The following is a 49,542-nucleotide window of genomic DNA, read 5'->3' as shown; positions in this document are numbered from 1 at the left end:
CCTTATAAATCAATACTTTACTAAATTTCTATCCAGAAAGGTAATAAATAAACAGTAGTTAAACTTATACAAATTACACTGGAAACATTTACAAAACGCTGTAATTTTATGAAAAAACAAATAACATGAAAACAAAGAAAATTTTATCGTCAACAATTTTAGCAATTGCCTTGTTCACAGGAATTAACTCGTTTGCTCAAAATGTAGTGGAAGTAGCTGTAAGCTCTGCAGATCACACTACTTTAGTTGCCGCTGTAAAAGCTGGTAGCTTAGTGGAAACTTTGTCTGGAGCAGGACCGTTCACTGTTTTTGCGCCTACCAATACAGCATTTGCTAATTTACCAAAAGGAACTCTAGAGACTTTATTAGAACCAGCAAATTTAACAACATTACAAGGAATCTTAACGTACCACGTGGTAGCAGGTAATATTGACAGTAAGGCTGTTGTTGCTGCTATTACGGCAGGAAAAGGAAAAGCAGTTTTAAAAACCGTTCAAGGTGGCGTACTTACCGCATCACTGAAAGGCAAAAATGTAGTCATTACGGATGAAAAAGGCGGAGTTGCTACCGTTACAGCGGTAGATTTAAAGGGATCAAATGGTGTAATTCATGTAATCGACACTGTTTTAATGCATAAATAGTAAATTGCGTCGCCACAATTGAACTATAGACCACGCCAAAGCGTGGTTTATTTTTTTATAATTGACTCTAAAAAATTACATTTGTAACGTGAAACACTACGACTATATTTTTACTGGTTCAGGATTATCGGCTTTGATGACCGTTTATAAAATGGTGCAATCTGGGAAATTTAAGGATAAAAATATTTTGTTATTGGATGAAAACTCCAAGAAAACCAATGATAGAACCTGGTGTTTCTGGAAAACAACCGATTCACTTTGGGAACCGGCTATTTCTAAAAAATGGGATTCGGCTTTGTTTGCCAATGCAGTTTTTCGCAGGGATTTAGACTTGCAACCGTATCACTACAATATGGTGAAAGGACTTGATTTTTACAACCAAGTTTTTGATTTGCTTTCGAAACAAGCAAACGTCACTTTCTTGAATCAGAAAGTCATGACTATTGAAGAATCCGAAACTATAATTTTGGTACAAACGGAAAGCGAATCTTTTTCGTGCGCAAAATTATTCAATAGTATTTACCACAGACAAAAGGCAGAAAATCAGAAAAAATATCCTGTTCTACAACAGCATTTTATAGGTTGGTTTATCAAAAGTGAGCAAGCTGTTTTCAATAATGAGCAAGCCACGTTCATGGATTTTTCGGTAGCACAAAAAGGAAATACTCGTTTTATGTACGTGTTGCCCACCTCTAAAACGGAAGCTTTACTGGAATACACTTTGTTTTCACACCAACATTTAAAGAAAGAAGAATACGAAAACGAAATACAACAATATATTCAAAAACTAGGGATTACGAACTACGAAATTATTGAAAAAGAACAAGGCAGCATCCCGATGACGTGTTATCCTTTTTGGAAAGCCAATACTAAAAACGTTATCAACATTGGTACTTCTGGCGGTTGGACCAAAGCCAGTACGGGTTACACTTTCAAAAATTCAGATAAAAAATCAAGTGAGTTAGTTGCCTTTTTACAAAGAGAAACCGACTTTACTAAATTTCATAAAAAAACAAAATTCTGGCTTTATGATTTGCTTTTACTAGACATTTTAGACCGCAAAAACGAATTGGGTTCTCGCATTTTTTCTTCGATGTTCAAAAAAGGAAACCCAGCGGTGATCTTTAAATTTTTGGATGAGGAAACTTCCCTAAAAGAAGATATTCAGGTGATTTTAAAATGTCCGAAAATGTTGTTTATCAAAGCCATTTTTCACGTGGCTGCCAAAGCCTTGAAATAACAATAAAACTATAACAAAACTTTATACTTGAACACTTATTGTTGAATGTAAACTTTGTAACTTTGCAGGACTTAATTACTAATGATTTAAAATAAAAGATATGTATCCAGAAGAAATGGTAAAACCAATGCAAGCAGAACTTACTGCAGCAGGTTTTCAAGATTTACATAGTGCCGAAGCAGTAGAAAACGCATTAAAAGCAGAAGGAACAACGCTTGTAGTTGTAAATTCGGTTTGTGGTTGTGCTGCGCGTAATGCACGCCCAGGAGCAAAAATGAGTTTAGAAGGTGGTAAAAAACCAGATCAATTAATTACTGTTTTTGCAGGAGTTGACAAAGATGCTGTTGATGCTGCAAGACAACACATGTTCCCTTTTCCTCCATCATCGCCAAGTATGGCTTTGTTCAAAAACGGAGAATTAGTACACATGCTAGAGCGTCACCACATTGAAGGTCGCCCAGCAGAACTAATTGCTGAGAACCTAAAAGACGCTTTCAACGAGTATTGCTAGTACCTGACAGAAGATAAAATTTAAAACCACGTTTCGGCGTGGTTTTTTTATTTATTGATGTTGATTATTGTTTTTATCTACGACAAATTTGTCCCTCTGATGAAGGAAGAGTCTCAATAAGTTACTTAACAAACATAGATTGCTCCACCAGTTTTCTAGCGCTCAAATCTTCGTTCCTCAGAATGACAAATAACCGTACAATATCGATTTAACCACAACAACTTAGCCCAGATTGAAGCGGTATCCTCTTGTTGTAGCGTTAGCGAAAACAAGAGATTTAGCGGAAAGCTGGAAATAGCTCCAAGAAAAATAAACCATTAAGACTTTATGGAAAACTAAGCATCTATTTATTGCTTGCGAACCTTAGTCCCTTTAAAACTTTGCGCCTTTGGACCTTTTTGCTTACTTTTGCAAAAAATATATTTCTCACTTAAACTGTTTATAGCATGCAACTGTATAACACATTAAGCGCAGAGGAAAGAGCCATCATGATTGATGATGCCGGAAAACAAAGACTCACTTTGTCGTTCTATGCTTATGCGCAAATTCAAGATCCAACTCAATTTCGAAACGATTTATTCCGCGCTTGGGATCCTTTAGTAGTTCTAGGCCGAATTTATGTCGCTAAAGAAGGAATCAATGCACAATTATCATTGCCTGCCGATAATTTTTATGCCTTCAAGGACACCGTTGAAGCATACGATTTTATGAAAGGGATGCGCTTGAATATTGCGGTGGAGCATGACGATCACTCGTTTTTGAAACTAACGATTAAGGTGCGTGACAAAATTGTTGCCGATGGTTTGAACGATGAAACTTTTGATGTGACCAACATAGGTGTGCACCTAAAAGCAAAGGAGTTCAACGAAATTCTAGATGATCCCAACACAATTGTAGTCGATTTTAGAAACCATTACGAAAGTGAAATAGGCTATTTTAAAGGCGCCATCACTCCTGATGTTGATACGTTTAGAGAATCGTTGCCAATTATTAATGAGCAACTACAAGACTTTAAGGAAGATAAAAACTTGGTGATGTATTGCACAGGCGGCATTCGTTGCGAAAAAGCATCGGCTTACTTTAAACACCAAGGTTTTAAGAATGTTTTTCAGCTGGAAGGTGGTATTATCAACTACGCCAAGCAAATAAAAGAAGAAAATCTAGAGAGTAAATTTATAGGTAAAAACTTTGTCTTTGACCACCGCTTGGGCGAACGCATTACAGATGATATTGTTTCGCAATGCCATCAATGTGGTGCGCCTTGTGATGTGCATACGAATTGCGAAAACGAAGGTTGTCATTTGCTTTTTATTCAGTGTGATTCTTGCAAAGAAAAAATGCAAGGTTGTTGTTCGGTTGAATGTGTGACTGTAATTCACTTGCCCGAAGAGGAGCAAAAAGCCATTCGCAGAGGAATAAAAAACGGAAATAAGATTTTCAAAAAAGGAAAATCGGACAAGTTGCTTTTTAAAAATAATACAGATCCGTTGGCAGCTATTCCCGACTTGACTGAACTGGCAAAAAGAAAACCAGCTTTGAAAAAAGTGACTAAAATTAAGAAACAATACATAGGTAAAGGCATGCATTTTTTCCCAAAAGCTAATATTGGTCAGTTTATAATTGAAGAAAATGAACTTAAAATAGGCGATACCATTTTAATAAAAGGTAGCACAACCGGAGAACAAATACTAACCATTGAAGAAATGATGGTTAACGGAACTCCTCAAGAAATAGCCGTAACTGGCGATACATGCACGTTTAAACTCCCTTTTAGAATTAGACTATCAGATAAATTATATACAGTTATAAATTAAGCAACTTGCCGTAACTACAACACTACAAACCCATTACAAAACATTTTTGTAATGGGTTTTTTAGTATAAATTTATGAATTATTGCCCTAAATTGGCGTTGTTCAATAAAATTAAAAAATACTATCTTTACACATTAAACGTTTTAAGAACTTAAGTTGTGCTCGTCACAACACTACATATAAGATTATGGCATGTACAAGTTGTTCAACTTCTGATGGTGGCGCACCAAAGGGTTGTAAAAATAATGGGACTTGCGGCACCGATAGCTGCAATAAATTGACGGTTTTTGATTGGCTTTCGAATATGAGTTTGCCTAATGGCGACGCCCCTTTTGACTGTGTTGAAGTACGTTTCAAAAACGGACGAAAAGAATTTTACCGCAATACTGAAAAATTAACCTTGAGCATGGGAGATATTGTTGCCACGGTAGCTTCTCCAGGACATGATATTGGTATAGTAACACTAACAGGTGAGTTGGTTCGCATTCAAATGAAGAAAAAAGGAGCGAATCCTAGCAGCAACGAAATTCCGAAAATTTATAGAAAAGCATCACAAAAAGACATTGATATTTGGTCTGCAGCTCGCGACCGCGAAGAGCCTATGAAAGTTCGCGCACGTGAATTGGCCATTGCTCAAAAACTAGAAATGAAAATTTCGGATATTGAATTTCAAGGAGATGGATCAAAAGCTACATTTTACTATACAGCAAACGATCGAATTGATTTTAGAGCATTAATCAAAGATTTCGCAAAAGAATTCAGCACCCGTATTGAAATGAAACAAGTAGGTTTCCGTCAAGAAGCAGCTCGTTTGGGCGGAATTGGCTCTTGCGGAAGAGAATTGTGTTGCTCGACTTGGTTGACTGATTTTAGAAGTGTAAATACCTCAGCTGCACGTTACCAACAATTATCCTTGAACCCACAAAAACTAGCGGGACAATGCGGTAAACTGAAGTGTTGCTTGAACTATGAGCTAGACACTTACATGGATGCCTTAAAGCATTTTCCTGATTTTGACACGAAACTTGTTACTGAAAAAGGAGATGCCATTTGCCAAAAACAAGATATCTTTAAAGGGTTGATGTGGTTTGCCTATACCAATAATTTTGCTAATTGGCATGTACTAAAAATTGATCAAGTAAAAGAAATTATTGCCGAAAACAAGTTGAAAAACAAAGTTTCCTGCCTAGAAGATTATGCAATTGAAGTTATTGTTGAGCCTGAGAAAAACTTTAACAATGCTATGGGTCAAGAAAGTTTAACGCGATTTGACCAACCTAAACCAAGGAAGAAAAATAATAAAAAACGAAAACCGACTGGTGAAAATGCTATTGTAGCCAATGCAAACAAACCTGCTGCAGCCAATAAAATAACAAACAATAAGCCCGCAGCTAACAAAATTACGAGCAATAAAAACAATAGCAACAAACCAGCAAACACGGCAAGACCTAACAACAACCGTCCTGCTCCTGCTGATAAAAAACCAGCAGAACCCCGCAAACCAATAATTATTACAAAAAATGTGGATAAGAAATAGCACCATACTCTTTTTGCTTACAGTCCTCTTTGTTTCTTGTGACAAAAAAAGAAGTTTTGATGAGTACCACTCAGTAGGCAATGCATGGCATAAGGACAGTACTGTTACCTTTAACTTACCTATACTTGACTCTACGCAACGCTACAACTTATTTGTAAACTTGAGGGCAAATAACAATTATCAATTCAATAATTTGTTTTTGATTGTTGCAATGGAATTGCCTAATGGGTTTACCAAAGTTGATACACTAGAATACCAAATGGCTGATGTTGATGGAACACTTTTAGGAGATGGCTTTTCGGACATTAAGGAAAGTAAACTCTTTTATAAAGAGAATGTGAGGTTACGTTCAAAATACAAAGTACACATTAAACAAGCCGTACGAGAAAACGGAAAAGTTCCAGGTGTAACAGCGCTTAACGGAATTACCGAGGTAGGATTTAGAATTGAAAAAAAAGAATAAATTAGTATTATGGCTATCAAAAAAAACAACAACCCAACAAGAAACGATGATAAAAGCATCGCGTATTATCAAAAGAAATTTTGGAAAATATTCTTCATAGGTTTAGGAAGCATAGGCTTGTTTTTCCTTTTCACTTCTTGGGGATTATTTGGCGCCATGCCATCCTTTGAAGACTTAGAAAATCCAGATTCTAACTTAGCTACCGAAGTTATTTCGGCTGACGGAGTGGTTATTGGCAAGTATTTTGAAAAAAATAGGTCTCAATTAAAATACGAGGATTTACCTAAAAATCTAGTTCAGGCACTTATTGCTACTGAGGATGCTCGTTTTTACGAACATTCTGGAATTGATGGTAGAGGAACTTTGAGAGCCATTTCAAGTTTTGGAACCAGCGGAGGAGCGAGTACTTTAACGCAACAGTTTGCTAAACAATTATTACACGGTGAAGGTTCTAAGTTCTTACCTTTTAGAATCATACAAAAAGCACAAGAATGGATAGTCGCTATTCGTTTAGAAAGACAATACACTAAAAATGAAATCATTGCCATGTACTGCAATGTGTATGATTTTGGAAACAATTCTGTTGGAGTAAGTTCTGCTGCTAAAACGTATTTTTCTAAGGAGCCAAAGGATTTAACCATTAGCGAGTCAGCAATATTAGTTGGAATGTTTAAAAACTCTGGTTTGTACAATCCTGTACGAAATCCGCAAGGAGTAAAAAACCGCCGAAATGTGGTGCTTTTACAAATGGAAAAAGCCAATATCATCTCTACATCAGAAAAAGTAAGATTGCAAAGCTTACCTATAAAATTAAATTTCAAACTCGAAACTCACAAAGATGGAACTGCTACCTATTTTAGAGAGTACTTGCGTGATTACATGAAAAAATGGGTTGAAGAAAATAAAAAACCAGACGGTACTGATTACGATATTTACAAAGACGGTCTTAAGATTTATACCACTATTGATTCTAGAATGCAGTTGCATGCTGAAGAAGCTGTAAAAGAACACATGGCAAACTTACAAGAAGAATTTTTTATTCAGTCAAAAGACAATAAAAACGCACCATTTGTAAACATTTCAACTGTAGAAACGCAGCGCATTATCAACCAAGCTATGAAATCTTCTAGCCGCTGGTCTATCCTAAAATCATTGGATAAAACAGACGAAGAAATCATAAAGTCATTTAGCGAAAAAACTAAAATGAAAATCTTTACTTGGAAAGGGGAACGTGACACTATAATGACTCCGCTTGACTCTATCCGTTATTACAAACACTTTTTACAAGCTGGGTTAATGGCCATGGAGCCACAAACCGGTAACATCAAAGCTTGGGTAGGCGGTATTAATTACAAATATTTTCAGTACGATCACGTGGGTCAAGGAGCTAGACAAGTAGGATCTACATTCAAACCGTTCGTTTATGCTACAGCTATCGAACAGTTGAATATGTCTCCTTGCGACTCAATTGTAGATGGTCCGTTCATGATTCGTAAAGGGCGTCACCACGTAACCGAAGATTGGGAACCTAAAAACTCTGATAACAAATACCGCGGAATGGTAACTTTAAAAAGAGGTTTGGCAAACTCAATCAATACAGTATCGGCTAAATTAATAGACAAAGTTGGTCCTGAAGCCGTTATTGATTTAACGCATAAACTAGGTGTAAAATCAGAGATTGTTACCCAGCCATCTATAGCACTTGGTGCCGTAGAAATCACTGTTCAAGATATGGTAGCTGCGTACAGTACCTTTGCTAATCAAGGTGTGTATAGAAAACCTCAATTTATAACTAAAATAGAAGATAAAAGTGGTGTAGTAATTTACGAGCCCATTCCAGAATCACACGATGTATTGAATAAAGATATTGCATACGCTGTGGTGAAATTACTAGAAGGAGTAACTGAAGGTGGTTCAGGTGACCGTTTGCGTACCACTGGTGGCGGTAATGGAGACAACCGCTGGACGGGTTATCCATACTCATTTAGAAACCCAATTGCAGGAAAAACAGGAACTACACAAAATCAATCTGATGGTTGGTTTATGGGAATGGTACCTAATTTAGTAACCGGAGTTTGGGTAGGTTGTGAAGACCGTTCGGCTCGTTTCAAAAGCATTACTTACGGGCAAGGAGCTACGGCAGCTTTACCAGTTTGGGGTTATTTCATGAAACTGTGTTACGAAGATCCAGCGCTCAAAGTATCCAAAGAACCTTTTGAAAGACCAAACAATCTTTCTATCAAAGTAGATTGTTATGTACCGAAAAAAGTAGTAGACACAACAGCTGTAGAGCAAGATACAGAAGAATTTGAATTGTAAAATTTTCATTTGGAGCTAATCCAGCTATACGTTGCAATCTTTTAAAAAGCGATGAAAAATCGCTTTCAAAAAGGATTTCCACTTTTATCTGGGCTAGGGTATTCGTACTAAAACTCAATTCATCATTAGATTAAAATTCGATAAATAGCACCTTATTTTTATGATTAACAAAAAAGTAAATACCGTTCAAGATGCACTTCAAAGCATTGAAAATGGCATGACTATCATGCTAGGCGGTTTTGGATTATGTGGAATTCCAGAAAATAGTATTGCCGAATTGGTTCAAAAAAACGTAACCGATTTAACCTGTATTTCGAACAATGCCGGTGTAGATGATTTCGGACTTGGATTGCTTTTGCAAAAGCGCCAAATCAAAAAAATGATCTCATCGTATGTGGGTGAAAATGCCGAGTTTGAACGTCAAATGCTTTCAGGCGAACTAGAAGTTGAATTAACACCTCAAGGAACTTTGGCAGAAAAGTGCCGTGCTGCACAAGCCGGAATTCCTGCGTTTTTTACACCAGCAGGTTACGGTACTGAAGTAGCTGAAGGAAAAGAAGTTCGCGAATTTAATGGTAAAATGCACATCATGGAACTCGCTTACAAAGCTGATTTTGCAATAGTAAAAGCATGGAAAGGTGATGAAGCAGGTAATTTAATTTTTAAAGGAACTGCCCGTAATTTCAATTCTAGCATGGCTGGAGCTGCAAAAATTACTATCGCGGAAGTAGAAGAACTTTTGCCCGTAGGCGCATTAGACCCCAATGAAATTCACATTCCAGGAATTATGGTACAACGCATTTTTCAAGGAGAAACATTTGAAAAAAGAATTGAACAACGAACTGTGAGACAAAAGTAATATTCAGTTTGCAAAGAATTATATGGACTTCATTTTATGATTTAAGAATACTCAAATTATAAAAACCTTACCAGTTTCAAAAATAAAATTATGGCTTTAACAAAAGAAGATATAGCAAGAAGAATTGCCAAAGAAGTACAAGACGGCTATTATGTTAACCTAGGAATTGGAATTCCTACCTTGGTGGCTAATTATGTTCGTACGGATATTTCAGTTGAATTTCAAAGTGAAAATGGCGTATTAGGCATGGGACCATTCCCGTTTGCAGGAGAAGAAGATGCCGACATCATTAACGCCGGAAAACAAACCATTACAACCTTGCCAGGAGCATCGTTTTTTGACTCCGCCTTGAGTTTCGGGATGATAAGATCTCAAAAAGTAGATTTAACTATTCTAGGCGCTATGGAAGTGGCCGAAAATGGTGATATCGCCAACTGGAAAATACCAGGCAAAATGGTAAAAGGAATGGGTGGCGCAATGGATTTAGTGGCTTCTGCAGAGAATATCATTGTAGCCATGATGCATGTAAACAAAGCAGGCGAATCTAAAATCCTTAAAAAATGCTCTTTGCCATTAACGGGTGTAGGCTGCGTTAAAAAGGTAGTAACCGAACTTGCAGTACTAGAAGTTACCTCGGCAGGTTTTAAGCTTTTAGAGCGCGCGCCAGGAGTTACTGTAGAACATATCATTGCCTCAACAGAAGCAACACTAATCATTGACGGAGAAATTCCAGAAATGACAATAGATTAAATTTTTTAAAAAAGTAGCCGCAGATTCAAAGTTTTGAAATATAAAATCTGTGAATCTGCGGTTTTAAATTTTAAGCTTGCATTTCTAACTTTGCAATTACATTTTATAAATTTTCAAAGAAATCATTTCCTTTATCATCAGTAATAATGAAGGCTGGGAAATCTTTGACAGTTATTTTTCGAACTGCTTCCATACCTAACTCTTCAAAGTCAACTACTTCTACCTTTAAGATGTTATCTTGTGCTAAAATAGCTGCTGGACCTCCAATAGAGCCTAAATAAAAGCCTCCGTAGGTTTTACAAGCATTCATAACTTGTGGCGTTCTATTTCCTTTAGCAAGCATGATCATACTTCCGCCGGCTTTTTGAAATTCTTCTACATAAACATCCATTCTTCCGGCCGTGGTTGGACCGAAACTTCCCGATGGCATTCCGTCTGGAGTTTTTGCTGGACCAGCATAATACACCGGATGATTTTTGAAATACTCCGGCATAGGTTTACCTGCATCCAAAAGTTCTTTGATTTTAGCATGTGCAATATCACGCGCTACAATCAAAGTTCCGTTCAGTTTTAAACGTGTTTTTATAGGATATTGAGATAATTTTTTAAGAATATCAGCCATCGGTTTGTTCAAATCAATCTCAACAGCAGGTTCTAAATGTGGGGGAGTTGCAGGCAATAAACGCCCTGGATTAACCTCAAGTTGTTCTACAAAAATACCTTCTTTTGTGATTTTTCCTTTTATATTTCTATCAGCAGAACACGACACTCCTAATCCTACAGGGCAAGAAGCAGCATGACGTGGTAAACGAATCACACGTACATCATGCGTAAAATATTTTCCACCAAACTGTGCTCCAATGGCACTTTCTTGGCAAATTTGTTGCACTCTTTGCTCCCATTCTAAATCACGGAATGCTTGACCAGCCATGTTTCCTGTGGTAGGCAAATGATCGTAATAACCCGCTGAAGCTTTTTTAACAGCAGCCAAATTGGCCTCGGCAGAAGTACCGCCAATTACAAATGCCAAGTGATACGGCGGACAGGCAGAAGTACCTAAATCCATGATTTTAGCACGTACAAAAGCGTCCATTGACTTTTCGTTCAAAAGCGATTTCGTTTGTTGGTACAAATAGGTTTTATTGGCAGAACCGCCCCCTTTTGCTAAAAACAAAAACTCGTACGTATTTCCTTTTTTGGCATAAATATCAATTTGAGCAGGGAGATTAGAACCCGAATTCTTTTCTTCGAACATACTGATCGGAACAATTTGAGAATAACGCAGGTTTTTTTCTTGGTAGGTGTTGAAAATCCCTTTTGAAAGCCATTCGGCATCATCTACACCTGTGTATACATTTTCTCCTTTTTTGGCCATTACAATCGCTGTTCCGGTGTCTTGACAAGATGGCAATTGTCCGTCAATAGCTACTGCAGCATTTTGCAATAGATTATACGCAACAAAACGATCGTTATCTGTCGCTTCTGGATCATCCAAAATAGCACGTAATTTTTCTAAGTGTGAAGTACGAAGCATAAAAGAAACGTCTTTCATAGCTTCTTGCGAAAGCAACTCCAAACCTTTTGGATCAACGGTTAAGATTTCTCTATCTCCCAGCTGTTCTACTTTTACGTAGTCTGAAGATATTTTTCGGTATTGTGTATCGTCTTTTAAAATAGGATAAGGATCCTGATAAATAAAGTCCATGGTGTAATGTTTTTACAAAGATAAAATAGTTAGTGTTAGTTTAAAAGTTACTCAAAAAGCAACGCTAAACTACTACGTTAAAATACTTGTTAGTAAAAAAAGAATTAGCAAACCGATGGCGATGTATTTGGTATATTTTGACATTGTGATATGAATTTAAAAAATTATTGAATCCCTCAAAAGAATGAAAAATTGATTAAAAATCCTAGTACATAATTGGATCCTACGAAATCAAATCAAAATTTAACAATATGTTGTGTTCTTACGAAAGTTCAATTATAAGTTTTTAGTTTTTTCAACGGATTTCAATCCGTTGTAATTAGTCACCATAAAATTGAGAGCCTTAGGCTCGGTACATTTTTAAGAAATTTTATCGGTTGGATTAAAAAAACCAACTCGCCACAAATATTGCCGTAATTACACATATCACGTCTACCAATAACATGGTTCCTAAAGCGTAACGCGTATTTTTGATATTTACCGATCCAAAATAAACTGCAATTACATAAAAAGTACTTTCGGCGCTACATTGAAAAATACTACTCAAGCGAGCCGTTAAGGAATCTGGACCAAAAGTGTTCATAGAATCAATCAAAAATCCTCTAGAACCCGCAGAACTAAATGGACGTAGCAAGGCTACTGGCAAAGCATCTGTAATCTCTTTACTTACGCCCATATTTGAGAATAAAAAGGCAATTCCGTTACTGATGATTTCAAACAAACCACTATTTCTAAACAAGGAAATAGCAACTAACATCCCTAAAACGTAAGGGAAAATAGTTACCCCCGTTTTCACGCCATTGTTAGCTCCCACTACAAAAGCATCAAAAACGGTAGTGCTTGCAGCAGTAAATTTCTTTTCATTCCAAAACGAAAAAATCAAAGTGAACGCAATAATAGCGATTAAAATTAAAGCTGACAGATTAGATGTAAAGTAGTTTTTACCCACTAAATCCAATTGGTTCACGTACATCAGCAAACCAATAATAGCTGCGATTAACGTAATTAAGACCAATACCAAAGACGCACTTTTAAAATTGATTTTTTGTTTGATACCAACAATCAAAAAGGCTGCAATGGTACCTATGAACGACGTTATAATACAAGGCAACATCACATCGGCAGGATTAGCGGCATTAGCGGCAGCACGATAGCCAATGATTGAAGTAGCTATCAATGTAAGTCCTGAGGCGTGTAAGCACATGAACATAATTTGGGCATCACTCGCTTTATCTTTTTCAGGATTAATTTCTTGTAAGCTTTCCATGGCTTTGAGGCCAAAAGGTGTTGCAGCCGAATCTAAGCCAAGAAAATTAGCTGCAAAATTCAACGTCATATAGGATATCGATGGGTGATTTTTGGGAATACTCGGAAATACTTTTACAAAAACAGGGCTCAATCCTTTAGCCAACTTACCCGAAGCACCTGAAATAATCAGAAGCTCCATCAACCCACAAAAGAAAGCCAAATAAGCCATTAATGGCAAAACTAAATCCAACAAAGTACTTTTACAGGTAGGTAATAAACCATCTGATTTTTGTACACCACTGTAGATTTTTACAGTTTTATTTTTAAATACATAAGTTGTATCCGCGTTTAAAGTATCGCGATTGACAATCATGGTTTGATCTGGTGCATTTTTGATACTGTCTTTGATGAAAAGCGACAATTGCTCCGGCATTTTTTCAGAAATCAAAATCGGGTCGTCTTTTTTTCCATTTAAGACATAATCAATTGTGTAGGTATTTGAACTGAACAAACTCACTACCACAAAAACAATTGATGAAATAAAAATAACCAACCAAAATCTACTCAATACCATAACTTATAATTTTTGTAAATGTAATAAATCGATATCAATAACAATTACAATGTCAATTTCAATAAAAGAATTTTAAAATTGACATTGCATTTTGACATTGATATTGCCATTGAAGTTGCCTACACATGAATAATCTCGTCTTCTATCAACAACTCTTCTCTACGCAAGCGAAGAAAAATTTGCGCTACAGCAATCGTATCTCGCTCACAATAAGTTACAATACGGTCAATATCCTTTTCTACATAAAATACATGACCCACTTGACTGCCATCGATATCGCCTTTTGAAGAAGGAATTCCGAGCACTTTACACATCAACTTCAAAGACGTAAAATGCTTGTAATCGCCAAATTTCCATAATTCTAGAGTATCTAAATGTGGAATTTCCCAAGGTTTTTTTCCAAATAAATTCAGCTTGTTTGGAATTGCAATATTGTTGATAATCATTCGCCTAGCCAAAAAGGGAATATCAAATTCCTTGGCGTTGTGTCCGCACAAGACATGCTGCGGTTGATTGAAGTGATTGTTGAGTAAATTATTAAAGTCGGAAAGTATTTTTTTCTCTTCGCCAAAAAAACTCGTTACTCGAAAATTACGAATGTCACCTTTGATGGTAAAATAACCTACCGAAATACACACAATTTTACCAAACTCGGCCCAAATACCCGCACGATCATAAAAATCTTCGGGAGAAAACTCTTCTTTGCGTTGGTATTGGGTTTTATGTTCCCAAAGCGATTGCATTTCAGGATCTAAAGAATCGTAATTTTCAGATTCTGGAACGGTTTCTATATCGAGAAACAGAATGTTGTTGAGATTTATTTTTTCGATCATTTTTTATGGCACGCAGATGACGCTGATTTAAAAGATTTGCACGGATAATCTTAAACGAATATAAAAAAAATATTCATAACCAACTAAAATAAACTATGTTGCGGGGAAGGATTTTCATGCTCTAACAACCATTTTTTGCGCCATAATCCTCCTGCATAACCCGTTAATGAACCATCACTACCAATTACTCTGTGACACGGAACTACAATCCAAAGTGGGTTTTTCCCATTGGCGGAAGCTACAGCTCGAATGGCTTTTGGATCACCAAGAAATTTGGATTGTTCTAAATAGGTTCTTGTTTTCCCAAAAGGAATATCGAGTAATGCGTTCCAAACTTTTTGTTGAAAATCAGTTCCTTTTGGATTGAGTTTAAAGCTAAAATCAGTTCTTTGCGAATGGAAATATTCTTGAAGTTGCTGTACAGCCTCTTGTAAAAAAACGGGAATTTGAGCGGATACTTCACCCTCTTCTAAAACTGTTATTTCAGAAACACCATGTACATCACCTGTAATGGCAGCAATTCCTAGCGGAGTATTGATGTAGACTGTTTCCATTTTTTAAAGGTAAAAAAATAATCTGTGTAGACTACATACGGTCATAAAAAAACCATTCGTACTTGCGAATGGTCTTTGTTTTTAGCCCTGATAGAAGCGGCATCCTCTTGTGGTAGCGCTAGCGAACACAAGAGATATAGCGGATAGCAGGATATAGCTCCTAAAAACTTTATTTTAAATGAGAATATACGTAGGCTTCTAGCGCTTTCAATTCCTCGTCGGACATGGCTTTTGTGAGTGCAAAGTTAGCTTTCATTACCTCGTATTGACTTGGGTCTACAATTGGTTCGCCTTCGCCTTTTAAAAAGGTGACCATATCAGCATTTTTACTTTTATAAATACCTGCAATGTCTTGTAAGCTGGGACCGATTACCTTTTTGTCAATTTGGTGACAGGCGATACAATTTCCCTTTCCTTCAAAAATTTCTTTTCCTAATTCTACTGGAGTTTGAGCAGCTTCTTCAGTAGTTGTTGGGTACAAGGATTCTTTTTTGGTTTCTTCTTTTTTACAAGATAGAAAGCAACATACGGCTAATAAGCAAAGGATCTTTTTCATTATTTTTTATTTAAAAGTATTGCGGCTTCTTTGGCAAAATAAGTCGAAATTAAACTGGCTCCTGCACGTTTGATGCACATTAACTGCTCCATCATGGTTTGGTCGTGATCCAACCAACCTCTTTCGGAAGCGGCTTTAATCATGGCATATTCACCGGACACATGGTATACGGTTACGGGTACAAGAACCGCATTTTTTACTTCGCGAACAATGTCTAAGTAAGCAATCCCGGGTTTTACCATGACCATATCAGCGCCTTCTTCAACATCCCAAAGTGCTTCTTTGATGGCTTCAAGACGATTGGCATAATCCATTTGATAGGTTTTTTTATTTTTTGGGACAACCACATCAGCGTCTTTTGGAGCAGAGTCTAAAGCATCGCGAAACGGTCCGTAAAATGCCGAGGCATATTTGGCAGAATAGCTCATGATTCCCACATTGTGAAATCCTGCAGCATCTAAACCTTGACGCAAGCGCAGTACACGTCCGTCCATCATATCGCTTGGCGCTACGAAATCGGCACCAGCTTGAGCATGAGAAACAGCCATTTTTACCAACGCATCGTTGGTACTATCATTTTCAACATCGCCATTTGCTATGATTCCGTCATGACCATAAATAGAATACGGATCCAAAGCCACATCAGGCATAACAATCATTTCCGGACAAGCGGTTTTGATGGCACGAATGGCATTTTGCATGAGTCCGTTTGGGTTCCAAGCTTCAGTACCTGCGTTGTCTTTTAGATTTTCGTCAACTTTTACATAGATGTTTACTGCTCGAATTCCTAATTCGAATAATTCTTGCACTTCTTTTACCGTCAAATCAATAGAACGTCGAAAAATTCCTGGCATAGATGGAATTTCAACTTCTACGTTTTCGCCTTCGGCAATAAACATAGGAAACATAAAATCACTTGGACTTAATGTAGTTTCACGAACTAAGGAACGAATGGATTCGTTGACTCTTAAACGACGACCTCTTTGTAATGGGAACATATATACTAGCTTTTAGCTTTCAGCAATTAGCTTTCGGCAATTAAAATTTTATTTGTTATATAGCTTAGATATTAAACTATTGAGCATTTTTTTAATTTCTTCAACTTGAAATAATAGTTTTTCACTTGACTCATTATTGATGAAATTTAAATCTCGACTCAGTATAAATTGATATTCTAATTCATTTGCTGATCCAAATGCAATTATTAAAAATCGAGCAAAATCTTTATCTGAATTCCTTCCACAACCTTCAGCAATATTAGTTGGAATTGAACTTGCGGATCTTTTCATTTGGCTAGTTAAGCCGAAAAGCTCTTCTTTTGGAAAATTATGTGTCATTTTATAGACATCAAGAGTTAATTGATGTGATTTTTGCCAAACTACAAAATTTTTAAAATCCTTCATGCTTTTAAATTTAGGCTAATGGCTAAAAGCTGATCGCTAATTGCTTTAAATCCACTCAACAGGATTCTCCAGCACTTTCAATAATTTTTCTTCTTCGCTTCCATCTTCTGGATGATGGTCATAAACCCACTGAACGTGTGGTGGTAATGACATTAAAATAGACTCAATTCTTCCATTGGTTTTTAAGCCAAATAAAGTGCCTTTGTCATGCACCAAATTGAACTCAACATAACGACCTCTTCGAATTTCTTGCCAAGTTCTTTGTTCTGCGGTAAATGGTAAATTTTTTCGTCTTTCTAAAATCGGAACATAAGCGGTAAGAAATGAATTTCCAACTTCGGTTACAAAGTTAAACCAATTTTCCATAGACATTTGTTCTGTTTCCTTGCAATAATCAAAGAATAATCCGCCGAGTCCACGAGCTTCATTACGATGTGCGTTCCAAAAATAAGCATCACATTGTTTTTTAAACTTGGGATAAAACTCTGGATTGTGCTTATCACATGCTGTTTTACACGTTTGATGAAAATGAATCGCATCTTCTTCAAATAAATAATAGGGCGTTAAGTCCTGTCCGCCACCAAACCAACTGTTGATAACATTTCCGTTATCGTCATACATTTCGAAATAACGCCAATTGGCATGAACCGTTGGTGCCATTGGGTTTTTAGGATGTATTACCAAACTCAATCCGCAGGCAAAAAAATCAGCTTCGCCTACGTTGAATAATTTTTGCATCGAATCGGGTAATTTTCCATGCACTGCCGAAATATTGACACCGCCTTTTTCGATTACATTTCCGTTTTCAATTACACGTGTTCGTCCTCCGCCGCCTTCTGGACGTTCCCAAAGATCTTCCTTGAATTTGGCATGACCTTCAACGGCTTCTAAGCCAGCAACAATCTGGTCTTGGAGATTTTGTATGTAGGTGTAAAATTTATTTTTCATATTTATCAGTTATCAGTCGCAGTTGCCAGTCGCAGTTATTATGTAAACTGAGACTGAGACTGCCTACTTTTGATATTCTTTCACCGCATCAATAAATGCTTTGGCGTGATCTACCGGAATATTTGGTAAAATACCGTGGCCTAAGTTTACGATGTATTTGTCTTTTCCGAATTCGTCAATCATTTCGTGAACCATTTTCTTAATCACTGGAATTGGAGAAAATAATCGAGAAGGATCAAAATTACCTTGTAAAGTGATGTTTCCACCTGACAAATAACGTGCATTTCTAGGCGAGCAAGTCCAGTCTACACCTAGCGCAGAGGCTTTACTTTTTCCCATTTCGTTCAAAGCAAACCAACATCCTTTACCAAAAACAATAACTGGAGTTACTTCAGCTAAAGCATCAATGATTTGGTTGATGTATTTCCATGAGAATTCTTGGTAATCAACTGGCGATAACATACCGCCCCAAGAATCAAATATTTGTACTGCATTCACACCTGATTTTACTTTTTCTAATAAGTATAAAATAGTGGTATCGGTGATTTTTTGTAATAAAGTGTGCGCCGCTACTGGATCTGAGAAACAGAATCCTTTTGCAGTATCAAAACTTTTAGACCCTTTGCCTTCAACAGCATAACAAAAAATAGTCCATGGCGAACCCGCAAAACCTATTAAAGGCACCTCATCGTTCAACATTTCTTTTGTCAACTTAACCGCATCAAAAACGTAACCCAAAGTTTCATTTACATCCGGAACGAAAACTTGGTTCACTTGTTCCATGGTACGAATGGGATTCGGGATAATTGGTCCTAAATTGTCTTTTAATTCGACGTGAATTCCCATAGCGCGAGGCACAACAAGAATATCAGAGAACAAAATCGCAGCATCTGGAGCAATTCTACGAATAGGTTGAACCGTAATTTCGGCAGCTAATTCAGGTGTTTCGCAACGAGTGAAAAAATCATATTTGTCTCGCAAAGCTCTAAATTCTGGCAAATACCTTCCTGCTTGACGCATCATCCATACCGGTGGGCGTTCAACAGTTTCTCCTTTTAGTGCTCTTAAAAACAAGTCATTTTTTAACATAATTCTATTTTTTTATTCCTCTTTTGAGGGTTTGTTTTGATCTATTTGATGGGCGTTATTCGCTTTCTGTTGTATAATATTCTATGAGTCCGATAATTAAATCTTCAATAGTGGGCTCTTCGGCTACCACAATACTCTTTGTTTTTCCTTTTAAAGCTGCGGCGGTAGTCTCGCCAATGCAAAAGCAAACTTCTTTTTTTAGCTTATTTTCTTTCAAGTAACTCTCTACTCCCGATGGACTAAAAAAGAGGATACCTGCAAAATTTTCTAAACTTGAAATTTTAAATGGTGCCAACTTAGTTTGGTACACTTCAATTTCATTAAATACGATTCCAGCATCTTTTAGTGCTTGTGGTAAGGTTTCCTTACGCAAATTACCACTAAAAAAAGTGTAGCTGTTTTGACTGTAAATTAAGGTGATTATTTCGGCTAGCTCTGACGCGTAATCCATGTAAACATCTACCTTGAAGCCATTTTGCTCTAGTAATTCTTTGGTTTTGATGCCTACACAAAAAGCAGTTTTAGTACGTAAACCTTCCCAACCATCTTGTTCTATAAGACTTAAAACAGCGTTTTGACTGCTAAAAATGAGGTTTTCTTGAATATTTTGAAGGGAAAATGGAGTGTTTGTTACTTCGATAAAATCTTGTTCCAAGAGATCAAAGTTGGCATCGAGTACCGCTTTTCTTTGAATTCCAGAAAGTGTTTTGGTTGATAAAATACTAATTTGCTCCATTATTTTTTTAATTTCTCTTTTATAGATTTCATCAACGCTACACCACCATTTTCAAGAATTTCTTGTGCGCAAAAGTACCCCAACTTTTTCCATTCTTGTATCGGAACGGTTCTTTCTACTTCGATTTTTTCTTTTCCATCAATAGAAAACAAAACTCCTTTAAAAACAATATCGTCTTCTACAAAAACGGCTAAAGCACCAATTGGAGCTGTACAACCGCCTTCTAAAGTTTTAAGAAATTGTCTTTCAATGTGGGTGCAAACTTCTGTATCAATGTCGTTCAACTCGTGCAAAGCTTGTCTTGAAAATTCATCGTTAGCCATGGCAACAACCAACATGGCTCCTTGTGCCGGTGCAGGAATCATCCAATCAAGATCGATATAATTGCCAGGTTTAAGATTAATTCTTTCTAGCCCTGCTGCGGCAAATACGGCTCCACTCCAGTCACTTTCTTGTAGTTTTTTCATGCGTGAATTTACATTTCCGCGCAAATCAACTACAGTATGATTGGGATATTTATTAAGCCATTGTGCTTGACGGCGCAAACTACCCGTAGCGATTGTTCCTGTTTGATTTAAAAAATCGAGATTGCCTTTGTGTACTAAAATATCGAGTGTATTGGCTCTTTCAAGAACTGCAGCTTGAACAATTCCTTGTGGTAATGCAGTTGGAACATCTTTCATAGAATGCACCGCAATATCCACATCGCCATTAATCATGGCTACATCGAGTGTTTTGGTAAAAATTCCGGTTATTCCTAATTCATAAAGAGGCTTATCAAGAATGATATCGCCTTGCGATTTTACGGCTACAATTTCAGTTTTGTATCCTAAATCGTTTAACTTATTTTGAACTGTGTGGGCTTGCCAGAGTGCGAGTTCACTATCACGGGTTCCTATGCGTATCGTTTTGTTCACTATTTTATTTTTTTCAAACCCATGAGAAATGAAGTTATCTCCTGATTTGATTTTAATGGCGCCAACTTTATTTAGCCGTTGCTCCTATTTTAAAAACTTTCTCAATCCATTCAATACTTTCATCCACCATGGTGTTATCATCTTTTAAATGATTGGCAAAATGGGTTGTAATTTTTTGGATAATTCGGTTGCTTATTATTTCCGCTTGTTCTTCATTGAAGTTAGATATTTTCTTGCTTTGAAAATCAAGTTCAGATGCTTTTATTGCGTTCAATTTTGCTTTCAAAGCATTAATTGTTGGAGCAAACTTTCTGCCTTTGGTCCAAGTGATGAACTCTTCCTTAATTTCTTCGATAATCGCTTCGGCAGCGGGAATGTGTTTTTTTCTGTTTTCTAAAGTTTCATCTGTCAACTGCGACAAATAATCCATGTGAATCAAGGTTACTCCATCCAGTTCTTCCACGTTTTCATGTGCATTTTTTGGAATTGACAAATCTAGAATCAACAGTGGTTTTTTCAAATTCAAAATCGCTTTGTCAATTGTTGGATTTTGTGCACCGGTGGCAACCACAACAACATCCGCTTTTTGTAATTCAAGATGCAATTCTGAGTAATCCTTAACAATAAGATTTAATTTCCCAGCCAGTTTTTCAGCCTTTTCTTTAGTTCTATTGATTAAGGTTATGTGTTCATTTTTAGTATGTTTTACTAAATTTTCACAGGTATTTCGACCGATTTTTCCCGTACCAAAAAGTAAAATGTTTTTGTTACCAATGTCTTCAACATTTTTGATAATGTATTGCACTGCCGCAAAAGAAACTGATGTAGCTCCGGAACTTATCTCGGTATCGGTTTTTATTTTTTTACTAGCTTGGATGACAGAATTGACCAATCGTTCCAAAAAAGCATTGGCTAAGCCCAATCCTTTTGACTGTGAAAAACTGGATTTAATTTGAGCGATAATTTCAAAATCTCCTAGAATCTGACTATCAAGACCCGTTCCCACTCTAAATAAATGACTAATGGCATCTTGATTTTTATAAACAAATCCTACCTTTTGAAAGGATTCAACTGAACCTTGACTGTTCTCACAAATCAATTTGATCAATTGAAATGGATGTTCTGCAAAACCGTAAATCTCAGTACGGTTGCAGGTTGAAGTAACTATTAAACTCTCTATTCCTTCATTCTTAGCTTGCTCTAACAAACGAGTTTTTGCAACACCATCTAAACTAAACTTCCCTCTAATCTCTGCATCGGCTTTCTTGTAGCTTAACCCAACCGCGTAAAAATATTGATGCTTTGATGTGTTTTTGTTTTCCATATTTGCACTTTTCCAAAAAGTGAAACAAAATTAGTACTACAGTAGTTATAAAAATAACGCTAGAAGTTCTTTTTGTATCGCTTAATGATTTTTTGATTCTAAATGTATTTATTAACCAAAAAAACTTATTTTTGTAATGAAATCAAGTGCTTTGAATCTCTTTATTTAGAGTTGTTCTAAATAAATACGTTTCCTGAATATGATTTTTATATTAAAAAAATACCGCTATGAGTTCACAAGAAATTATAAAAATTGAAGACGATTTTACGCTAATTCGGTTTCAAAATGATGGTATAGACCCGTTCCATGCACAACGAGAAGTGAGCAGTGGCTTGATTCAGTTTCATTTTGGACTAAAAGGAAGTGCTAAATTTATTTTTAATCAAGGAAACTATGCGCTAGAACTCAAAGAGGAAAAATCATTATTACTTTACAATCCACAAAAAGAATTACCTCTTAATTTAGAACTAGCTCCAAATTCTTGGGTGATATCTGTAATTATTTCAATCAAAAAATTCCATGCGCTATTCTCTACTGAGGCAGATTATATTACTTTTTTGAGCGCCGATAATAAAGATAAAAAATATTATAACGAAGGAAACATTAGCCCATCAATGGCAATTGTACTATCGCAGTTGTTTCATTACAGCTTGCATCCATCTATAAAAAACCTATATTACAAAGGCAAAGGATATGAGTTATTGAGCCTTTATTTCAATAGAACCGAAGATCCAAATGCAGAGCAATGTCCTTTTTTAATAGATGAAGACAATGTGATCAAAATAAAAAAGGCAAAGGAAATTATTATTGCTAACATGGCTGAACCACCAGGATTACAAGAACTGGCAGATGAAATAGGTCTGAATTTAAAAAAACTCAAAATGGGTTTCAAACAAATTTATGGTGACACCGTTTACGGATTTCTGTTTGACTATAAAATGGATTTTGCTCGGAAACTACTAGATAGTGGCTCTTACAACGTAAACGAAGTGGGGTTGAAAATAGGATACAGCACTGGAAGTCATTTTATTACAGCATTCAAAAAGAAATTTGCTACCACACCCAAAAAGTATTTGATGTCCATAAACCCTAATATGCAGTAAACAATTGTTTTCGTATATTAAACAATAAATAAAAAATAGTTAATCACAAAGTATAAAAAAGCAGGTTTAGTTACTTTTGCTTCATAAAAAAAGACAAGATGAAAGGTGTATTATTAGTAAATTTAGGTTCTCCCGAAAGTCCAACTCCAAAAGATGTAAAACCTTATTTAGATGAGTTTTTAATGGACAAATATGTAATTGACGTTCCGTTTTTATTACGTGCATTACTAGTACGCGGAATCATTTTACAAACAAGACCTAAGAAATCAGCGGCGGCGTATGCTAGAATTTGGTGGGACGAAGGTTCTCCACTTGTAGTCATATCAAGAAGAATGCACGAAAAAGTACAAAAACTCGTAGATGTTCCTGTTGCTCTGGCTATGCGTTACGGCAATCCATCACTTTTATCTGGATTACAAGAATTACACGATAAAGGGGTGACCGAAGTGTTGCTTTTTCCGTTGTATCCGCAACACGCAATGGCTTCAACTACGACTATTCTAGAACTAGCAGAGGAACACCGCAAAAAGTATTTCCCAGAAATGAAATTCACAATTGTTCCAGCTTTTTACAATAAACCTGATTATTTGAAAAATCTAGCTGATTCTATAAAAGGACATTTGGAAGGTTTTGATTACGATCATTTGTTGTTTTCATACCACGGAATTCCAGAACGCCACATTCGCAAAACAGACATCACCAAATCACATTGTAAAATAGATGGCTCTTGTTGTAATACACCATCACCTGCACACGAATTTTGTTACCGTCATCAATGCTACGAAACCACAAAACAAGTGGTTAAGTTGTTAGGAATCCCAGAGGGAAAATACAGCCAGACGTTTCAATCACGTTTAGCGGGCGACAAATGGTTGACTCCCTACACAGATGTTGAAGTAAACAAAATGCCAAAAAACGGCATTAAAAATCTAGCTGTAGTGACACCTGCTTTTGTATCAGACTGTTTAGAGACTTTAGAGGAAATTGCTATGGAAGCCAATGAAGAATTTTTACACCATGGAGGTGAAAAATTTATGGCCATTCCTTGTTTAAATGACGATGAAGATTGGTGTAAAACAGTAGGAAACTGGATTACTACCTGGACAGGCGTATCTACAACTGCAACTTTAGAAAAAACTACTGCATAAATGAATACCAGTACCGATGAGTTGGGAACGCAACCAATCAAAACACTCTTGATTAAACAAGCGGTTCCTTCCTCTATTGGGATTCTCTTTATGTCTGTTAATATTTTGATAGACACCATATTTGTTGGGCAATGGATCGGTTCACTTGCAATTGCTGCAGTAACCGTTGTATTGCCCATCACTTTTTTAATTTCGTCTCTTGGCATGGCCATTGGTGTGGGCGGCGGATCAGTTTTGTCACGTGCTTTAGGCGCAAACAACAAGGAAAAAGCATTGCAAACTTTTGGGAACCAAATAACAATGACTTTCATCCTAGCCTCGGTGTTTGTGGTATTCGGTTTGGTATTTAGTGATGAAATGCTTTTACTTTTTGGGGCAAAAGGTGCCATTTTTAAACCCGCGCAAGAATTTTATTTTCCTATTATCATAAGCGTTCCCTTTCTAGCATTGTGCATGATGGGGAATAATGTCATTCGGGCTGAAGGAAAGGCAAAATTTGCCATGGTAGCCATGATCATCCCAGCATTTGTAAACATTGCTCTGGATATTCTATTTATAAAATACTTGGACATGGGTATTTTTGGCGCAGCATTGGCCACAGCCATATCCTATACTACTTGTTTTTTATTTGTTGTGTGGTACTTTATTTTCAAGAGTCAATTGCAACTGCAAATCAAACATTTTTTATTCAACGCATCCATTGTCAAGCAAATAACTTCCCTTAGCATTGTTACGTTTTCCAGGCAAGGTGTCGTTAGTCTTTTATCCATTTTGTTAAACCACACATTGTACACCTATGGAGGAGAACACTCCGTTGCCATTTATGGAATCATTAGCAGAATGTTAATGTTTGCTTTGTTTCCCATACTTGGAATCACACAAGGATTTTTGCCTATTGCGGGATACAATTATGGCGCTTCCAATTTTGCTCGTGTTAAGGAGAGTGTTCAGTTATCCATTTTATACGCAGCCGTTTTGGCTTCTATAATATTTGTGGTTATCTTGGTATTTGCTCAACCAATTGTATCAGTTTTCACCACTGATCCCGAGGTTATAGCCCAAACGCCTAATGCTTTACGCTGGGTTTTTGCAGCTTCACCTGTTATTGCCATTCAACTGATTGGTGCTGCTTATTTTCAAGCGATTGGCAATGCCAAAAAAGCATTACTTTTAACGTTAAGCAAACAAGGATTTTTCCTCATCCCGCTAGTGCTCATTCTACCAAATTTTTTAGGTATTTTTGGCGTATGGATTGCTTTTCCTATTGCCGATGTTTTATCAACAGCATTGACTGGCTATTTATTAAAAAAAGAAATACATACTAAACTACTATAACGGTACTATGGAATACTACAATTACATAAAATCATTACACCTCATCTTTGTAATTACTTGGTTTGTGGGGCTTTTTAATATTGTTCGCCTATTTGTTTACCAAATTGAAGCTGCAGACAAACCTTCACCCGAAAAAGAAATTTTACAAAACCAATTCAAAATAATGACGTACCGCATGTGGTACATCATCACTTGGCCATCGGCAGTATTAGCCAGTATATTTGCATTTTGGATGTTGTTTTTCACAGATTTAGGTCGGGCGTGGCTTCAAATGCCTTGGATGCATGTCAAACTAGGATTTGTGTTTTTATTGTATTTGTACCATGCTAAATGCCACCAAATCTTTAATCAATTGCAACGAAACGAAGTTAAATACACCTCTAATTTTATGCGATTATGGAACGAAGGCGCTACAATTATACTTTTTGCCGTAGTCTTTTTAGTGATTTTAAAAAATGCATTCAATTGGATTTACGGAGTAATTGGGATCATTTTGTTCTCTGTCATTTTAATGCTGGGTTTCCAATTTTACAAAAAAATTAGAGAAAGAAAATAGTTGAATTTTCAGTTCCCAACCGGTACTGAGACTGAGACTGTAAACTAAAAAACATGTTCAAAAGCTTCAAAATAGCAATGCTTTCCTTGCGGATTAGGATTTTCCTGTCCATGATTGTATTGATATTAATGGCCTCCGTTATATTAGCTTCGATTTCGATCATTCAATTTAAAAACGAAGCCAAAGAATACCACCAAGAGCGACTGGAACGGAACGAAAATGCAGTTAAACAGCACATCAACTTTATTCTTTCAACCACTACTTATCCTCTTACCGCAGCAAACCTAGACCTCATTTTTAAGGATAAAATTCATGAATTGGCACACATTCATAATGTCGAAATTAATATTTACAGCCTTAACGGTCAGTTATTAAAATCTTCCAAAGAATCTTTTTCGGTTGATAAAGTGGCGCCACCAGTACCCAAATACATTTTGAAACTGGTGCGTTCCTCCATTGAAAAAAGGTATGTAGACATTAAAACCATTGACGGCAAAAAAAATCGTTCGGCTTTTAGCCAAATCAAAGATGACAAATTCAAGCCACTCGGGATTTTAAACTTGCCTTATGTAGAAGACGATGGATATTATGAAAATGAACTTAAAAATTTCTTGGTCAGACTAGGTCAAGTGTATACTTTTATGCTACTCATGGCCTTTGCGCTGGCGTACTTTTTATCGTCCTACATTACAAAATCTTTGAAAACCATTTCGGATAAATTAAGTGAAACCAGTTTAAACCAAAAAAACGAAAAAATTGTTTTGGAGGCCAATAGCAAAGAGATTAATTTACTCATCAAGGCATATAATGCCATGGTAGATGAACTGGAGAAAAGTGCCATCAAACTAGCACAAAGTGAGCGCGAAGAAGCCTGGAGAGAAATGGCGAAACAAGTAGCCCATGAAATTAAAAATCCGCTTACGCCAATGAGACTCACGGTTCAAAGCTTTCAACGCAAGTTTGACCCATTGGATCCCAATGTAAAACAGAAAATGAACGACTACTCTGAAACGCTCATTCAGCAAATTGACACCATGAGTGCGGTCGCTTCGGCCTTTTCTAACTTTGCTTCCATGCCTGCCCAACAAAATGAAACCCTGAATGTAGTTGAAGTTGTGGAGCTTACCATGGATATTTTTAATGAAGATTATGTTGAATTTCAAAGCGAGTCTCCAGAGATTATCTCAAAAATTGACCGTACACAATTGATTCGAGTTATTACCAATCTTGCCAAAAACGCTATTCAATCTATACCGGAGCAACAAGAATTTAAAAAGGTTCTCGTAAAAATAAAAAAAGAAGACAATAACGTACTCATAACCGTATCAGATAACGGTATAGGAATACAAGCCAGCGATTCACATAGGATTTTTGAACCTAAATTTACCACCAAAAGTAGCGGGATGGGTCTTGGTCTAGGAATTATAAAAAACATTATCGAAAATTACAAAGGAACGATTATCTTTGAATCTGAATTTGGCAAAGGAACCACATTCATTGTGTCGCTCCCCATCATAAACTCTTAAAAAACACTTATGAACTACGAAAATATTTTGGTTACTACCCAAGAAAACATTGCTACTGTAACCATCAATAGACCTACAAAGTTGAATGCATTGAATGTGGCAACCATTTCTGATTTGAACAAAGCCTTTAAATTATTGTCAAAAAACAATGAGATTCGTGCAATTATTTTAACAGGAAGTGGCGAAAAAGCTTTTGTTGCAGGAGCTGATATTTCAGAATTTGCAAATTTCTCCATAGAAGAAGGATCCCAACTTGCAGCTGAAGGTCAAGAAAAATTATTTGATTTTATCGAAAATTTAAAAACACCTGTTATTGCAGCCGTAAATGGTTTTGCACTAGGTGGCGGATTAGAATTAGCCATGTCATGTCATTTTAGAGTAGCCTCTACAAATGCCAAGATGGGTTTACCAGAAGTATCGCTAGGAGTGATTCCTGGATACGGAGGAACACAACGCCTACCACAACTAGTAGGAAAAGGCCGCGCTATGGAAATGATTATGACTGCTGGAATGGTTACTGCAGATGAAGCTCACAGAATAGGCTTAGTAAACCATGTGGTTTCAGAAAACGAACTAATAGAATTTTGCACCAATATAGCCAATAAGATAATTAAGAATTCTCCATACGCTATTGGCAAAGCAATAAAAGCGGTTAATGCTAATTTCAAAGAAGGTAAAAACGGATACGAAACAGAGATTAAATCTTTTGGAAAATGTTTTGGAACCGAAGATTTTAAAGAAGGAACAACGGCTTTCTTAGAAAAAAGAAAAGCAGTTTTTACTGGAAAATAAAAATAAGAGAGAACCAGATCGGTTCTCTTTTTAGTTTAAACACACCTTGTTTTAAATATTTTTTTTCACAAAAAGGATTTGTTTGCTGCACAAGGCTTAATTTTGCATTTCATTTGTGATTATTTCACTCTTTAAATTCTAATTATGTCCTTCCAACCTGTATTTGATCTGTTCTGGGAAAAAGTAAAAGAAAGTATAGATAACTATACGTATGCAAAGTTAACCCTAGCCAAAACCATTGGTGATACAGAATTGAAAAATATTTATGTTCGCCCTGTTTTACAAGAAAACGATGTGTTTTGTATGTCTATAACGGCGCGTTACAAAACCGAAGAAATAGAAAGTTTCCATACCCTTGATGAGGCGTATATTGTATTGGCTCCGTATATGAACAACCCTTTTTTGACGGCTCTACTCTTCACCACAGAAAATGACATTACGTTTAAACTCAATAAAAAAAGAGTAGGAACTATCATTGAGCAAGCACCTACCTTTAAAAATGCATCGGATGTGATTCTAGAAATGAAAGAAAAAGGGATTTCAGCATAAAATTTTTGATAACAAATGCTGGTTTTCGACTTGAAAACCAGCATTTGTTAAAAAGAGCTCGTAATGGATTACATATCATTCAAGCCTGAGTTTTATTTTTTTGAAGGATAACAATCTCAAAAACAGCAAACTGTAAACTGTAAACTGTACAATGCTAACTTACTTCTCCCCTTCCCATTCTGCATAAAACTGAGCTAGAAAACCCTCCATGTATTGGTGTCTTTCTTGCGCTATCTTCTTTCCCGTTTCGGTATTCATTTTATCTTTTAAGAGCAAAAGCTTTTCGTAGAAATGATTTATTGTAGGAGCATTATTCTTTTTGTATTCTTCCTTGGTCATGCTGGTGTTTGGAGCTATTTCAGGGTTATACAGCGCTCTGTTTTTAAAACCTCCATAATTGAATGCTCTGGCAATTCCTATGGCTCCTATGGCGTCTAAACGATCTGCGTCCTGAACTACATCTAGTTCAATGGAGGAAAACTTTCGTTCAACATTACCACCTTTATAGGAGATGTTTTCAATAATTTGAACCACATGTGCAATAATTTCCTCTTCAACATGTTCCGATTCTAAAAATTTTCGAGCAACTCTAGGCCCTACCGTTTCATCCCCATCGTGAAATTTACTATCGGCAATATCATGTAGCAACGCACCAAGCTGGGCAACAGTACTATCACAAGTTTCCGTACTTGCAATTAGCACTGTATTTTTAAACACTCTTTCGATATGAAACCAATCGTGTCCGCCCTCGGCATTTTTTAATTCTTCTTTTACAAAAAGAATTGTCTTGTTTATCAAATCAGGATTTGTCATTGTATCTTTTGTTTTTAAAAAAAATGTTGAACTTTAAAGCTTTAAAACTTTAAAATCCAACATTTATATTGGGTATTCGCAGGAGTGAATTAGCGTATTAAGGCAGGCTCAACCCATTTGAAAATGTGAGATTCTTGAGGAATTACCAAACGCTCAGAAATTTTGGCCATTCTAGCAGGTAATTTCATCAAATAGTCACGTGCTTTTTCAGCTTCATCTGTTAAACCACCTATTTTATCAATTTCCCACTTGTCAATTAATTTTTGCATAATTTCAACATAGTCTACTGCGGTATACACCCCAATACGCTGTGCAGAATCAGAAAACTGTTCAAAAGCTGAGCTTATTTTTTCGCCAGATTCTCTCAAGAAATGAGCCGGCATCACAATTTTTGCTTTCATCATGTATTGAAAAGCAAGCATCATTTCGCTTGGGTCAATTTGGAAAATTCGGTTTACAAACTCACTATATGCATGATGGTGGCGCATTTCATCGCCTGCAATCATTTTGCACATTTTAGACAGTTTGTTATCTCCGTATTTTTTAGCTATTTGAGCTACTCTGTTATGTGAAACATAGGTAGCTAGTTCTTGAAAACTAGTGTAGATAAAGTTCTTATAAGGATCTCTTCCAGTACCAATATCAAAACCATCATTGATCAAGTGCTGTGTAGTCATTTCTACTTCGCGCATGTTTACACGACCGGATAAGTATAAGTACTTGTTTAATAAATCACCATGACGGTTTTCCTCACCTGTCCATTGTCTGATCCATTTAGACCATCCGTTGCGCTCTACATTATCTATTCCTTCTACATCCATAAGCCAAGACTCATAGGTAGGCAACGCTTCCTCTGTAATGGTATCACCAACTAGTGTTACCCAGAAATCATAAGGCAAATCTTTAGCAATTTCACGTAGTTCTTTTACTTCATCAAAAAAAGTATCACTCTGGGAATCTGGCAAAAAATCTGTTGGTTGCCATATCTTTTCAACAGGAATAAGATACTGATCGACAAAGCTATCTACGTTTTTCTCTAAAAACTGCATTACTTCTAATCGAATGTTTTTTATTGACATTTTATATATATTAAATTTTTATTCCATTCACAACGGCTGTTTCGGTTTTCACCATCAAATCAGCAAAATCATATTCGCATACTGCAAGCGGTTCGTGCACTACAAAGGTAAGATGATTTCCTAAACCTACGGGGAAAAAACCAAATTTTACCATTTTCCAAGAGTTGTTAATGCTAACCGGAACTACGTAGGCCGATGGGGCACTCTTGCACAGCATTTTTAATCCTGTTTGTGAAAACTCTTTTGGTTTCCCTGTTTTACTTCGGGTTCCTTCTGGAAAAATAACGGCAGAACGCTTGTGCTTTTCTATATACTCTGATAAACTTCTAATAGCAGGAATGGCTTGTTTGGGATCTTTTCTATCTATAAGTACAGATCCTCCATGGCGTAAATTATAGGATACACTTGGTATTCCTTTACCTAATTCTTTCTTACTCACAAATTTACAATGAAAACGTCTAAAATACCAAATCATTGCAATAATATCGTACATACTTTGATGGTTGCACACAAAAATCAAGGGCACATTCTTTGGGATGATATCTCTATTTGTAAAAGTATATGTAGTTCCAAGCAAATTAGTGCATTTTACCAAGAAAAAATTCAAATAATCCACACTTTTTTTATGTGCTTGGTAGCCAAACACGTTGAAACAAACCCATTGAATAGGATGAAAAACAAGCAATGTTAGACTAAAACAGAGATAATAAACAACAGATATAGGGTATGAAATTATTTTTTGCATGCTTAAAAAATTTCTGCAAAAGTAATAAATATATTTTTAGCGGTATTTCATCTAGAAAAAGTCGCAAAAAACAGCTTTAATTGTACCTTTGCTATCCAAAATACGTTCCCTATATATGAATTTCAAGTACCCTAAAACCGAAAAACTAAAAAGCAAAATAACCATTGGTTTATTATTTACTGAGGGTAAATCCGTATCCAAATATCCGTTGCGATTGGTATACAAAGCAGGTACTTTTGGCGATAGTGAAAAAATAAAAATAGGCGTTTCCGTATCTAAAAAGAATTTTAAAAAAGCTGTAGACCGCAATTATTTCAAACGTGTACTGCGCGAAACCTATCGCCTAAATAAACATTTGTTGCTAGATAATCTTGATCAACCGTATTCCTTCATGTTTTTTTATCAAACCAAGGATCGCTTGACTTACCAAGAAATCAATACTAAAACTGTTCAATTGTTTGAAAAGTTTTTGCTACAAATAAAAAAAGAAGAGTAGCAATTCTATTTTTTGTATTTTTAGCATTAAAACAACCTATTTATGAAGTCAATACTCTTATTTATTCTTATACTCTTGTCTTTGGGGAGTTGTAAAAAAGAAGAAGCTGATTTAGATATGAAAATCACAGCTATTAAACTTCCTGCAAAAAGAGAATCTGGACAAAATGGCAACTACAATGCTGATAAAATGGACTCGCCTGAAAAAGAAAAAACAGAACAAAAAATCATCAAAACAGGTAACCTTCGTTTTGAAACCAATGATTTAGAAGCTACATATACCCAAATACAAAATGCAGTAAAAAATAGTAAAGCAACGATCCAAAACGACAATGAAGGCAAAGATTACGAGTCGGTTTTTAGAAATCTAACGGTTCGTGTACCAAGCCAAAACTTTGATGTTTTTATAGCTTCCATTTCAAAAGGAGTTGCGTATTTTGACACTAAAGAAATAACTTCACAGGATGTCACTGCTGAATTTATAGATCTTGATGCCCGATTAAAAGCAAAGAAAGTATTAGAAAACCGGTATCTGGAACTTTTGAAAAAAGCAAACAAGGTTACCGAAATGCTAGAAATTGAAAAACAACTTTCGGCAATTCGAGAAGAGATTGAAGCCAAAGAAGGGCAATTGAACTACATGCAAAACCAAGTTTCCTACAGCACCATAACCATAGAATTTTATAAATCTGTTGCAGAGGCTAGTGGAGCTACCGAATCATATGGAACAAAAATCTGGACCGCCATCAAATCAGGGTTCAATAGTCTTTCGAGTTTGTTTATCAATTTACTCAGCATTTGGCCATTTATCCTCATTATGATTGCTTTAGGTTACTTTATTAGAAAACGATTTAAGTCAAAAAAAATATAAAAAACATGTATTCTTTCCTCAAAAAAAAATTTATATTACCTGTTGTTGCTTCGGCATTTTTATTCATTGGAAGCAGTTTCAAAGATGATTTCTTCGAAATTGCCAAACAAATCGAAATCTTCACCACGCTTTTCAAAGAATTGAACCGCAATTATGTAGATGAGACTAATCCAGGCGAGTTAATGGACAAAGCCATTAAGGCCATGTTGGCTAACCTAGATCCGTACACGGTCTATTTTAACGAGCAAGATGTTGTGAAGTTTAAAATCAACAACACAGGTGAATATACCGGCATAGGCGCTATACTGACCCGCAAAGAAGATAAACTGATTATCAAAGAACCGTATAAAAATTTCCCTGCTGACAAAGCCGGTTTAAAAGCAGGTGATGAGATCATTCAAATAGGTGATGTGCTTTTATCAGATTTCAAAGATGATGCCTCGCAATTACTCAAGGGTTCTAAAAACACAAAAATCACAGTAAAATACCTAAGACAAGGCAAGCCAAATACCACACAAATTGTACTGGATGAAGTAGAAATTAAATCGGTACCGTTTTTTGCAAAAATCGATGATAAAACGGGTTACATTGTCTTGTCTCATTTTAACAAAAAAGCCTCTTTTGAAACCAAAGAAGCACTAGAACAACTCAAAAAAGAAGGTGCTGAACGCATTATTCTGGATGTAAGAGACAATCCTGGCGGGTTACTGAACGAAGCTGTAAATATTTGCAATTTATTTGTAGCCAAAAACGAAACTATTGTCACCACAAAGTCTAAAATTGACAAACACAATACCACTTATAAAACCACTAGAGAGCCTGTAGACTTAGACATTCCATTAATCGTTTTGGTAAATGGCCGTAGTGCCTCAGCTTCAGAAATTGTTGCAGGTGCGTTGCAGGATTTAGATCGTGCGGTAGTGGTAGGAAGTCGTAGTTTTGGGAAAGGATTAGTACAGCGTCCTGTTGATTTAACTTATGGTACCCAACTCAAAGTGACCATTTCGCGCTACTATACTCCTTCGGGACGATGCATTCAGGCATTGGATTATTCTAAAAAGGATAAAAACGGAATGGCTTTGAAAACCGAAGAGAAGAACTTTAACGCTTTTAAAACCCGAAAAGGTAGAACTGTGTATGACGGCGGAGGTATTCAACCAGATATTGCCCTTGACGAAACGAAGTCCAGTCCAATCACTAATGCGTTGTTAAGAAACGATGGAATCTTTAACTACGTTACCAGTTACTGTTACAAAAACCCAACACTTGGAAATCAAATTCCAGTGATTAGTGATGCTGATTATGCTGATTTTAAAAACTATTTAAAAGCTCAAAAATTCTCCTTTGACACAGAAACCGAATTGGCTTTGAAAAATACTTTGGCTGTAGCCAAAAAAGAAAAGCTAGACGAATCCATTCAAGTAGAGTACCAGCAATTATTGACCGCCTTGCAAAAATCTGAAAATGCATTGCTAGACAAACATCAAAAAGAAATCAAGGGTTTAATGGTTGATGAAATTATCAAACGTTTTCAATACCAAGAAGGTTTGTACCAATATTACACCAAAAACAACATCGAAATCAAGAAAGCAACGACACTCTTAAACGATGCCGCTGCCTACAAAGCTATCTTAAAAATGTAACTTACTGTTTTTGCATTTCTATGTGTGGGATATCATCTTCAAGATACATCTCACTGGTTTGTACAAAACCGTGGCTTTCGTAAAACTTTTTTAGGTACAACTGGGCTCCTATTGTGATTTGGCTTTCGCCAAAATGTTTCGCTATGCCTGCAATAGACTCGCGCATTAGGTCATGTCCCCATTTGCGATCACGGTAATTAGCATCAACAGTAACTCTACCTATTGATGCAAAATCAAAACTTATTCCGGGTTGAAACAATCTAGAATGCGCCACTATTTTACCGTCATAAACGCCGATAAGGTGTAAGGCTACTTTATCTTTACCGTCCAAGTCTAGGTACACACAGTTTTGCTCAACTACAAAGATCTCGCTTCGTAACTTTAAAATATCATATAACTCAAAAACTGTAAGTGCTTCAAAAGCTTTTATTTCCCATTGTAGTGTCATGTGCCGTTTTTTATACAAATTAAAGCAATTTAAGGCTCTTTTTTGATAATCCGTGCCGATTTTATAATGGATTCTAATTCGTGCATTAAATCCCTTTTATCTTTAGAAGGCGCATAACAAAAACCTTCTAGAATTAGTAATCGGTTGTATGTAGTGTCTAGTATTGCATAATTGATAAAAGGACCCGACATGAAGTCATTATTCAATTGCCAAGTTCCCTTAGTTTCATAAGCAGTGTATTTATTGAGTTTTGTCTTAGAAAAATAAGGAGAATACGCCTCCTCTGTAATCATGTTGGTATGAGGTTCTTTCCCTCTGATGTACAAATTGCCTATAGAATCGCGCAGTTGAATCACCTTTGCGCTCCAGTTTTTATCGGTTCTATATTTATCTAGAGGAACTTGGTAGAGCAAAAGACTAGTGTTTCCGCCAATAAATTCTTTTTTGAGCCACAAGAAATTTCGTTTTTGCAAGACATACACATAACCCGTAGGAACTTGAATGGCTGTATGAAACTTGTTCTCAATAATTTTAGGATCCAGTAAAGATTGTTTGTTTATTTTTTGACTAGCCGCTATTTCAGCATTTTTAATCATGGAGATCATTTGGGGTGCATTTTGCTCCATGATTGTCACAATATCACTTACTGTTCTTCCTGAAATATGAAAAACATTTTGCGGACTCGCATATTGATTTTTCTTGATTTCAAATTTATTGAACTCAGTTTTTTTTACCACAATTATCGCTCGCGTATCGGTCATGAAACCTTCTAAAAGTTTCACAGGATATTGATTGATGTTAAAAAGAGGTTCTTCTTGAGGCAAGCCTATTACTGGCGCAGCAAATTTATTCCTGATGCTATCTCCTATCTCACCATTCCACAACTGATCTTCAATAATAACCGATATGGTGTTGATTTTACCTGTAGTAATACGTGGCAACGAGCTGTTATCCTTTTGACAAGAAAACAAAGAAAGTGTCGCAAAAATGAAGAAACAATAAAATCGATGCATTGCTGGGTGTTGTTTAGTAAAACCCAAATATAAAGAACAAAGCCGTATTATCCGTTTATTTTTAACTTCATACCTGGTTTGATATCTTCACCACTAATACCGTTCCACTTTTTCAAATCATTGATGGTTACACCCGGATATTTTTTAGAAATACTAAATAAGGAATCTCCTTTTTTTACAAAATATTCTGAAGCAGTTTTCGCAGCAGATGTATTTTTCTTTGTTTTAAAAGTATCTACAGTAGCTTTATCAGTATTGATTGCTATTTCATCCTTGGCAACAATAAGAGATTTTCCTATTGTAATCGTATTATCAGGTAGGTTATTCCACGATTTTAATTCGGGAACAGTGGCGCCAAATTTAGTCGCAATTGCACCTAAATTATCTCCTTTTAAAACAACATACTCGACATCTTTGCGCAACGGACTTGTTGCTGCATCTGGTTTAGCATCAGTTTCTTTTGGACTTAATTGCAAAACCAATCCCGCTTGTACAGAAGCCGTAGTTAAGCCATTTAACTTTTGAATCTCAGTAACTGTCAAATTGTGTTTTTTTGCAATACTTCCCAAGTTATCTCCTTTTTGCACTACATAACTTGAAGCGGTGTTTGACGCATCAACAGCCTTTTCCTCTTTATTTACTTTAGCATCTGCCAGCGCTGTGTTTTTATAAACTGTATTTTTAGGTTCAGACTTTAATTCATTTACCGTAGAAGGATCAGTATTGATTTTCAAACTTCGTCCGTATGCAATATTGTTGCCCTTGATGTGATTCCATTTTTTTATTTCGGCAATAGTTACCCCATATTTTAGAGCTACACTAGCAATATTATCACCTTTTCTAACTTTGTAGTACACACTTTTGGTTGCAGCCAGACTTTCAGTGTTAGTTCTAAGACTGTCTTTAACAACAGTTGTTTTTACTAACATAAAAGGTTTTTCACTTTTGTCTTTTTCGTATTGTGCGTAGGCATATATTTTGTCTTCGTTTGAGGCAAAAACGGCAACTTTTTCTTGTGGTAATCTTAAAAAATGTGTTTGATCGTGATAAAAAGGCACCACGTTTAGCTTGTAAGACGGATTTAAAAGCTGTAATTGTGCTACCGGCACATCAAGTAAGTCCGATATTTGTCTGAAAGTCATTTGACGCTTGATCATCACCGTATCTGTAGCAAAGTGTTTTACTTTGGCTCTATTAGGAACAATACCATGTTCTTTGTGGTATTCATAAATATACATGGTTGCTAAAAAAGCAGGTACATAACTTTGTGTTTCACGGGGTAAATTTTTTCGAATATTCCAATAATTTTGTTGTCCTCCAGAACGTCTGATGGCTTTGGCAACGTTACCAGGTCCAGAGTTGTAGGCTGCTAAAACCAAATCCCAATCTCCAAATATCTTGTACATGTTGGTCATATATTGCGTTGCAGCTTCGCTAGATTTCAGTGGATCACTTCTTTCATCTACATAAGAATCTATTTTAAGACCGTATTGTTTTCCGGTTTGATACATGAACTGCCACAATCCAGTAGCGCCCATTCGGGAAACTGCTTTAGGATTTAATGCCGACTCAACCACTGCTAGATATTTAATTTCGAGAGGGACATTTTGCTTTGCTAATGCTTCCTCCATTAACGGAAAATAATATTCAGAAACTGCCATAAGGCGTTCAAAAGATTTTTTTCTGTTTTTCAAAAAAGATTTGATTAAGTTTTCTAATCCCGGATTGTACTCAATATTAAAAGGTGACTTTGCATCCATGGCAGCCAATCTTTGCTTAAGTATATCTGTAGGCAACTCATAATCAATTGCTACATCAAGATTGGTATTTTTTATTTCTTCAGAGAATGAAGAAAATAAATCCAGATCAGTAAGTTCCTTCATCCACAAACTGTCAACGCGTGCGGCAACTTTATCGTTTACAAAAGTTTTCTTGATAGAATCGAGATACGAAATTTTAGGTACTATTTTTAAAATGGATTGGGTATTATTTGCATCTTGTGCAAACAAATTAGCCGAAAACAAAAGTAATAATGCAACAGTGGTATTTTTTATATTCATATTTTTACGATCAAAGACCTATATTTCAAATGATTACAAAGCTTGATTTACAAACTTAACGGGTTTTTTCTAAAAAACGTCTTTAAAAAGTGTTAAAAATGCAATAATTGATACATTTATAAGGAATATCTATCGATTTAAGAAAATAAGTAGCGATATTAAGTTTTAATGACAACTCTTAATTAATACTTATACAATATTTAACCACAGATTTAAAAGATTTACACTGATTACTAGAACAATCCGAAAGCGCTTTTCTATAAAGTTGTATGAAATGTGAATTGTGAATTGTGAAATGTGAAATGTAAACCGTAAACCATAAAGCCTCCGTTCTGTCATGCTGAGGAACGAAGTATCTCTACACGATCATAATTTAAGCAGACAACTTCATCTATAAAGTTCATTGTTTTCTTTTGTCTTGATAAACAACTTCAAATCAGCAACAAATGGTACAATTTGGCTAAAGCCAAAAGCCCTAAAACTTAAATTACCATTGGTTAAAACCAACGGCAATTGAAAACTAAGTGTAAACTGAATACTGTAAACTGTGAACTGTGAACCGAATACTGAGAACTGAAAACTGAACACTGTGAACTGTACAGATACAAATTCTTTATTTATGCAAATGACTGCTTTTTAAAAATTATTCCAAGATAGCTGCAATACCTGGAAGTACTCTACCTTCAAGCATTTCTAGCATGGCTCCGCCACCTGTTGATACATAACTTACTTTGTCTTCTAGACCAAATTGTTTTACTGCAGCTACAGAGTCACCACCGCCCACAAGTGAAAAAGCTCCCTTGGCTGTAGCTTCGGCAATGTAATTACCTAATGTAATAGTTCCATTTGCGAAATTTTCTAATTCAAAAACTCCCAAAGGTCCGTTCCATAAAATAGTTTTAGATTCCATAATCACTTCTTTGAAAAGTGCTAATGATTTTGGTCCTGCGTCAAGACCTTGCCAGCCGTCTGGGATATTATTTACATCCACTACTTGCGTTTGAGCATCATTGGCAAAAGCATCAGCCGCTACAACATCAACCGGAAGGTGTATTTGAACCCCTTTTTCTTTGGCTAAACGCAAAATTTCTAGTGCTAAGTCTTGTTTGTCATCTTCGCAAATAGAGTTTCCTATTTTGCCTCCTAGCGCTTTCACAAAAGTAAAAGTCATTCCACCACCTATAATCATGTGGTCTACTTTATCTAAAATATTTTCGATCACAGTGATTTTAGAAGAAACCTTAGAACCACCCAAAACCGCAGTAACTGGTTTTTCACTATTTTTCAATACTTTATTTAAGCTCTCAATTTCTTTAGCAAGCAACAATCCAAAACATTTGTGATCTGGAAAAAACTGTGCGATGATAGTGGTAGAAGCATGTGCTCTATGCGCTGTACCAAAAGCATCATTCACATAAATATCTCCAAGACTGGCTAATTCTTTGGCGAAAGCCACATCACCAGCCTCTTCCTCTGGATGAAAGCGTAAATTTTCAAGAATCAATACGCTTCCTGCTGGCAAGTTAAGTGCAGCCTGTTGAGCCACCTCACCCACACAGTTAGAGGCAAATTGAACCGGAACACCTAGAATTTCAGCTGTAGTTTGTACAATGTGTTGTAGTGAATATTTAGCTTCTACACCTTTTGGTCGTCCTAAATGTGACATTAATATTACGCTTCCGCCTTGCGCTAAAATAGCATCAATAGTAGGTTTGGCTGCTTCAATACGCGTGGTATCGGTTACTTGGAAATGATCGTCTAGCGGTACGTTAAAATCTACTCGAATGAGCGCTTTCTTATTTTTAAAATCGAAATCGTGTACAGTTTTCATGTGTATGTTGTTAGTGTTTGTTTTTTCAAGGAGAAACAAATATAGCACTTTTAGCACGGGAACAAATTGGTGAAAACCAAAAAATCTACTTTAGTTACTAACGAAATCGTTATCATTCTTGAAGGTTTTCTAAAAACACATAATCGCACGAGAATCTTTGGCGCCAAGCGTTAGCTTTATCGCAAAAAAATCCGATTGTGAATGACAATCGGATTTTTAATTTATTTGAAAAAAGAGGTTTAGTCAATAATTGGGTTTTGCGTACAAGGGCAATTACTCACTCCTTGAAGGAAATCAAGACCTATAGTTACAACGTGTGTTCCAGTGTTGAAACTTCCTAAACGGTTTAGAATTACTTGGTAGGAATACCCAAAGTAAAAACTTGATTTCTTGAATCCAACCATAGGGCCCACGTTAAGCGGCTTTCCTACTTGATCATTCAAGAACCTATATGAAGCTCCTGCCCAAATGTAATCATCATTACGATCGTATTTACGATACTTGATGTTGATATCAGTACTGGAACGTTTATCACTAGCAAAATATTGGTAGTAAACTGATGGTTCAAACTCTGACCTGTTGTAGGTTCTACTTCTAAATACATATCCGGAATAAACTTGGTAGTTCCTAACCAAGCTCGGCTCCACCCCGCTAAATTGATCAATATCTTTGTCTAAAATGTTACTTGCATTGAAACTCACATAATAATCCTTGTTGCGGTATAAGAAACCCACATCAAAATTGTTATTGGCCACAAACCTATTGTTGTTAATGGTCGGGTCATTATTGATAGGCTGTAAAGCATCAAAATCTATTTTAAAGGTGTTTAAGTTATACGAGATACCAAAAGACAAGTACTGCTTTGAATAATAATCTAAAATAATATGGTGTGCAAAAGAGGCTTTGATCCCTTGTTGCATAGTGTTTCCGTTTTTATCATTGTACGCAGAAATTCCCACACCTGATTGATCGGCTACTCTAAAATCAGCATAAATAGATTGGTTATCTGGAGCACCTTTAATTCCTACCCACTGGGTCAAGCCGTTGGCGCGTATCCTCAAATTATCCCCAATACCAGCAAAAGTAGGTGACACCACAAAAGGATTATCCGCAAGATATTGCGTAAAAACGGGCAAGTTTAACTCTTGGCCGTGGCTTGAACCCACCACCAAGAGCAACATTGAAAGGATGATTTTTTTCATTTTACTATATTTTTTTGAGAACATATGCAATTCTCTATATTATCTGTACAATGTGAAATGTCCAACAAATTCTCGAGCGTCTTGTACATTTCTTAATCTAAGGATGTACCAGTAATCTCCCGAAGGTAATTCATTTCCGTTGTATTTACCATTCCAAGACTGACCTTCTCTGTATGTGCCTATTTTACGGCCGTATCTGTCAAATACTTCAAAGATTAAATCTTTGTAATTAATTGTATTTGTTGGCGCCCAAGTATCATTGTTACCGTCCCCATTTGGTGTAAACACATTTGGAATCTTGATATCAATGAACTCAAAATAACGAGTAGCCGTTGCAGAACAACCATTAGCATCAGTAACCGTTACCGTGTAATCACCAGATTTGTAGATGATAAAATTACCTTGACTTCCTTGAGGCTCTCCGTTTAAGCTGTATTGGTAGTTACCGTAACCGCCAGTAACAGTAGAAACAATCTCATTCAATCCTCCATCAGATAAACTGATTGTGATAGGATTTATTTGATCTACATCAAAGATTACTTGCTTAATACAACCGTTAGTATGCCTTACATCAACAGTATGTCTACCTGCACTCAAGTTATTGAATACATTACTAGTTTGGAACACTAATGATCCATCAAGAGAATAATCTAAATCAGCAGGCGCGTTTCCAGCGGCTACCGTAATGGTTACTGAGTTTACTTGACTGTTGTTCACACAATCATAGTTCACGTCTGCTACTGGATTAAGCGTTACTGGTTCTCCTAGCATAATAGAAATATCGCTTTCACAACCATTAGCATCACGAATGTACACAATTTGTTCGTTTCCTGATAAACCAGTGAAATCAAACTGTGTTTGTGTAAGCGTTCCTGTAGTGTAGGTTCCGTTTCTATTATTTAAACTTACACTATATGGAGCGTTTCCTCCTGTAATGTTTATGCTAAATGCACCGTCTGCATCACCCGCACATACTTCTGGAACCGCACTGTTAGGAACAACAGTAGCAAATACAGATCGTGGCTCTGTGATCTCAATATCCTTAATGTTTATAAAACATCCGTTTTCATCTTGAACAATATACTCGTAGAAACCTGGTCTTAAGTTTTCAAAAACACCCGATTCAAAGAACTGATCTAATCTAGGCGAAATAGCATACTTAATGATTCCCGTTCCTCCTGATGCCGTGATTACCATACGTCCATCTCCCTCACCAGCACAAGTAATAGGCGTTACCACATTAGATTGCGTTAATGCTACCAGCGGTTCAGTAATAGGTACAATACTAGAAGTTACTGCAGCACAATCTTGACTTACTACACGTACTACATAATTTCCAGCAGGAATATTTGTAAAGTTACCTGGTGTAGTTTGTGTTACCGTAAATGGTACTGGATTGCCCGTACTGTCCAAAAGTGTGTACACATAGTTACCTAAACCACCTTGTGCCAAAGCAACAATCACTCCTGAAGCATCACCTGTACAATTGATCGTGGCATTTTGAACATCTAATGCAAGGGTTAATGTAGGAACCTCTTCAATTTTAACTTCATTAGAGATGAAACTTACACAACCGTTATTATCACGAATGTAGTAGCTATGCGTTCCTACAGGTACAGAGAATGTAGCTGTATTACCTATCATTGCTGTTGCAGTTGCAAAATTAGGGGTAGTACTGTAGGTATACGGTGCCGTTCCACCAGCAGCTGTAAGCGTAAGTCTGGCATCAGTAGCACATGTTTTGGCTGTAGCCAATGTTAAAGCTGCCGTTACTCTTGTTGGTTCGTTGATTACGATATTTGCTGAAGTCGTACTACACGTCCAAGAATCAGAAACTCGAACTTGATACGTACCAGCACCTAAATTGTTGAACGTATTAGAAATTTGTGGTCCATTAGTAGTAACCACACCAGCTGCATTAGTTCTAATCAAGGTATATAAATAACTTCCAGATCCGCCTGTAGGTCCTGTAGTTACCGTAATACTAGCACTTGTATCGTTAATACAAGAAACAAGAATAGTACTAGGTACTGCTACAAAAGCAATAGGAGTTGGATTATTAAGTACTACAATTTCTGAGTTCACACATCCTTTACTATCTCTCACATTTACAGTGTAAGAACCAGCAGTTAAGCCTGTGAATACCGTTTGAGTTCCATACGCCACACTTTGTGCTGGTGTAGGACCTACCAATTCAAATTGATAGCTTCCTGGCCAACCTCCTGTTGCTGCAACAGATATAGAACCATCATTATTACCCGTTACACAAGTAATCTCTGTATGGGTTTCGGTAATATCAAGTGCTGTTGCTGGTGCCGCAATTGTAAAGTTTGTTGTAACCGTACAATCTGGGGTTTGAGACAAGGTAGCACTTATTGTGTATGTTCCTGCCGCAAGACCTGTAAGCGTAATTGGTCCTGCGTTTGCAGCAGTTCCGCTACCTACATTTAAGCCCGCAGCATTTTGAAGCGTATAGCTAAAAGGTCCTGCATCATTACCATTTACTGGCGTTGTAGTGATCAAACGATCTACCAGTGTTAGAGTTGCTGTTCCATTCGTATCATTCAAACACGTGATATCAGTAGTAGCGTTAACCACCAAATCAAAAGTGTTTGGATTGTTTACAAAATGAACAGCACGTATTTCACAACCAGTATCTAAGTTGCGAACGGTAATGTTGTAATCCCCAATTGGTAAATTAGTAAATATACCATCAGTATTTGTTGTAGTTGGATACAGACCTGTTAAAGCTCCTGTTATTGGATCTTTGTAAACAATAGTATATTCTAAATTAGTAGCAGTGCCACCTATTGTAGTAACCGATACCGTAATATTTTCTAGAACGGCGCAAGTAATAGGTCGATTGACAGCTACCGATACGGCATCAAGTGCTACGTAAGGTGCAATATTTATAGCGGTTGTAGTGCTACCCACGCATCCACGATCATCAAATACGTTTACCGTATAGTTTCCGCCAGTAAGTACCGTTTCTGTATACACATTACTGTTTCCAAATTGGACACGTGTACCATTTCGTAAAAACTCGTAATTCAAGTACGTTCCTGAACCTCCATTTACTCCCGTTACTGTAATAGTAGCAAGATTGCTAATGTTACCTGAAGCACAACCAAACTGTACTACTGTTGGTGCTGGAACCGTAATTAATCCTGGTTCATCTATAATTATCGTTGCAGTAGCATCGCAACCTCTACTAGAAATCACTCTAACCGTATACGTTCCTGCAGCTAAATTACTAAACACGTTTGAAGCTTGTGGTAATCCTGAGTTAAGGCTGTATAAGTAGACTGGGTTATCATTAACACCTGGTGCTGGCGTTGCTATGGTTGCAGTAATCCTTCCATCAGTACCACCATTACAAGTCACATCGGATTTAGCCAATGCAAATCCAGTAACTAAAGTAGCTGCTTGTAAGTTTACTGGAACAAATACTTCACATAAAGTTGTTGTATCACGAACACCAATAATATGGTTTCCTGCTGCAACTGCGTTAAAAGCTGTTACTGCTGCAAAAGAACCACCATCAATATTGTACACAAAATTTCCTGAACCTCCTGTAGTGCTTACCGTTATTTGTCCGTCACCGCCAGTACAAGATACTGGAATGCTCACCACTGGTGTTAAAATTAAAGGATTAACTATAGCAACTCCAGTTGCTGCTGAAATACATCCATTAGCATCACGAACTGTAATGTTATAATTACCAGGAGCATTTACTGTAATCACATTTCCAGATTGATAGTTGCTACCATCAGCACTGTATTCTAGTGCTGGACTAAAGCCAGATGCTGTTACCGTAATGTTATACGTTCCAGTTGCACTTGGACACTGCGTTGCTACTGCCGAAGCAATGGTTGGATTAGCATCTACTAGAATTGTTTGTGGTTTGTTGATTGGACAACCATTTCCATCTAACACATAAACAATCCAGTTCATATTGGTACCATTGTTAGTATCAACTGTAAGGGTATTGCTTAAACTGTAGTCAGTAACTGCAGGTGTTGGAGCCGTAGCTAGTGCCACCGCATACTTATAATCAAGGGTTCCACCTGTAGCCGTTACCGTAATAATTGCTTCATCATTGTTACAATTAATATTTGTAGCAGTGCTGTTAAAATCAAGAACTTGAGCAATACCAGCTATTGTAAACGGTACATCAGCTGTACATCCTGTAGTAGTATCTACCACTTGTAGGCTATAATTTCCTGGTACCAATGCCGTAAGGCTTACCGTGTTTCCAGAAATTACCGGAGAACCAGTACCTACTGTTAGCGTTGCTGTATAACCCACTGAATTACTCACCGTAAAAGTTGCTGTACCGTTATCAGTGTTAAAACAAGTTTCGTTTGTAATAGTTGCTACTGTTGCTGCAATGTTCACACGTGGTGCAACAGTGTACAATTCTTGATACGTACAACCATTATTATCTGTTACTTGGAAAATATAATCACCGGCTGCTAAACCTGCAAAACTATTTGAACCAAAATTATTAATAACAGACGGCGAAACCATTTGATAGGTAAATGGACCTACACCGTTTGTAACCGAATTTATTGTTACTGTACTTGTTGTACTTGTAACTGGTGCACAATAAATCAATGAACCAGAAATATCCATATTTGTTGGTGGATTGAATGCTGGTGTTGAAATACTTTGTAAAGGTGTTACACAACCATTAGCATCACGCACCACTATTGTTGTGTTGGCAGCTAGTGGACCGTTATTTACTGTAAAGGTATTAACTGAAGTAAATCCTAAACTATTAAAGTTATAAGTATAGCCTGATCCTGTTCCTCCTATTCCATTTACTGTAATCAATGTAGTAGTACTACAAGATGTATTTGCATCAACTATAACATTTGAAGATAATGGTGTTGCTGGAGCAACAAATACAGTGTTATCACTAGTACTACAACCACGTCCAGAATTTACTCTTACAGTATATGTTCCTGTTGGCAAACCTGTGAATATATTTGAAGACTGAGCAGCGCGTACAATAGGTGCAGTTATCTCATAGGTATAATCAGGATTTGTATTTCCTGCTAATAATGTAACAGTTATAGTTCCGTTACTATCTCCTACACAAAGAGCTGGAGTTGTAGCGGTTGTAAATGTTACAGGAATTGCCGCCGACAATGTTACCTCTGCTGTAGTGGTACAAGCTGTTGGCGTAGCCGTATCGGTCATTGTTATTGTATACGTTCCTGCAGGCAATCCCGAAATAACTCCTGTTGCGTTATTTATTGCAACACTTGGAGCGGTTGGCGAAATCGAATACGTATAAGTGCCCGCAATAGGACCACCAGTTCCCGTCATTGTAATTACACCATCGTTATCAGCACATGTTGGCAAAGCCGTTATAGCTGGCGTAGCTACTAATGGCTCGTCAATGATTATCGTTTCTGTATCCGTACAACCATTAGCGTCTCTAATAATTATGGTATGAGAACCTGAGTTTAATCCTGAAACAATATGTGATAAACCTGTTATGCTTGCAAAAGTACTACCATCAACACTGATGCTATACGCTCCGGTACCTGCTGTAACTTGATTGACTCTAATTTCAAAAGCACCTTGCGCTACACATTTATTCACTATTTCTAAAGCAATAACTGGCGATGGATCTAGTATCACAGATACAGGCTCGCCGATTATACAACCACTATTATCTTTAACCCATACATAATAATTACCAGATTCTACATTAAATGTACTTGGTGCATTCCATAAAGGATCGTTAGCCACTGGCGCACTACTTGAAGTATTTAGAATGAAAGCATAAGGTGTAGATCCACCATTTGCAATAGCAATTATTTCACCCGCATTAGTACTACAATTATCGTTTTTAGTAGGAGTAACATTTAAATCCAAAAGAACTGGAGATTCTGTTATTGTAAAAATAGAGGATGCACTCGTACAACCTGGGTATGAACCACCTACTTCTACAAACCTAATATAATACGTTCCAGGTATTAAACCCACTGCCGATGTAACAGTTGTTGGCGAAGGAGTCGTAATTGATCCTGAAATTCCTGTAGGTGTATTTGTTTGATTAGCGTAGATTTCCCAATTTACAGTGGTTGCATCGTAATTATCAATAGTAAAAGTTACGCTACCTGTAGCACTTCCTGTACAAGTAACATTGTTTGCAACAATAGGATTAGATGTTAATAAAGTGGTTGGTGGTACAGGGCCAGAAGCTGTTTCAAAATAATAACAACCCGTAATATTGTCTCTAACCACAAATGTATACACTACACCAGGAGTAAGATTTGTAAAAGTTCTTCTCATGTTAGCAGGAGAAGCTGGACCATCAGGAGCTAATAAAGCGGTACTAAACGGCGAAGTAGACAAATCATATATACCAAATTCATAATTTGGTGACGGCGGAATCACTGCAGGATTAACACTTACAATTATGGTTGCTCCATTTGTACAATCGGCTGTCGTTGATAAATCTATAACTAAATCATCTGGTGGAGCAAGAACTTGTGCAGTACGGGTATTAGAGCAACCTTGAGAATCTGTTACTATAATTTGATAATTACCAAAACTTAAATTTCCAAATGTATGACTTGCACCGGTTGGCTCTGTATAGGTTATCATCTGTCCTGTAGTAAGGTTTCTTAACAGATAGGTAAAAGGGCCAAAACCATTTGTAATTGGATTAACTGTAATTGAACCTAAAACAATTGCAGCACTACATGTCATATCAACCTTAGAAACTGTAAAAATAATTTGGTTGGGTTCATTAACAACTGCAAAACCATTGAACAAACAGCCTTTACTATCTCTTACAACATACGGATATCCAAGCCCTGTTGAAGCAGCTAAATTAGAATATGAAGATACTGATGAAAAACCTGAACCATTAAAACTATATTCAAATGGGGCAACACCTGCTGTAGGATTTATAGTTACCGCACCATTTCCTGAGTTAAAACAAGTTAAGTTTGTTATAGATGTTGTTGCTGTAACAGGTACTATCGTATTTGTAGTCACAACATTCGATATTGCTACACATGATGGTGTACCATTAGCATCGGTAATTTCAAATTCATAGTCTGCTCCACTATTTCCTGGTGCAGTATAAATAAACGAATTTCCTGTAACTGCAATTGGACCACCGCTGTAGGTACCAGGCACAGTTCTTACTCTGTAAGTAAAAGGAGCTATACCACCAGAAATGGTTACTCTAATAGTAGCTTCTTGTGGTAAAGAACAAGTGATGTCTTTGGTAACTGCAGCTAATGCAGTCAATCTTTGATTTACAGTTACTGATGTTATGGCTGGACAACCATTAGCATCTGTAGCTGTTATAGTGTAGGTTCCCGGAGCAACTGTAAAAGTGTTTCCAGGACTTGGCGCAAAACCTGTATTTATGGTGTACGTATAAGGTGCTAAACCACCTGTTGCTGTGGCAACTATTTGAAACGCACTGCCACTTGCAGAACATTGATTTGCAACAATTGCTGTAACTGTTGGCGCACCGTTATTAGTAATGTTTACTGTTGTAGGTACTGGTGTCACACAACCATTTGCATCTCTTACGTAAACATCCCAAGATAAAACAGTTCCATTATTAGTATCTACTGTTATTACATTTGATGTTCCAAAAGCAGTTGGAGCCGGATCACCATTTGGCACAACTGCATAACCGTAACTTAGAGTTCCGCCTGTTGCAGTAATTGTAATTTGCGAATTATCATTGCTACAAAATACTGGAGTTCCTATTGCAGAAGTAATAGATAATCCTGCTGTAGGTTGCGTTATGGTAATTGATTCACTATCAATACAACCCGTTGTGTTATCTGTTACAGTAAAGGTATAAGTTCCCGCAACAAGATTTGTAAGTGTTCTTACATCTCCCGTTGGGCTCAATGTGAATGGTAAACTTGCTGGTGTTGTTGTAACATTTATGGTATAATTGCCAGGAGCACTAAATCCAGTTACGGTGAATCGTCCTGAACCTGTATTATCTCCAAAACAAGCTACGTCTGTTAGCTTTACTGCTGTAACAGCAATTGGCGTTACTGGAGCAATGTTATACGACTCGGTATAGAAACAACCATTTGCATCGGTTACTCTGAAAACATAATTACCAGGTGTTAATCCCGTAAAGTTTCCAGAAGATACTCCTGTCGTATTAACTACTGGTCCAGAAGTAATAACATATGATAATGGTAAAACTCCATTTGTAGTAGCAAGTTGAACATCTACTGCAGTAATTGAACATGTAATAGCACTTGATGGAGTAAAACTTAAATCTGTTGGTTTGTTTAATGGTGCTAATAC

40 protein-coding genes are annotated in these 49,542 nt (G+C 36.6%); 19 read left to right on the top strand and 21 right to left on the bottom strand.

Going from position 1 to position 49,542, the window contains the following annotated elements; all coding sequences use genetic code 11:
- Positions 1-125 precede the first annotated feature (125 nt).
- The 9 genes from FPG59_RS01350 to FPG59_RS01310 all read left to right on the top strand — a co-directional run bounded on the left by FPG59_RS01350 (position 126) and on the right by FPG59_RS01310 (position 10,133).
- Positions 126-641, top strand: coding sequence for a fasciclin domain-containing protein (locus FPG59_RS01350; protein WP_086452819.1), 516 nt, complete (start codon positions 126-128; stop codon positions 639-641).
- An 88-nt stretch (positions 642-729) separates the two neighbouring features.
- A complete protein-coding gene (locus FPG59_RS01345; protein WP_086452818.1) occupies positions 730-1,881 on the top strand; it encodes a lycopene cyclase family protein in 1,152 nt (383 codons plus the stop codon).
- Positions 1,882-1,981: 100 nt separating this feature from the next.
- Complete coding sequence (locus tag FPG59_RS01340) at positions 1,982-2,392, top strand: BrxA/BrxB family bacilliredoxin (RefSeq protein WP_086452817.1); 411 nt, start codon at positions 1,982-1,984, stop codon at positions 2,390-2,392.
- A 446-nt stretch (positions 2,393-2,838) separates the two neighbouring features.
- Positions 2,839-4,206, top strand: a complete 1,368-nt coding sequence (locus FPG59_RS01335; protein ID WP_086452816.1) for a rhodanese-related sulfurtransferase — start codon at positions 2,839-2,841, stop codon at positions 4,204-4,206.
- 186 nt (positions 4,207-4,392) lie between these two features.
- Positions 4,393-5,742: a regulatory iron-sulfur-containing complex subunit RicT gene (locus tag FPG59_RS01330; protein ID WP_086452815.1), complete on the top strand. Its 1,350-nt coding sequence runs from the start codon at positions 4,393-4,395 to the stop codon at positions 5,740-5,742.
- On the top strand, positions 5,726-6,205 hold the full coding sequence (locus FPG59_RS01325; protein ID WP_086452814.1) for a gliding motility lipoprotein GldH: 480 nt from the start codon (positions 5,726-5,728) through the stop codon (positions 6,203-6,205). Before FPG59_RS01330 ends, FPG59_RS01325 begins: the two co-directional genes overlap by 17 nt.
- A 9-nt stretch (positions 6,206-6,214) precedes the next feature.
- A complete protein-coding gene (locus FPG59_RS01320) occupies positions 6,215-8,524 on the top strand; it encodes a penicillin-binding protein 1A (RefSeq protein ID WP_086452813.1) in 2,310 nt (769 codons plus the stop codon).
- Between the two features lie 160 nt (positions 8,525-8,684).
- On the top strand, positions 8,685-9,383 hold the full coding sequence (locus FPG59_RS01315) for a CoA transferase subunit A (protein WP_086452812.1): 699 nt from the start codon (positions 8,685-8,687) through the stop codon (positions 9,381-9,383).
- Between the two features lie 90 nt (positions 9,384-9,473).
- Complete coding sequence (locus FPG59_RS01310) at positions 9,474-10,133, top strand: 3-oxoacid CoA-transferase subunit B (protein ID WP_086452811.1); 660 nt, start codon at positions 9,474-9,476, stop codon at positions 10,131-10,133.
- A gap of 103 nt (positions 10,134-10,236) precedes the next feature.
- Here the strand turns inward: FPG59_RS01310 and FPG59_RS01305 are convergent, their stop codons facing one another.
- The 12 genes from FPG59_RS01305 to hemA form a co-directional block, all read right to left on the bottom strand.
- The gene (locus FPG59_RS01305) at positions 10,237-11,838 is read right to left on the bottom strand and encodes a fumarate hydratase (RefSeq protein WP_086452810.1); all 1,602 of its coding nucleotides are present in this window, start codon (positions 11,836-11,838) and stop codon (positions 10,237-10,239) included.
- 382 nt (positions 11,839-12,220) lie between these two features.
- Positions 12,221-13,660: a nucleoside recognition domain-containing protein gene (locus FPG59_RS01300; RefSeq protein WP_086452809.1), complete on the bottom strand. Its 1,440-nt coding sequence runs from the start codon at positions 13,658-13,660 to the stop codon at positions 12,221-12,223.
- Between the two features lie 119 nt (positions 13,661-13,779).
- On the bottom strand, positions 13,780-14,493 hold the full coding sequence (locus tag FPG59_RS01295) for a 3'-5' exonuclease (RefSeq protein WP_086452808.1): 714 nt from the start codon (positions 14,491-14,493) through the stop codon (positions 13,780-13,782).
- Positions 14,494-14,576: 83 nt separating this feature from the next.
- Complete coding sequence (locus tag FPG59_RS01290; protein WP_086452807.1) at positions 14,577-15,047, bottom strand: methylated-DNA--[protein]-cysteine S-methyltransferase; 471 nt, start codon at positions 15,045-15,047, stop codon at positions 14,577-14,579.
- Between the two features lie 169 nt (positions 15,048-15,216).
- A complete protein-coding gene (locus FPG59_RS01285; RefSeq protein WP_086452806.1) occupies positions 15,217-15,603 on the bottom strand; it encodes a c-type cytochrome in 387 nt (128 codons plus the stop codon).
- On the bottom strand, positions 15,603-16,601 hold the full coding sequence (gene hemB / locus FPG59_RS01280) for a porphobilinogen synthase (protein WP_086452805.1): 999 nt from the start codon (positions 16,599-16,601) through the stop codon (positions 15,603-15,605). The genes FPG59_RS01285 and hemB overlap by 1 nt, the downstream gene beginning before the upstream one ends.
- Before the next feature lie 48 nt (positions 16,602-16,649).
- Positions 16,650-17,006 (bottom strand): four helix bundle protein, encoded by a 357-nt coding sequence (locus tag FPG59_RS01275; RefSeq protein WP_086452804.1) that lies wholly within the window; start codon positions 17,004-17,006, stop codon positions 16,650-16,652.
- 45 nt (positions 17,007-17,051) lie between these two features.
- Positions 17,052-17,954: an oxygen-dependent coproporphyrinogen oxidase gene (gene hemF / locus FPG59_RS01270; protein WP_086452803.1), complete on the bottom strand. Its 903-nt coding sequence runs from the start codon at positions 17,952-17,954 to the stop codon at positions 17,052-17,054.
- A 63-nt stretch (positions 17,955-18,017) separates the two neighbouring features.
- Entirely contained in the window at positions 18,018-19,043 is a 1,026-nt protein-coding gene (gene hemE / locus FPG59_RS01265) for a uroporphyrinogen decarboxylase (RefSeq protein ID WP_086452802.1), read from the bottom strand.
- A 55-nt stretch (positions 19,044-19,098) separates the two neighbouring features.
- Positions 19,099-19,779, bottom strand: a complete 681-nt coding sequence (locus tag FPG59_RS01260; protein WP_086452801.1) for a uroporphyrinogen-III synthase — start codon at positions 19,777-19,779, stop codon at positions 19,099-19,101.
- Positions 19,779-20,699 (bottom strand): hydroxymethylbilane synthase, encoded by a 921-nt coding sequence (hemC, locus tag FPG59_RS01255; RefSeq protein WP_086452800.1) that lies wholly within the window; start codon positions 20,697-20,699, stop codon positions 19,779-19,781. The genes FPG59_RS01260 and hemC overlap by 1 nt, the downstream gene beginning before the upstream one ends.
- Before the next feature lie 64 nt (positions 20,700-20,763).
- The gene (gene hemA / locus FPG59_RS01250; protein WP_086452799.1) at positions 20,764-22,020 is read right to left on the bottom strand and encodes a glutamyl-tRNA reductase; all 1,257 of its coding nucleotides are present in this window, start codon (positions 22,018-22,020) and stop codon (positions 20,764-20,766) included.
- A gap of 227 nt (positions 22,021-22,247) precedes the next feature.
- Between hemA and FPG59_RS01245 the strand changes: the two genes are divergently transcribed.
- From FPG59_RS01245 to FPG59_RS01215, 7 genes are all read left to right on the top strand, one after another.
- A complete protein-coding gene (locus FPG59_RS01245) occupies positions 22,248-23,123 on the top strand; it encodes a helix-turn-helix transcriptional regulator (protein WP_086452798.1) in 876 nt (291 codons plus the stop codon).
- A 98-nt stretch (positions 23,124-23,221) separates the two neighbouring features.
- Entirely contained in the window at positions 23,222-24,271 is a 1,050-nt protein-coding gene (gene hemH, locus FPG59_RS01240) for a ferrochelatase (RefSeq protein ID WP_086452797.1), read from the top strand.
- Complete coding sequence (locus FPG59_RS01235) at positions 24,272-25,606, top strand: MATE family efflux transporter (protein ID WP_086452796.1); 1,335 nt, start codon at positions 24,272-24,274, stop codon at positions 25,604-25,606.
- Between the two features lie 7 nt (positions 25,607-25,613).
- Complete coding sequence (locus FPG59_RS01230; protein WP_086452795.1) at positions 25,614-26,162, top strand: CopD family protein; 549 nt, start codon at positions 25,614-25,616, stop codon at positions 26,160-26,162.
- 110 nt (positions 26,163-26,272) lie between these two features.
- Positions 26,273-27,688 (top strand): ATP-binding protein, encoded by a 1,416-nt coding sequence (locus tag FPG59_RS01225; RefSeq protein WP_086452794.1) that lies wholly within the window; start codon positions 26,273-26,275, stop codon positions 27,686-27,688.
- 9 nt (positions 27,689-27,697) lie between these two features.
- Complete coding sequence (locus FPG59_RS01220) at positions 27,698-28,480, top strand: enoyl-CoA hydratase/isomerase family protein (RefSeq protein WP_086452793.1); 783 nt, start codon at positions 27,698-27,700, stop codon at positions 28,478-28,480.
- 144 nt (positions 28,481-28,624) lie between these two features.
- Positions 28,625-29,029 (top strand): hypothetical protein, encoded by a 405-nt coding sequence (locus FPG59_RS01215; RefSeq protein WP_086452792.1) that lies wholly within the window; start codon positions 28,625-28,627, stop codon positions 29,027-29,029.
- A gap of 159 nt (positions 29,030-29,188) precedes the next feature.
- On the opposite strand, the gene FPG59_RS01210 is transcribed toward FPG59_RS01215, so the two are convergent.
- The 3 genes from FPG59_RS01210 to FPG59_RS01200 form a co-directional block, all read right to left on the bottom strand.
- The gene (locus FPG59_RS01210) at positions 29,189-29,842 is read right to left on the bottom strand and encodes an HD domain-containing protein (protein WP_086452791.1); all 654 of its coding nucleotides are present in this window, start codon (positions 29,840-29,842) and stop codon (positions 29,189-29,191) included.
- Positions 29,843-29,931: 89 nt separating this feature from the next.
- Positions 29,932-30,921, bottom strand: coding sequence for an acyl-ACP desaturase (locus tag FPG59_RS01205; protein ID WP_086452790.1), 990 nt, complete (start codon positions 30,919-30,921; stop codon positions 29,932-29,934).
- Positions 30,922-30,931: 10 nt separating this feature from the next.
- Positions 30,932-31,666, bottom strand: a complete 735-nt coding sequence (locus FPG59_RS01200) for a 1-acyl-sn-glycerol-3-phosphate acyltransferase (protein WP_086452789.1) — start codon at positions 31,664-31,666, stop codon at positions 30,932-30,934.
- Between the two features lie 115 nt (positions 31,667-31,781).
- Between FPG59_RS01200 and rnpA the strand changes: the two genes are divergently transcribed.
- Genes rnpA through FPG59_RS01185 form a run of 3 tightly spaced genes read left to right on the top strand, consistent with a single transcriptional unit; the run spans position 31,782 to position 34,675 of the window.
- A complete protein-coding gene (gene rnpA, locus FPG59_RS01195; protein ID WP_086452788.1) occupies positions 31,782-32,162 on the top strand; it encodes a ribonuclease P protein component in 381 nt (126 codons plus the stop codon).
- 42 nt (positions 32,163-32,204) lie between these two features.
- Complete coding sequence (locus tag FPG59_RS01190; protein WP_086452787.1) at positions 32,205-33,032, top strand: DUF4349 domain-containing protein; 828 nt, start codon at positions 32,205-32,207, stop codon at positions 33,030-33,032.
- Positions 33,033-33,037: 5 nt separating this feature from the next.
- The gene (locus FPG59_RS01185) at positions 33,038-34,675 is read left to right on the top strand and encodes a S41 family peptidase (RefSeq protein WP_086452786.1); all 1,638 of its coding nucleotides are present in this window, start codon (positions 33,038-33,040) and stop codon (positions 34,673-34,675) included.
- Position 34,676: 1 nt separating this feature from the next.
- Here FPG59_RS01185 and FPG59_RS01180 read toward each other — a convergent pair whose 3' ends face one another.
- The 6 genes from FPG59_RS01180 to FPG59_RS01150 all read right to left on the bottom strand — a co-directional run.
- Positions 34,677-35,123 (bottom strand): GNAT family N-acetyltransferase, encoded by a 447-nt coding sequence (locus FPG59_RS01180; RefSeq protein WP_086452785.1) that lies wholly within the window; start codon positions 35,121-35,123, stop codon positions 34,677-34,679.
- Positions 35,124-35,152: 29 nt separating this feature from the next.
- Entirely contained in the window at positions 35,153-36,064 is a 912-nt protein-coding gene (locus FPG59_RS01175) for a DUF4837 family protein (RefSeq protein ID WP_254906627.1), read from the bottom strand.
- Positions 36,065-36,183: 119 nt separating this feature from the next.
- Positions 36,184-38,196, bottom strand: coding sequence for a LysM peptidoglycan-binding domain-containing protein (locus tag FPG59_RS01170; protein WP_086452784.1), 2,013 nt, complete (start codon positions 38,194-38,196; stop codon positions 36,184-36,186).
- 643 nt (positions 38,197-38,839) lie between these two features.
- Positions 38,840-40,027 (bottom strand): phosphoglycerate kinase, encoded by a 1,188-nt coding sequence (pgk, locus tag FPG59_RS01160; protein WP_086452782.1) that lies wholly within the window; start codon positions 40,025-40,027, stop codon positions 38,840-38,842.
- Between the two features lie 239 nt (positions 40,028-40,266).
- Complete coding sequence (locus FPG59_RS01155; RefSeq protein WP_086452781.1) at positions 40,267-41,229, bottom strand: type IX secretion system membrane protein PorP/SprF; 963 nt, start codon at positions 41,227-41,229, stop codon at positions 40,267-40,269.
- Positions 41,230-41,268: 39 nt separating this feature from the next.
- Positions 41,269-49,542, bottom strand: an 8,274-nt coding sequence (locus tag FPG59_RS01150) for a T9SS type B sorting domain-containing protein (protein WP_140344578.1), incomplete at its 5' end; no start/stop codon positions are given.

It is taken from the genome of Flavobacterium sp. FPG59, assembly GCF_002150205.1.
Lineage (GTDB): Bacteria > Bacteroidota > Bacteroidia > Flavobacteriales > Flavobacteriaceae > Flavobacterium.
This window is presented reverse-complemented; position numbering and strand designations above follow the sequence as displayed.

Excerpts from the sequence above, each read along its gene's own strand:
- FPG59_RS01225 (WP_086452794.1), top strand. The coding sequence starts at position 26,273 with ATGATTGTATTGATATTAATGGCCTCCGTTATATTAGCTTCGATTTCG.
- FPG59_RS01260 (WP_086452801.1), bottom strand. The coding sequence starts at position 19,779 with ATGGAGCAAATTAGTATTTTATCAACCAAAACACTTTCTGGAATTCAA.
- FPG59_RS01155 (WP_086452781.1), bottom strand. The coding sequence starts at position 41,229 with ATGAAAAAAATCATCCTTTCAATGTTGCTCTTGGTGGTGGGTTCAAGC.
- hemE (WP_086452802.1), bottom strand. The coding sequence starts at position 19,043 with ATGTTAAAAAATGACTTGTTTTTAAGAGCACTAAAAGGAGAAACTGTT.
- FPG59_RS01340 (WP_086452817.1), top strand. The coding sequence starts at position 1,982 with ATGTATCCAGAAGAAATGGTAAAACCAATGCAAGCAGAACTTACTGCA.
- FPG59_RS01335 (WP_086452816.1), top strand. The coding sequence starts at position 2,839 with ATGCAACTGTATAACACATTAAGCGCAGAGGAAAGAGCCATCATGATT.
- FPG59_RS01350 (WP_086452819.1), top strand. The coding sequence starts at position 126 with ATGAAAACAAAGAAAATTTTATCGTCAACAATTTTAGCAATTGCCTTG.
- FPG59_RS01275 (WP_086452804.1), bottom strand. The coding sequence starts at position 17,006 with ATGAAGGATTTTAAAAATTTTGTAGTTTGGCAAAAATCACATCAATTA.
- FPG59_RS01180 (WP_086452785.1), bottom strand. The coding sequence starts at position 35,123 with ATGACACTACAATGGGAAATAAAAGCTTTTGAAGCACTTACAGTTTTT.
- hemB (WP_086452805.1), bottom strand. The coding sequence starts at position 16,601 with ATGTTCCCATTACAAAGAGGTCGTCGTTTAAGAGTCAACGAATCCATT.
- FPG59_RS01325 (WP_086452814.1), top strand. The coding sequence starts at position 5,726 with ATGTGGATAAGAAATAGCACCATACTCTTTTTGCTTACAGTCCTCTTT.
- FPG59_RS01170 (WP_086452784.1), bottom strand. The coding sequence starts at position 38,196 with ATGAATATAAAAAATACCACTGTTGCATTATTACTTTTGTTTTCGGCT.
- FPG59_RS01210 (WP_086452791.1), bottom strand. The coding sequence starts at position 29,842 with ATGACAAATCCTGATTTGATAAACAAGACAATTCTTTTTGTAAAAGAA.
- FPG59_RS01290 (WP_086452807.1), bottom strand. The coding sequence starts at position 15,047 with ATGGAAACAGTCTACATCAATACTCCGCTAGGAATTGCTGCCATTACA.
- FPG59_RS01305 (WP_086452810.1), bottom strand. The coding sequence starts at position 11,838 with ATGGACTTTATTTATCAGGATCCTTATCCTATTTTAAAAGACGATACA.
- pgk (WP_086452782.1), bottom strand. The coding sequence starts at position 40,027 with ATGAAAACTGTACACGATTTCGATTTTAAAAATAAGAAAGCGCTCATT.
- hemF (WP_086452803.1), bottom strand. The coding sequence starts at position 17,954 with ATGAAAAATAAATTTTACACCTACATACAAAATCTCCAAGACCAGATT.
- FPG59_RS01330 (WP_086452815.1), top strand. The coding sequence starts at position 4,393 with ATGGCATGTACAAGTTGTTCAACTTCTGATGGTGGCGCACCAAAGGGT.
- hemA (WP_086452799.1), bottom strand. The coding sequence starts at position 22,020 with ATGGAAAACAAAAACACATCAAAGCATCAATATTTTTACGCGGTTGGG.
- FPG59_RS01295 (WP_086452808.1), bottom strand. The coding sequence starts at position 14,493 with ATGATCGAAAAAATAAATCTCAACAACATTCTGTTTCTCGATATAGAA.
- FPG59_RS01245 (WP_086452798.1), top strand. The coding sequence starts at position 22,248 with ATGAGTTCACAAGAAATTATAAAAATTGAAGACGATTTTACGCTAATT.
- FPG59_RS01300 (WP_086452809.1), bottom strand. The coding sequence starts at position 13,660 with ATGGTATTGAGTAGATTTTGGTTGGTTATTTTTATTTCATCAATTGTT.
- FPG59_RS01215 (WP_086452792.1), top strand. The coding sequence starts at position 28,625 with ATGTCCTTCCAACCTGTATTTGATCTGTTCTGGGAAAAAGTAAAAGAA.
- hemH (WP_086452797.1), top strand. The coding sequence starts at position 23,222 with ATGAAAGGTGTATTATTAGTAAATTTAGGTTCTCCCGAAAGTCCAACT.
- FPG59_RS01220 (WP_086452793.1), top strand. The coding sequence starts at position 27,698 with ATGAACTACGAAAATATTTTGGTTACTACCCAAGAAAACATTGCTACT.
- FPG59_RS01205 (WP_086452790.1), bottom strand. The coding sequence starts at position 30,921 with ATGTCAATAAAAAACATTCGATTAGAAGTAATGCAGTTTTTAGAGAAA.
- FPG59_RS01235 (WP_086452796.1), top strand. The coding sequence starts at position 24,272 with ATGAATACCAGTACCGATGAGTTGGGAACGCAACCAATCAAAACACTC.
- FPG59_RS01285 (WP_086452806.1), bottom strand. The coding sequence starts at position 15,603 with ATGAAAAAGATCCTTTGCTTATTAGCCGTATGTTGCTTTCTATCTTGT.
- FPG59_RS01190 (WP_086452787.1), top strand. The coding sequence starts at position 32,205 with ATGAAGTCAATACTCTTATTTATTCTTATACTCTTGTCTTTGGGGAGT.
- FPG59_RS01315 (WP_086452812.1), top strand. The coding sequence starts at position 8,685 with ATGATTAACAAAAAAGTAAATACCGTTCAAGATGCACTTCAAAGCATT.
- FPG59_RS01310 (WP_086452811.1), top strand. The coding sequence starts at position 9,474 with ATGGCTTTAACAAAAGAAGATATAGCAAGAAGAATTGCCAAAGAAGTA.
- FPG59_RS01320 (WP_086452813.1), top strand. The coding sequence starts at position 6,215 with ATGGCTATCAAAAAAAACAACAACCCAACAAGAAACGATGATAAAAGC.
- FPG59_RS01230 (WP_086452795.1), top strand. The coding sequence starts at position 25,614 with ATGGAATACTACAATTACATAAAATCATTACACCTCATCTTTGTAATT.
- rnpA (WP_086452788.1), top strand. The coding sequence starts at position 31,782 with ATGAATTTCAAGTACCCTAAAACCGAAAAACTAAAAAGCAAAATAACC.
- FPG59_RS01200 (WP_086452789.1), bottom strand. The coding sequence starts at position 31,666 with ATGCAAAAAATAATTTCATACCCTATATCTGTTGTTTATTATCTCTGT.
- FPG59_RS01185 (WP_086452786.1), top strand. The coding sequence starts at position 33,038 with ATGTATTCTTTCCTCAAAAAAAAATTTATATTACCTGTTGTTGCTTCG.